General features: G+C 40.7%; 54 protein-coding genes, 1 tRNA gene and 1 riboswitch (1 of these 56 cut by a window edge). Of the genes, 33 read left to right on the top strand and 22 right to left on the bottom strand.

Annotation, left to right across the window (positions count from 1 at the left end; all coding sequences use genetic code 11):
- Both DW015_RS03740 and DW015_RS03735 read right to left on the bottom strand, forming a co-directional pair.
- Positions 1 to 1,872, bottom strand: partial view of a DUF5682 family protein gene (locus DW015_RS03740; RefSeq protein WP_117904311.1) — the 5' portion only. 525 nt of this gene lie to the left of the window's left edge; only the first 1,872 of its 2,397 coding nucleotides appear in the window; its start codon is at positions 1,870 to 1,872; its stop codon lies off the left edge, out of view.
- Entirely contained in the window at positions 1,833 to 2,939 is a 1,107-nt protein-coding gene (locus DW015_RS03735) for an AAA family ATPase (protein WP_117904486.1), read from the bottom strand. The genes DW015_RS03740 and DW015_RS03735 overlap by 40 nt, the downstream gene beginning before the upstream one ends.
- Before the next feature lie 474 nt (positions 2,940 to 3,413).
- Between DW015_RS03735 and DW015_RS03730 the strand changes: the two genes are divergently transcribed.
- Together DW015_RS03730 and DW015_RS03725 are read left to right on the top strand one after the other, a co-directional pair.
- Complete coding sequence (locus tag DW015_RS03730; protein WP_117904309.1) at positions 3,414 to 3,725, top strand: helix-turn-helix domain-containing protein; 312 nt, start codon at positions 3,414 to 3,416, stop codon at positions 3,723 to 3,725.
- Positions 3,726 to 3,728: 3 nt separating this feature from the next.
- Complete coding sequence (locus DW015_RS03725) at positions 3,729 to 4,145, top strand: hypothetical protein (protein ID WP_117904307.1); 417 nt, start codon at positions 3,729 to 3,731, stop codon at positions 4,143 to 4,145.
- 61 nt (positions 4,146 to 4,206) lie between these two features.
- Here the strand turns inward: DW015_RS03725 and DW015_RS03720 are convergent, their stop codons facing one another.
- From DW015_RS03720 to DW015_RS03695, 6 genes are all read right to left on the bottom strand, one after another.
- Complete coding sequence (locus DW015_RS03720; RefSeq protein ID WP_117904305.1) at positions 4,207 to 5,085, bottom strand: RES domain-containing protein; 879 nt, start codon at positions 5,083 to 5,085, stop codon at positions 4,207 to 4,209.
- A 49-nt stretch (positions 5,086 to 5,134) separates the two neighbouring features.
- Positions 5,135 to 6,841 (bottom strand): UvrD-helicase domain-containing protein, encoded by a 1,707-nt coding sequence (locus DW015_RS03715; protein ID WP_117904304.1) that lies wholly within the window; start codon positions 6,839 to 6,841, stop codon positions 5,135 to 5,137.
- 11 nt (positions 6,842 to 6,852) lie between these two features.
- A complete protein-coding gene (locus tag DW015_RS03710; protein WP_117904302.1) occupies positions 6,853 to 8,934 on the bottom strand; it encodes an AAA family ATPase in 2,082 nt (693 codons plus the stop codon).
- A gap of 25 nt (positions 8,935 to 8,959) precedes the next feature.
- Positions 8,960 to 10,054 carry a restriction endonuclease subunit S gene (locus tag DW015_RS13345; protein WP_181979824.1) on the bottom strand — a complete coding sequence of 365 codons (1,095 nt, stop codon included), beginning with the start codon at positions 10,052 to 10,054 and terminating at the stop codon, positions 8,960 to 8,962.
- Positions 10,044 to 11,960, bottom strand: a complete 1,917-nt coding sequence (locus DW015_RS03700; RefSeq protein WP_117904300.1) for an N-6 DNA methylase — start codon at positions 11,958 to 11,960, stop codon at positions 10,044 to 10,046. The genes DW015_RS13345 and DW015_RS03700 overlap by 11 nt, the downstream gene beginning before the upstream one ends.
- Before the next feature lie 142 nt (positions 11,961 to 12,102).
- Entirely contained in the window at positions 12,103 to 13,122 is a 1,020-nt protein-coding gene (locus tag DW015_RS03695) for a hypothetical protein (RefSeq protein WP_117904299.1), read from the bottom strand.
- A 276-nt stretch (positions 13,123 to 13,398) separates the two neighbouring features.
- Here DW015_RS03695 and DW015_RS03690 point away from each other — a divergent pair, with 276 nt between their 5' ends.
- The 6 genes from DW015_RS03690 to DW015_RS03665 all read left to right on the top strand — a co-directional run bounded on the left by DW015_RS03690 (position 13,399) and on the right by DW015_RS03665 (position 19,508).
- Positions 13,399 to 14,859 (top strand): YfjI family protein, encoded by a 1,461-nt coding sequence (locus DW015_RS03690; protein WP_242993212.1) that lies wholly within the window; start codon positions 13,399 to 13,401, stop codon positions 14,857 to 14,859.
- A gap of 109 nt (positions 14,860 to 14,968) precedes the next feature.
- Complete coding sequence (locus tag DW015_RS03685) at positions 14,969 to 15,265, top strand: helix-turn-helix domain-containing protein (RefSeq protein ID WP_181979696.1); 297 nt, start codon at positions 14,969 to 14,971, stop codon at positions 15,263 to 15,265.
- Positions 15,262 to 15,834, top strand: a complete 573-nt coding sequence (locus DW015_RS03680; RefSeq protein WP_117904297.1) for a CHC2 zinc finger domain-containing protein — start codon at positions 15,262 to 15,264, stop codon at positions 15,832 to 15,834. Before DW015_RS03685 ends, DW015_RS03680 begins: the two co-directional genes overlap by 4 nt.
- A 409-nt stretch (positions 15,835 to 16,243) precedes the next feature.
- Positions 16,244 to 17,440: a plasmid recombination protein gene (locus tag DW015_RS03675; RefSeq protein ID WP_117904295.1), complete on the top strand. Its 1,197-nt coding sequence runs from the start codon at positions 16,244 to 16,246 to the stop codon at positions 17,438 to 17,440.
- 109 nt (positions 17,441 to 17,549) lie between these two features.
- Positions 17,550 to 18,686, top strand: coding sequence for a site-specific integrase (locus tag DW015_RS03670; protein ID WP_117904293.1), 1,137 nt, complete (start codon positions 17,550 to 17,552; stop codon positions 18,684 to 18,686).
- Between the two features lie 405 nt (positions 18,687 to 19,091).
- On the top strand, positions 19,092 to 19,508 hold the full coding sequence (locus DW015_RS03665) for a hypothetical protein (protein WP_117904292.1): 417 nt from the start codon (positions 19,092 to 19,094) through the stop codon (positions 19,506 to 19,508).
- A 61-nt stretch (positions 19,509 to 19,569) separates the two neighbouring features.
- Here the strand turns inward: DW015_RS03665 and DW015_RS03660 are convergent, their stop codons facing one another.
- The 8 genes from DW015_RS03660 to DW015_RS03625 all read right to left on the bottom strand — a co-directional run bounded on the left by DW015_RS03660 (position 19,570) and on the right by DW015_RS03625 (position 27,260).
- On the bottom strand, positions 19,570 to 20,106 hold the full coding sequence (locus tag DW015_RS03660) for a hypothetical protein (RefSeq protein WP_207659350.1): 537 nt from the start codon (positions 20,104 to 20,106) through the stop codon (positions 19,570 to 19,572).
- 107 nt (positions 20,107 to 20,213) lie between these two features.
- On the bottom strand, positions 20,214 to 22,223 hold the full coding sequence (locus DW015_RS03655; RefSeq protein WP_117904288.1) for an ATP-binding domain-containing protein: 2,010 nt from the start codon (positions 22,221 to 22,223) through the stop codon (positions 20,214 to 20,216).
- 103 nt (positions 22,224 to 22,326) lie between these two features.
- Positions 22,327 to 23,652 (bottom strand): DNA cytosine methyltransferase, encoded by a 1,326-nt coding sequence (locus DW015_RS03650; protein WP_117904286.1) that lies wholly within the window; start codon positions 23,650 to 23,652, stop codon positions 22,327 to 22,329.
- A gap of 98 nt (positions 23,653 to 23,750) precedes the next feature.
- Positions 23,751 to 24,677 (bottom strand): restriction endonuclease, encoded by a 927-nt coding sequence (locus DW015_RS03645; RefSeq protein WP_117904284.1) that lies wholly within the window; start codon positions 24,675 to 24,677, stop codon positions 23,751 to 23,753.
- Positions 24,678 to 24,702: 25 nt separating this feature from the next.
- Positions 24,703 to 24,909, bottom strand: a complete 207-nt coding sequence (locus tag DW015_RS03640; RefSeq protein ID WP_117904282.1) for a helix-turn-helix transcriptional regulator — start codon at positions 24,907 to 24,909, stop codon at positions 24,703 to 24,705.
- Positions 24,910 to 25,110: 201 nt separating this feature from the next.
- A complete protein-coding gene (locus tag DW015_RS03635) occupies positions 25,111 to 25,938 on the bottom strand; it encodes a hypothetical protein (RefSeq protein ID WP_117904280.1) in 828 nt (275 codons plus the stop codon).
- The gene (locus DW015_RS03630) at positions 25,925 to 26,389 is read right to left on the bottom strand and encodes a TFIIB-type zinc ribbon-containing protein (RefSeq protein ID WP_117904278.1); all 465 of its coding nucleotides are present in this window, start codon (positions 26,387 to 26,389) and stop codon (positions 25,925 to 25,927) included. Before DW015_RS03630 ends, DW015_RS03635 begins: the two co-directional genes overlap by 14 nt.
- A 163-nt stretch (positions 26,390 to 26,552) precedes the next feature.
- On the bottom strand, positions 26,553 to 27,260 hold the full coding sequence (locus tag DW015_RS03625; RefSeq protein WP_117904276.1) for a helix-turn-helix transcriptional regulator: 708 nt from the start codon (positions 27,258 to 27,260) through the stop codon (positions 26,553 to 26,555).
- A gap of 197 nt (positions 27,261 to 27,457) precedes the next feature.
- Here DW015_RS03625 and DW015_RS03620 point away from each other — a divergent pair, with 197 nt between their 5' ends.
- The 5 genes from DW015_RS03620 to DW015_RS03600 all read left to right on the top strand — a co-directional run bounded on the left by DW015_RS03620 (position 27,458) and on the right by DW015_RS03600 (position 32,479).
- A complete protein-coding gene (locus tag DW015_RS03620) occupies positions 27,458 to 28,903 on the top strand; it encodes a YfjI family protein (protein WP_117904275.1) in 1,446 nt (481 codons plus the stop codon).
- A gap of 137 nt (positions 28,904 to 29,040) precedes the next feature.
- Positions 29,041 to 29,223: a hypothetical protein gene (locus DW015_RS03615; protein WP_117904273.1), complete on the top strand. Its 183-nt coding sequence runs from the start codon at positions 29,041 to 29,043 to the stop codon at positions 29,221 to 29,223.
- A 361-nt stretch (positions 29,224 to 29,584) separates the two neighbouring features.
- On the top strand, positions 29,585 to 30,784 hold the full coding sequence (locus tag DW015_RS03610) for a plasmid recombination protein (RefSeq protein WP_117904271.1): 1,200 nt from the start codon (positions 29,585 to 29,587) through the stop codon (positions 30,782 to 30,784).
- Positions 30,785 to 30,821: 37 nt separating this feature from the next.
- Positions 30,822 to 31,133 carry a helix-turn-helix domain-containing protein gene (locus DW015_RS03605; protein ID WP_242993210.1) on the top strand — a complete coding sequence of 104 codons (312 nt, stop codon included), beginning with the start codon at positions 30,822 to 30,824 and terminating at the stop codon, positions 31,131 to 31,133.
- 209 nt (positions 31,134 to 31,342) lie between these two features.
- Entirely contained in the window at positions 31,343 to 32,479 is a 1,137-nt protein-coding gene (locus DW015_RS03600; RefSeq protein ID WP_117904269.1) for a site-specific integrase, read from the top strand.
- A gap of 124 nt (positions 32,480 to 32,603) precedes the next feature.
- Here the strand turns inward: DW015_RS03600 and rpsI are convergent, their stop codons facing one another.
- The 5 genes from rpsI to DW015_RS03575 form a co-directional block, all read right to left on the bottom strand.
- Complete coding sequence (rpsI, locus tag DW015_RS03595) at positions 32,604 to 33,005, bottom strand: 30S ribosomal protein S9 (protein WP_041337331.1); 402 nt, start codon at positions 33,003 to 33,005, stop codon at positions 32,604 to 32,606.
- 16 nt (positions 33,006 to 33,021) lie between these two features.
- A complete protein-coding gene (gene rplM, locus DW015_RS03590; RefSeq protein ID WP_117904483.1) occupies positions 33,022 to 33,450 on the bottom strand; it encodes a 50S ribosomal protein L13 in 429 nt (142 codons plus the stop codon).
- Between the two features lie 392 nt (positions 33,451 to 33,842).
- Entirely contained in the window at positions 33,843 to 34,049 is a 207-nt protein-coding gene (locus tag DW015_RS03585; protein WP_022287501.1) for a helix-turn-helix transcriptional regulator, read from the bottom strand.
- Positions 34,049 to 34,510, bottom strand: a complete 462-nt coding sequence (locus tag DW015_RS03580; RefSeq protein WP_117904267.1) for a hypothetical protein — start codon at positions 34,508 to 34,510, stop codon at positions 34,049 to 34,051. Before DW015_RS03580 ends, DW015_RS03585 begins: the two co-directional genes overlap by 1 nt.
- 242 nt (positions 34,511 to 34,752) lie before the next feature.
- Positions 34,753 to 35,517 (bottom strand): hypothetical protein, encoded by a 765-nt coding sequence (locus tag DW015_RS03575; protein ID WP_117904265.1) that lies wholly within the window; start codon positions 35,515 to 35,517, stop codon positions 34,753 to 34,755.
- Between the two features lie 210 nt (positions 35,518 to 35,727).
- Here DW015_RS03575 and DW015_RS03570 point away from each other — a divergent pair, with 210 nt between their 5' ends.
- From DW015_RS03570 to DW015_RS03525, 10 genes are all read left to right on the top strand, one after another.
- Complete coding sequence (locus tag DW015_RS03570) at positions 35,728 to 37,710, top strand: toprim domain-containing protein (RefSeq protein ID WP_022287505.1); 1,983 nt, start codon at positions 35,728 to 35,730, stop codon at positions 37,708 to 37,710.
- Between the two features lie 21 nt (positions 37,711 to 37,731).
- Positions 37,732 to 38,856, top strand: coding sequence for a DUF6688 family protein (locus DW015_RS03565; protein ID WP_117904263.1), 1,125 nt, complete (start codon positions 37,732 to 37,734; stop codon positions 38,854 to 38,856).
- A gap of 5 nt (positions 38,857 to 38,861) precedes the next feature.
- On the top strand, positions 38,862 to 41,099 hold the full coding sequence (locus DW015_RS03560; protein WP_117904261.1) for a DNA topoisomerase (ATP-hydrolyzing) subunit A: 2,238 nt from the start codon (positions 38,862 to 38,864) through the stop codon (positions 41,097 to 41,099).
- A gap of 129 nt (positions 41,100 to 41,228) precedes the next feature.
- On the top strand, positions 41,229 to 42,011 hold the full coding sequence (locus DW015_RS03555; protein ID WP_117904259.1) for a zinc ribbon domain-containing protein: 783 nt from the start codon (positions 41,229 to 41,231) through the stop codon (positions 42,009 to 42,011).
- A gap of 127 nt (positions 42,012 to 42,138) precedes the next feature.
- Positions 42,139 to 43,965: a PASTA domain-containing protein gene (locus DW015_RS03550; RefSeq protein ID WP_117904257.1), complete on the top strand. Its 1,827-nt coding sequence runs from the start codon at positions 42,139 to 42,141 to the stop codon at positions 43,963 to 43,965.
- Positions 43,966 to 44,094: 129 nt separating this feature from the next.
- Positions 44,095 to 45,057 carry a 6-phosphofructokinase gene (gene pfkA, locus DW015_RS03545; RefSeq protein ID WP_117904255.1) on the top strand — a complete coding sequence of 321 codons (963 nt, stop codon included), beginning with the start codon at positions 44,095 to 44,097 and terminating at the stop codon, positions 45,055 to 45,057.
- Between the two features lie 38 nt (positions 45,058 to 45,095).
- A riboswitch (THF riboswitch) is annotated at positions 45,096 to 45,197 on the top strand.
- A gap of 118 nt (positions 45,198 to 45,315) precedes the next feature.
- A complete protein-coding gene (locus tag DW015_RS03540) occupies positions 45,316 to 45,954 on the top strand; it encodes a folate family ECF transporter S component (protein WP_117891797.1) in 639 nt (212 codons plus the stop codon).
- A gap of 176 nt (positions 45,955 to 46,130) precedes the next feature.
- Positions 46,131 to 46,931: a pyrroline-5-carboxylate reductase gene (gene proC, locus DW015_RS03535; RefSeq protein WP_117904481.1), complete on the top strand. Its 801-nt coding sequence runs from the start codon at positions 46,131 to 46,133 to the stop codon at positions 46,929 to 46,931.
- Positions 46,932 to 46,981: 50 nt separating this feature from the next.
- Complete coding sequence (locus DW015_RS03530; RefSeq protein WP_117904253.1) at positions 46,982 to 47,575, top strand: stage II sporulation protein M; 594 nt, start codon at positions 46,982 to 46,984, stop codon at positions 47,573 to 47,575.
- Positions 47,576 to 47,646: 71 nt separating this feature from the next.
- Positions 47,647 to 48,531, top strand: a complete 885-nt coding sequence (locus DW015_RS03525) for a DUF624 domain-containing protein (RefSeq protein WP_117904251.1) — start codon at positions 47,647 to 47,649, stop codon at positions 48,529 to 48,531.
- Positions 48,532 to 48,576: 45 nt separating this feature from the next.
- Here the strand turns inward: DW015_RS03525 and prfB are convergent, their stop codons facing one another.
- Positions 48,577 to 49,695, bottom strand: coding sequence for a peptide chain release factor 2 (gene prfB / locus DW015_RS03520; protein WP_022287515.1), 1,119 nt, complete (start codon positions 49,693 to 49,695; stop codon positions 48,577 to 48,579).
- Between the two features lie 159 nt (positions 49,696 to 49,854).
- Here prfB and DW015_RS03515 point away from each other — a divergent pair, with 159 nt between their 5' ends.
- The 10 genes from DW015_RS03515 to DW015_RS03470 all read left to right on the top strand — a co-directional run bounded on the left by DW015_RS03515 (position 49,855) and on the right by DW015_RS03470 (position 57,644).
- Positions 49,855 to 50,799, top strand: coding sequence for an RING finger protein (locus DW015_RS03515; RefSeq protein ID WP_117904249.1), 945 nt, complete (start codon positions 49,855 to 49,857; stop codon positions 50,797 to 50,799).
- Positions 50,800 to 50,929: 130 nt separating this feature from the next.
- Positions 50,930 to 51,220 carry a 30S ribosomal protein S6 gene (rpsF, locus tag DW015_RS03510; protein WP_046440545.1) on the top strand — a complete coding sequence of 97 codons (291 nt, stop codon included), beginning with the start codon at positions 50,930 to 50,932 and terminating at the stop codon, positions 51,218 to 51,220.
- A 22-nt stretch (positions 51,221 to 51,242) separates the two neighbouring features.
- On the top strand, positions 51,243 to 51,767 hold the full coding sequence (locus DW015_RS03505; RefSeq protein WP_117904247.1) for a single-stranded DNA-binding protein: 525 nt from the start codon (positions 51,243 to 51,245) through the stop codon (positions 51,765 to 51,767).
- Positions 51,768 to 51,813: 46 nt separating this feature from the next.
- Positions 51,814 to 52,059: a 30S ribosomal protein S18 gene (gene rpsR, locus DW015_RS03500; RefSeq protein ID WP_022287519.1), complete on the top strand. Its 246-nt coding sequence runs from the start codon at positions 51,814 to 51,816 to the stop codon at positions 52,057 to 52,059.
- Positions 52,060 to 52,219: 160 nt separating this feature from the next.
- Positions 52,220 to 54,631, top strand: a complete 2,412-nt coding sequence (gene lon / locus DW015_RS03495) for an endopeptidase La (RefSeq protein ID WP_117904246.1) — start codon at positions 52,220 to 52,222, stop codon at positions 54,629 to 54,631.
- Positions 54,632 to 54,643: 12 nt separating this feature from the next.
- The gene (yihA, locus tag DW015_RS03490; protein WP_117904244.1) at positions 54,644 to 55,366 is read left to right on the top strand and encodes a ribosome biogenesis GTP-binding protein YihA/YsxC; all 723 of its coding nucleotides are present in this window, start codon (positions 54,644 to 54,646) and stop codon (positions 55,364 to 55,366) included.
- Between the two features lie 111 nt (positions 55,367 to 55,477).
- Complete coding sequence (locus DW015_RS03485; RefSeq protein ID WP_041337345.1) at positions 55,478 to 55,780, top strand: YerC/YecD family TrpR-related protein; 303 nt, start codon at positions 55,478 to 55,480, stop codon at positions 55,778 to 55,780.
- Positions 55,780 to 56,532, top strand: a complete 753-nt coding sequence (locus DW015_RS03480; RefSeq protein WP_117904242.1) for a class I SAM-dependent methyltransferase — start codon at positions 55,780 to 55,782, stop codon at positions 56,530 to 56,532. Before DW015_RS03485 ends, DW015_RS03480 begins: the two co-directional genes overlap by 1 nt.
- A 4-nt stretch (positions 56,533 to 56,536) precedes the next feature.
- Complete coding sequence (gene hslO, locus DW015_RS03475) at positions 56,537 to 57,406, top strand: Hsp33 family molecular chaperone HslO (RefSeq protein ID WP_117857616.1); 870 nt, start codon at positions 56,537 to 56,539, stop codon at positions 57,404 to 57,406.
- A 162-nt stretch (positions 57,407 to 57,568) separates the two neighbouring features.
- Positions 57,569 to 57,644 (top strand) — tRNA-Val (locus DW015_RS03470).
- Positions 57,645 to 57,671 lie beyond the last annotated feature (27 nt).

Raw genomic sequence — 57,671 nt, 5'->3', positions numbered from 1 at the left:
CATTGCGTACATTATCGCTGCACATTCTGCAATGTGGTCGTCTTTCACCGACGCCATATCAGGCAGTGCTGTGATTATCCTTGTCATGCACCGCTTTGCACAATTTTCTGCGGCGGAAAACTCGGTATTATAAAGCTGTTGGAGTTCCATAAGAGTTATAAAATGCCTTAGACCTCTGCCTACAGAGAAAAAGTCACCGTCTGAGTTAAGAATGTTCTCGGCACAAGCTTTGTCATCATCAGAGAGTTCTAAGCCCATTTGGAAGCAGTCCACAAGGATATGCGCCGCAACATCACAGTGCTTTTCGTGGCGAAGTGTTCTTGAAGCACAGGTGCGGCAGGCTTCTTCAATGGTGAAGCCGTCGGCAGTATGGTCTATGAGTGCAACGTCTGTGGCAGGAACTTTTTTGTATACCCATTCTTCACGGACACGGCTTCTGTCTTTTCGCCTATGTAAATCAGGTCCTTTTGTTCGCTGGGCAAAGTCTGTGCCTAGAAACACCATTCTGTGGAAAAATCTGCTTAGTTCCATGCCGTTTGCAGTGGTAAAAAGTGAAACTTCCGCTTTATTAGGAGTTACTGTTTTTATTTTAAGTCGAAACTTTTTGCACTGTTCTTCAAAATCAGCGATAAGAGGAGGAACGTGGTTTATATCACCTATATGACCTGTCTTGTCGCCTGTGGCAAGTTTGTGCATAAGGTCGATAGGCAGGGCGGAGGATATTGTTTTCTCTCCCTTGATAAATGACGAGGTTATGGCGTCCTCAAGCTCGTAAAGTCCACATTCATGACAGCCACGAAGTGCGGCAAGTCCACTCATCATAGACTGCGCTGCGGAAGCGTCAGCCATTGACACTGGGATATCATGTTTATCACAGGCTCTCACTGTACCTATGAGCAGGTCAAGAACTGTGTCGCTGTAAACACCTGCCGGGTCATCGCAGTGGATTAGCTTGTTCATCACGCAATCATAAAAATAAGGACGCTGGATACCAGAGGCATATCCACTGAGAGCGTCTGCTGCTTCATAAGAATAAGCTACGGGGAAACAGCCCTCATCTTTTTGAGAGAGCTTGTGAAGCTTTTCTTTTTGGATATTGTCACTTTTCAAAAGCTCATAAAGCCCCAAACTGTGGAATCCACCTGTTACAGCAAGGATTTTTTTGTTATCTTTAAGTGCTTCTTTGATACGCAGAGCCATATGGTTTTCTCTTGCAAGAGTGCCGTCTGCCGCAAGATCATCTTCTGTTTCGTCATTTCGTGTGATAATACAGTAGGTGTACATTTGCTGTACAAAATCTTGTACAGATAGTCTGAGCCCCTCTATCTCAAAATACTTCTCCCAGAACTCTTCAAAGGTCCTTAGATCTGTTTTCTCGCAAAGCTTTTTGCAGAATTTGCTGTATATAAGTCTGCTGTCATCAGTGTAGCTGTGTTTGTCCTTATTACTCCGCAGGCCTTTATTTTCTGCGGTGGTAATAAGTATCTCGCTGTAGGGAAGATCTATAAAGCGTGCTTCTATATCCATGGCTGCGGCTGTTTTCAGGGCATTGTACTCAGGTGAAGCATAGATAAAAGGGTAGTAGCATTTATAGTCCTCGGCTTCATCACTGATGAGCTTTTTTCTGTCCTTGTAGTAATAATAGAAAGCCGCAGGGAGCTTAGTTCTCTCGTCCGTCAACACACCTATCATATCATTGGCGTTTTCAGGACCCTCTATAAGTATGACATCGGGCTGATATTCTTTAATTGTTCTGATGAGCTGCCACGAGCAGACAGGACTGTGGTGTCTTACAGGAAAAAGCAGAAATGGCTGAGAATAGTCAAAAGGTATTATTTCAGATACTTGGCTGTATCCAGATATTCTGTCCATATGCCTCCCTCACTTGCACTTTTCTCCTTAACAGCGATCCTGAAATAGCTTTTGAGCTTTTCAAGGTCGTCTTTGTTTTCCTTACAAACTGCTCCTAAAAGATTCTGCGTAAGCTCTTTGAGATCAGTTTTTCCGTCACCATAATAATATGCACTGCTCATAGTTTGATAGAAAACGGATATAGCTTCGGCTGTACTCATAACGGCGTTTGGTTTTTCAAGCTTTGTTCCCTCTGAGGTAACGCCCTCACGAAGCTCATGATATGTGACAGCAAGAAGTTCAGCAGCGTCGGTGTCTATAGGCTGGTCGATATGACCTGTTTTTGCAAGGTCTTGTGCTTCACGGATAATGATCTCTTTTTCGAGCCTTACGTCACGAACAGGCTCGACAGTCTCAAAATTGAAACGCCTTTTCAAAGCACCTGACATTTCATTTACGCCCTTATCACGGGTGTTTGCAGTACCGATTATATTAAATCCTTGCTTGGCGAAAACAAGTCCTTCGTTTTCAAGCTCGGGGATATTGAGTATCTGGTCGCTCATTACAGAAATAAGGCTATCTTGGATTTCTGCAGGGGTACGAGTTATTTCCTCAAATCGTGCGAAAATGCCTTGTTCCATGCCTATGAGCAGTGGAGCAGGCACAAGTGCTTCACGGCAAGGACCTTTTGAAAGAAGCATGGCATAGTTCCAGCTATATTTTATCATATCTTCGGTAGTTCCAGCCGTACCCTGAACTGTGTTCGTGCTTATGCCGCAGCAGGCAGCAGAGAGAAGCTCGGAGAGCATAGTTTTAGCAGTGCCTGGCTCACCCACCAGCATAAGTCCACGGTTTCCAGCGAGAGTGATTATACAGCGCTCAACAAGTGCGTCATTGCCATAGAATTTACGCTTTATCTGCATTTTGCCATCGGCAGTTTTGATGATTCCGCCTAATATAAATGTTCGCACAGCCTTTGGCGACAGCACCCAATTTTCAGGCTTTTTGCCAATATCAACACTTTTTAAGGCGTCAAGTTCATTTTTGTAGCGTATCTCAACGGGCGGTTTTATGTAATCATTCGTCATAGCAGTTATCTCCTAAAAGTTAATTTATCAGTAATAATTATATCATATTTTATTGTTATTTACAATAAGCAGGAGGATATTCAGCTAAATTGACAACGAACAGATGTTTTGGTTGTGCATTTTGACAGTTAGGATCGGGTATAAAAAAACCGCTTCGCATTTCTGCGAAACGGTTTGATAAATGAGAATGAAATTATCTCTTTGAGTTTACCCCGAATGTTCGGCTAACCCAGAACTGGTATTCAGGCATCTTCACTTAAATTATCCTTTTCTTCAAAAAGTGCCGTAAATACGGCGTTTGGATTGAGTTACAAGAACTGCGGTTCTGCTGGATTTCAAAGTCTCTGCCGTCCTCTTGTAACCAAGTTGACCACTACTTGACCTTAATTGACCACGCTATTGCATATCTCTGTACTAAATTTGAGAACTGTGGTGAGAGCCTTTGAGAACTCCGCCCACGAAAGGAAAATCATTATGACAATAGCAGAAAAACGTGAGATCGTAAACACAATCATTAACCTCTTGCTTCAACTGACCGCCGAGGAAGAAGTGCAGGAACAGCCTGCAACATCATCAAAGCCTGTCAAAGCTCCTGCACAGTCGGTCAAGATGCTGACTATCAAGGAGTGTACCGCGCTGATCGAAGGTATCTCCGAGCATTCTATCCGTATGCTGATAGCACAAGGCAAGATCAAAGCGTTCCGAACAGGTGAGGGTGTCCGTGGCAAGTATCTCGTCAACAAGGAAAGCCTGCTGTCTTATTTCAGCGGAAATGAGGAGGTGTGAGTTATGAGCAGATACAAGAGCGAACAGACCGCATATAGTCCACTGAAAAAGAAATACGTTCCGCTGTGGAGACTGGACACCAACACACTGACCGTCACCCACTTCAACGCCGATACGCAGACCGAGGAGAGCAAGACTTACCACATCGATTTCATCAGGTATCATCTTCATTTCTCTGACAGCCATTGCCCTGATAGACTTCGCAGGCTCGTCAATGAGGGTATGATCATACAGTACCTCGATGATATGGAGCTGAAAGTCGGTGAAGCTATCGCTCGCCAGGTTGAACTTTGGAAGCAGACCGACAGTTGTTATCAGAAAGCTGTTTTCGCAAATGATGCTGAGAAAATGCTCGGTCTTGAAAACTGCTTCGTAAGTATGGCGAGAGAAACAGTGTTTGAGTATATGGTTTATATTTGATGATCAACGGCTGTGCCTTCGGGTGCAGCCGTTTTATTTTTATTATGGTCTGTGAACTTTGTTATATAGTATAGACTTTGATGCTTTTCTCAATAGGAATAGCCAAATTCTTGTTAAACAAAACAAGATTCTTACCTTTATCATTTACTGTGCTTTTATAGATAATTCCACAGTACCCTAATGACTGAAAATAGTGAGCAATGCAATGAAATGGTGCGTAGATTAAGCTTTTATTATCTGAATTCAGTGGAACAAATAATTCACTTGATATTATATTTGCATAAGCTGCGACAATCATTCTTTTGCAAATCGGATGTTGTTCAAGTATTTCAGTTTCCACAATAAATGGGTTCTTTTTACGCTGGCTTTTTATCAGCCTTCTTATCTCTTGCTGTTGCTGTGTGGGTGACCATGTATCTCCTACTGTTAAGTCAACTAATTTAGCATCATGTTTAGTTGCTCCAAATTCACACAAAGCAAATCTATTACCGGTTATTACTCTGCACTCCTTTTCGGAACACCTACGTGCTTTATCTTTTCCGTTTTTGGCTTTAGGGTAGCCTAAAGCTAAATATAGCCATTCCACACCTTTAGGACTAAACCTGTTATCATCTTTTATGTACTGTGAATTTGGAATAAATCGATTTCCATTTGGCGTGGGTTCAGTCTCTCCAAGAATAGTACCTCTGATTAGATAAGCATTATTACATACATCGCTTAAAGTTTTTGAGAAGTATTCTTCTCCACCATCAGTCGTAAAGAGACTATCAAATTCTGATAGAAATTTACTTTTGGTTGCTTCAGATTCATCATCAAATGAATATTTACCTACTTGAAGATCTTTACGTAGTAGCTCCCACTTTGCTTTTATCGCTTTATGAGCAACCATCATATCTTCAGGTTTATAACTATTACTTTTTTGAACAATTTTCGCTTTCATAAAAACTATTCATCACCCAAATATTGATAAGGCGAACCTAATGTTTTAACTAATCTTGCTTAACAAAATGGTTGTAGGTAAAAATACTATCTTTACCTACAATTTTCTCCAAGTAGCTTTCAAATTCATCATTAATTGGTACAGTTACAAATATTGCTAATCTTTTAATAGATCTTGAGCAGCAGACATAGAATAGATTTCTATTTCTAATATAGACATCATATTCTTTTCCTGATAAATTCGTTGGATCTAAATAGACTTGTTCATCAAATTTATAGTTATTCCATCCTCGCCCAATAATGAAAAGTACATTCTCATATTCCTCACCTTTTACACCGTGTTCGGTTGAATAGTCTGATTGCGGTGAAAAGAAAGCAATTGCATTTACAATTTCCGAATAACTAATATTATATAACTCGGATAATGATACTTTATTGTATATATAATCTGGATTTGACAGATGTGCTTTATAGTTTTCTACTATTATAGATGGAATAGGGATTATTTGCGCGTTTTCTATACATACATTTATTACGTCTCTTATTGTTTTTTCTCGTGCCTCTTTCAATGCTTCATACAATTTATGCCATGATTTCTTTTGTTTTTTTCTTTCTATAAGCATACGATGTGTTTTTAAAGCATCACACAAATCATTTATATTATTATCACATAATGCCTTATAGAGAGGTTCGATAATATTTTGAAAGAATTTCAAATACTCATTTTTTTCCTCTTTCAACGAATCTCCTAATAATGTAAGCACATTATCATAATGCTGTTGATTTGCGAGCATTTTATGGGTGATCATTAGTGTTTTTACTTTGCCATTCCAATCACGTTCTAATTGTTTTTTAACATTATCAACGTAACATACAAGGTCATTTTGAGCTAATTCTGACTTGTAATAACCACCTTGTCTATTGCCTTGGTAATCTTGTGTTGTTATCACGAAAACTTGTCCATCATCTTGCTGATCTACGGCTTCTTGTTGAAAATCAGGTCTAATTGCGTTTAGGGCATTTACTACAGCCACATTTGAACGAAAATTCAAATTTTTTTTTATTTCAATAAGCTGGTTGCTATCTATTTTTCCACAAGCACCATTTGATGTATAAATAGTTTGCCATGAATCACCAAAGAAACCAAATTGAATGGTTTTCGAGCCTTCTACAAAGTGCTCTATAAATTTATCAGTCAATATCTTAAAAGAATCCTGATATTCATCAATTAATACGATTGGATATCTTAGCGATAGAAGTCTTCTGAATTTTATATTATCTAAGAATTTGGCAAACAGTTTAATAACATCATCATGGTAAAGATATAAAGTTCCGTTATCTATATACCTTGAACCAAGCATATATGCAACATTAGAAACCTGATTTATGGTTACTCCTTCGGGTAATAGGCCTAATTCTTCTACATAGTTTTTAATAGTTTGCTGAAATTGATTTATTGAATCCCACGCAAAAGAATGAATTGTTGAAGGGACGATTGAACTATCAGCAGAAAGTCTTTCAAGTATTACGTTTACAGCAGCGTTAGTATATGTAATACACGCTATATTCTTTTTCTTTCTTCTAAATTCTTGACATTTATTTTGTTCCAGCCAATCAATAACTTTTAGAAGGGAATATGTCTTTCCCGAGCCTGCACCTGCTTCAACTATAAAACTGTTTCCTGATTTTAAAGCATCAATAATATGATTATCAATAGCATCAGCTTGTTCTTGAATTCTTTTATTAAGTATAGCCATATCATTCTACCTTAATCTTTTATTGTTTTTATGGTTAGGTTTTGTTTTCTCTTTTCTTTGACGGTGATTGTAACAGGATATACTATCTTTTCTTGATTGTTAAGCCATATTAGCCCATCAACAATGTATGAAGGTGTTTGATATTCTAAAAAATCATCGTCAGTCAATAATTGCAAAGAAAAGTTTGTTTTCTTTTGTTTTTCCGAATCGAAAGAAAAATTACTATCAGAATGGCTAATACCATATAGCTCTCTATTAACATTCATGATAGCCTCCTCCAAACTTCGAGCATGATATCCGTTTTCTTCTTTTTGAAATTCGATATGTCTAAATCCATTAGTGAGTTTATCGTTGGATATTAGTTTATATACATCTTCTATCTTTACTGTAGTAGATAAGGGAATATTCAATTTATCGTGACACCATTTCATGATAGTTGCATTGGAAGTTCTTTTTGCTTTATCTTTCAAACATTTTTTTCCTTTTGAAGTAACAAAATCAATGTCTGTTAGTATTAACGTTGGTATTCCAAGGAAGTCTATAAAATCAAAGAACCTGTGAGCATATGCTCCTCCAACTTCTATTATTGAGCAATATTGAGATGCTAAGGTTGGCGATTTTGTGTTGAACAAACCAGCTTGATCACATTTATTAATCATATCTGGAATCAAAAGTCTCTCAGCTGCTCCTTCAACCAATATAGCTTTATCACAAAAGTAAAGATCACATCTGCTTATTGTCATGTATTTATGTAGAAATTGCAAATTGTTTTGCTTTTCTTCATCATTTTGACACGTATTATAGAAGTCAGTTAAATTCTTACATATAACACATTCTTTCAACCTCTTAAAATATCTGACTTGTGTAAAAGGAACTGAATTAGCTATATATGACGAATGAGTAGAAATCAATATTTGAATTTTATTGCCTGTAAAACCTTCAAGAACCTCACTAATATACTTTACAAAAACGGTTTGTAATTGAGGATGCATATGTGCTTCAGGTTCTTCCAAAAAAAGTAAAGGAATTGCAGAAAGTGAATTCTTTTTGATTTCTTGTGCGAACTCTTGCAATAAAAAAACTATTTTAATGAGATTCTTATAACCCAAACCATTGTGGGAACTTGGTAGAGTTTCATTTTCTCCACTTATTGAATATGCAAGATCAGTGTCTTTGATGATATTATCTTTCAATAATATCTGTGTCGTTGCTTTTAATTGCAAATCTTCCGCCGTTGGATATCCAAAGCGAATCATTTTTTTGATTATTTCTTCAAGTAGTTTATTAATCTCATCTTGTGCCTTTATGCTTTCTTGTTCAACGTATTCTTTTAGCTTTTTAATTTTCTCATTTATATTATCTTCAAACGGAATAACACCATCTTGGAAAATGCGTTCCATCACTTGTCCAATCGGCTTTTTATCATGATTATCAAGTTCATCTAAACCACGTTCAGCTGATATTCTTTTGAATATAAAAACATCTCTGAGATGGGATACTTCTCTTATCTGAAAAACAGATGGGTTAGTGGGATTGATTGCTTTTACACTAATTTCAAATATCTTGTTAAAATTTGTACTGAGGTAATTTGAAATTGCTATTATTTCACTGCTTTTTTTACTTTTAGCTGTAGGATTAGTTACTTTTAGCAGACTTATTTTATCAGTTATTTCCGATATAATGGTATCAGAGAGTATGCTTTGATATTCTACCAAAATACGAGCTATGTTATTGTTAATATCTAAATCAATAATAAATGGTGAGAGTGCTCCAAGATACTCATCCTCAGCTTCATTTGAATAATCAATATCAAACTGAATAGCTGTTTTTGGAATCAAGTCTTTGGCTTTGTCAATAGAAATTTTCCCTTTTACGACTTTCCATAAGACTTCATATAATGTGCTTCTACATTGTATCGGATAATCAGCAAAATCCAAGTCTTTTCTGCCTGATAGAACACGTTGCAGAATAGATAAAAACGAAGTTTTACCAGCATTGTTTTTACCAACTATTAGTGTCAGTGCTTCGTCTAAATGTATATTGGTATCAAGAAGAAGTCTGTAATTCCAAATATGTACATTACTCAGTAACATATACTATCACCTTCTAAAACAACTATTAAATTCTATCACCATAAGGCAGGGATTTGATATAATCCTCCATAAACTGCCAATCAGGAATAAATCCTTCATCTGAAAATCGCTTTGCCTCATCAATAATTGGCAAACCATCATTATTATGGCAGATTGGTAATTTCAAAACAGTCTCTTTTACTCTGTCCATAAGAAAAGCTCTTCCATAAGAATAACGGTATTGTTCATTGTTAAGCAATGTAACAATAAATAAACCTGTATATGTATTGAGCCAATTTGCGCGGACTACAATCATATGATCTCCAGTAACAAATTTTTCCTCTTGGTAAAAACAAGTAGCTGTTGTATCACCTATTGTAATTGCATTTCCTTCTTCAACATAAGATATGGCTTTATTTTTTACTATCAGTTCACAGCCGTTATCTTCAGCTGTTCTTGTAATATAACGTAATGTTGAGTCGAGTTTAACATTCTGTTCAGTTAGATCATCCTTTGTGTATGCGTGAGCTTTGTAAATGCTTTTAATAAGCCTTCCAAATTCAAATTCTTGCCATCTATCTTTATTTAACTTTAATGCGGTTGTGTGCTTGGTAGTTAATGGCTTATAATGAAGAGATTTAATATAATTCTCCATGAACTGCCAATCAGGAACATAACCTTCATCAGAGTAAAAATTGGTCGAATCTATGAAGGGAGATCCGTCAGAATTATATCTTATAGGAAGACAAATATCCGTATTATTCATATTTTCAAGCGTCCATTTACGTCCATACGAAAATCGGTATTTTTCCTGACGGATGGTTGCAACCATGAATAAACCTATAAGTTCGTTGAATCCTTCATATTTTGAATATAGGGCATTAACATCATCAGTAGCCCAATAAGGATCAGCTTGATAGAACGCTTCGCCAACTGAGCCGTTGTAGCTCAATGATATAGTATTACCTTCGTGAATCGGTTTCTGTCCTATATGATTTGCGACGCCGTTATTTGAATCTATTGCACCGATATATATATTGCATCCAGCTTCCTGATCTTCAGCGGTGAGACGTTTACCTTTTTTTATATCAAATAATCGTCCGAGATAAAAGCGTTTCCAATCATTAGGATTAAGATTCATAAACCTTGCCCTCCTTGATTTGATACGCAAGATAGTTATTTAATGTGGTTTGAAAATCAGTTTCAGATAATCTGCTGTAATCAGTTTTCATATACGCTTCACATAGCCATTCGGACTCACCATTTACTACTACTGTAGCAGATTTACCAGGTTCTGCCTTGTGATTTCTGAAAAGGTAGAGCCATTCTTTTTCAATTTTTTTCCACAAGCTCTCGTTGTCTACATTAAACTGTTCAACTCTGCCGAGGTTTTTCTTTTTCTTAAAGCCATCGTCTTTACAATAACCAAAGAAAGTCTCTTTTTCCTCTGAGTGCGGTTTGCCAAGTGTAAATAACATACAGCAGGCACAAGCAGAGGCTCCAGGATAAAAAATCTCATTAGGAAGCGTGAATACCGCTTCAAGAGTATTATTCTCAAGCATTGCAATCTTTTCTTTTTCGATTATATCGCTTGTTCCTATTGCCGCAGCAACAGGAAGTAATACAGCAAGCTTAACTTGCTTAGTTGGCTTTCCAGATTTTTCTTTCAGATCATTCAGTTCTTTTATAACGTCAGAAATGAAATGAACGAATACAAATCCCTTAGTCGGATCTTCTTTTCCGTCCTTAGCCTTAGCAGTCCATGTTGTTTTATAGGCAGCAGGAATGCCAATAGGTTTGGCATTGTATGGCGGGTTCATCAAAATTATATCAGGGTCGGCTTCCATGATAAACTTCTTACTATCAAAGATACTGCCAAACTTGATGTTTGAATTGCCGTCACCATGAATAAGCATATTGGTTGTAGATAGACCATAGGCTTTTTCTTCAACTTCAATACCAAAAATATGTTTTTCCTTTACTTGTCTTATCAGTTCCTCGGCTTCCTTTTCAGTTTTATCTCTTCGACAATCAGCAATTTCTTTTACCATTGCCTGCACTAAGAATGATCCGCTTCCACAAGTGCCGTCCAGAACGACCTTTGTTCTATCTACATCTGTTATTCGGCACATGAATTCAGTGATGTGATCAGGAGTGAAAGCCTGATTTTTATCGGCTTTGCCAGTATACTTATTAAAAGCAATAAAGAAAAGGTTCAGTATATCCTGTCCCTCGGAACTGTCAGCATCAATGTATCTGTAAATATCCATGAGGATGGTATCAAGAATCTCAATCCAATCTTTAATTTTCAGTTTCTTGACTTTCTGATCGTTGAGGACATTCTTCTGTAATAGTTCAATTTTCTTTGTCTTGTTTTCAGAATTATCAAGAAGATTATCAAGAGTATTTTTTATGCCGGCACGTATTTCTTCAGCAGACATCATTTTCCAAACATCATCAAGCTTATCTTTAAGTGCGTCATCAATTCTTGTAGCACCTGTTTTCTTTACCATGTCTTTGATATAAAGAAGTGTAGTGCCTACAAATTGACTGCGAAGCTTCTCGTCAATGTCCTTTTTATGAAGTAGCTCATTAAGATCATAAGTGTTTTTCATGACACGTTCTTTATCATTCTGTCTCGCAGTATCAAATAGTTTTACGTAGTGCTCCATTGTATCAAGAACGGTTTCCTCTTTCAAAAGGTGAGAATCGTCAACAAAATAACGCCATACCTTTATCTTATCATTGTTGGTATTTGCAAGAATAGCAATAATTTTTATCCCTTTATGTAAAGCACGTTCTTCTTCAACATATTCTGCCAACTGCTTTTCGTCAGCTTTAGTGAAGCTCTGCTTTGTCTCGATTAATACTGCAACGCTATTATTTTCAAAACGTATATCTAACTTGAAATGCTTGACAGCGTGACCTACAGCTTTTTCAAGCTTTTCTTTACTACCTGCTTCCTGTACATAGCTGTATTCACCTGCTTCTATGTTAGTGGTAAGATATTCCTTACCAATACGATCAATCATTTCATGCCTATTCACAATCAGCACCACTTTCTAATGGGATATTTCGACAAAATATATAAAATAATTATACCATAATTCCTTTGAAAAAGCAATATGTAATCGTGGGATTTCACCTGTTTTTCGACATCTGCAACTTTGACGCCAGTGGATTCAAAGTTCACACCTTCTTCCCGAATCTCTCAACAAGCTCCTCCGCCAAAGCCTTCATCTCAGCCTTATACTTAGCACTGAGCTTTTCAAGCTCCTTGGTCGGCAGACCGTTGCGTATCAGGCGTTTTTTGAGCTTGTCCATATCTTCCATACGCTCCTGTTTCGCCTGCATAAAATCGTCGAATTCGGCAGGGTGGTACTTCTCGATGCCAGCTTCAACGAGAACCTTCTTATATCTGCGGACATAGGCATCATAATCTCGCTTCACGGCTGAGTATGCCTTTGTATTTTCCTTGTATATGGCTTCCTTCTGCTGTTTCTGTGCTTCGATGCACTCGGCGGAGTGACAGCAGACTTCTCTTTCCGTTCCGAGAAACAGCTTATGACAGAAACCGCACTCGCAGACAGTCCACTTATTATAATGAACGAGCTGTCCAACCTCTGCAAGGACGGTCAGCAGGCAGTTGTCGCTTTCACGGAACACATTGAATGTGTAATCATCGGCAACAACTACCGTTCTTCCGGACTGTATCATAAAATGCTCCATAGTAGACTTATGGCTGAAATACGCATCACTGCACATCAATGCGAACTGCGTATCCATATACGCCATGAGCTTTTGGGAAACCTCATCCTGTATCTTTCTCCTGTTGAGTTTGGCGATAACAACGTCATTCGGTTTCAGTAGGACGTGCCTCTCCTTGTCATAGAACTCAATAACAGAGCTGACATATCCTCTGAAAAAGATATTCTCCCCATATTCAGCTATAAACCTTGCTATCATATCATCGGTGCTGACTTCAATGCTCTTGTCAATACGCAAGGCGCTGTTGAGCCTGTCCTTGAAAGCGTCATAAGGCTCGGTATGTTCGCAGAACACTTTATGCTGATTCATCAGCTCATCAAAAGTGTATGTTCTCGTATTCAGGACTGCACCGTGTATGCTTTCATCAGTATCATTAACAGACTGTGCGATATTTATCGTGCGGTCTGTTTCGTTTATACGGTAAATTGTCGTAGTTCCCATACGCTCTCCTCGCTTTCGGTATCTTCTGATATTATAATATATCACACGCAAAATGTCAATTATAATGCGTATTATAGCGTAATATACAGCATATTCAAAAATATTATACGTATTTTTTTGCGTAAATACGCACTACACGCACAGGACCTCCGAAAGAAATGTTACAATGGTCATGTCAGCAGGCGACGGTCGGCTGACAGCGGTATTGCATACAAGATGCTGACCGCTATACATATAAATTCGCTTTTATAAATACATCTGAAAGGAAGATGATAGTTGAACAACGAAACAACGTGGGTTCAGCCCACACCACTCCGTCCCGACGGGACAAACCTCCTGCCGTTCCCTGTGAACGCACTTCCACCTATTATAGGTGATATGGCAGACGCAATAGCGACTACCACTTCAACGGATGTTGCTATGGTAGGCACTTCAATACTCTCGGCGGTGAGCTACTGCTTTTCGGGCGTGTACCGTATGTCAGCCAAGCGTGACCATACTGAGCCGCTGGTACTCGACACCCTGACGATAGCAGAGCCGAGCTTCAAGAAGTCTCCTGTTATCTCTCTTATCAAGCGACCGTATATACAGTTCGCTCACGACTGGAACGAGCATAACAAGCAGGACATCTTCACGGCGCAGGCAGAATACAAGCTGTTAGAGATCAAGCTCGAAGCACTTGAAAAGAAGAAAGACGTTACCGCCGAGGAGATAGCCAAGCTCCGAACAGAGCTGAGCAATATGCCACCGAGCAATTTCCGCAGGATAGCTGTTGACGATGTTACGCCCGAATCTCTTGTAAATCTGCTTGAAGAAAACGGCACACTCCTGATGATATCCGATGAATCAGGAATGCTCGGTAATTTCAGCGGGCGATACAGCAACAATATCCCGAACCTTGATCTCTTGCTGAAATCGTGGAACGGTGAAACGTATATCAGCGACAGAGCGACCAGGGCGAGTATAGTGCTGAAAAAGCCGTACATGAGCATCTGTCTTGCGTGTCAACCATATATGTTTGATAGCATGATAAACAATCCTGTGTTCCGTGGCAGCGGACTGATAGCGAGGTTTCTATATTGTTTCCCCGTAAGCAATATCGGCTATCGTAAATATGATACGCAGGCTGTTCCTGAAGCCGTTGCTGAGAATTACAAGCGGCTGATATACAAGCTCCTCGGTAAGAAGTTCGCTTATCACGACGAAAATGAGCTGTATCTCCATTTCGATGAAAAGACGTACAAGGAGTTCGTTGACTACTACAATAACTACATTGAGCCGCACCTCGTCACGGATATGGCATTCTGCAAGGACTGGGGCGGAAAGTATCACGGAGAACTGCTCCGCCTGTGCGGTATCATTCACTGCATCAAGTGTGCTTTGAATGGTGTTGAGCCAGCGGAGAACCTTGTCACGCTTGATACGTTCTGTAACGCTATCGAGATCGGTGAGTATTTCCGTGAACAGGCGATATATGCGTACAGTCTCGGTGACGTTGACCACGGAACGATAAAGGCAGAACGTGTGATAAACAAGATACGCTCCAAGCACATCACAAATATCAGGCAGAATGACCTGTACAAGCTGTGCAGATGCACACTATTTAAGAACGCCGCCGACTTTGCTGAGACAATGGATATGCTGGAGGAATACAGGTATATTGTCCGCAACACAAGCAAGGGTGCAAACAACAAAACGATAACAGACGTTATCATCAACCCGAACATTTACAGATGATGAAATCTGAACTTTCCGCATTTTGCACACTTTGAAACTGCAAAATGCTCAAAATGTTCAAAGTTCATAAAACACAAAACTCTTAGATAGAAAGATGAGGATTTTAATTATGACAAACGAAAGAAAAGAACAGCTTCTCGACCAGATACTTGAACTCATGACCGCTGTCGCTTACGACAGAGAGCCTAATGAGGGCGCAGTCCCCGAAACAACCAAAGCTCCTGCACCTGAAAAGGTGAAGATGCTGACCGTCAAGGAATGTACCGAGCTTATTGACGGGCTTTCCGAACACACTGTCCGTATGCTTGTAGCTCAGAACAAGATCAAGTATATCCGCACAGGCGAAGGTGTTCGTGGAAAGATACTTGTCAACAAGGCTGACCTGCTTAACTATTTCCAGAATTGACGGTATTCGAGCAAGTAAAATCTGCTATTGATATGAGAACGGTAGCGGAGGGATATGGTCTTGAAATATCTCGTGGTGGTATGGCACTTTGCCCGTTTCATAACGAGCGTACTCCCTCTGCTAAAATTTATCCCGATGCTCTTCATTGCTTCGGCTGCGGAACGCACGTTGACGTTATCGGTTTCACGCAGAAAATGTTCGGATTGGACAAGCCTATTGATGCTGTGAAAAAGCTCAACGATGATTACGCTCTGCATATCGAAATCGGCAAAGCTCCGACTGCGGAAAAAGTGTCCGAATATCAGAAGCGAGTCCGAGAAAAACGAGCCTATGAAGAATGGGAGAAGTCAGCGTGGCGAACACTCAATGATTATCTGTGGCGGATGCGTGAATGGAGAGAATTTGCTCCTGCTTCTCCCAATGAAGAATGTGACGAGCGTTTTGTATATTCCTTGCATCATCTGGACTACGCAGAGTACCTTTGTTTTGAGTTCATAAACTGCAACAAAGCTGGTCGGCTTTCCATGAAAAATATCGTTGCTGAGATAGCAGATTTTCAGAAAAAATGAGAGCTGATTTTTCAAAATTGTAATGCGGATTTCCGCAGTTCTCACGGGTACGATTCAGAATAACCGTACCCACAATTTCGGCTGCTCCGCCAGCCGATAAGAGCCTCGCAGAGCCCCGGCATTTTTGATAGTCGTGTAGGCGGCTGTCAAAAGTGCTTTGGGGTTACTGGCGGTGCACCGCAAGTAAAATCCGGTGCTTCGCACCGTTTGGGTTGCCGATCTCCGTATCGTTGCAATCCAATTTGACCATCAGGGCTATATGGAGCATAAGCTCCGTCTTATGCGAAATTCTTCAAAGCCCGACAGGGCGTAAATGTTCTTAGTAGCACAAGCTCTGTCTTGTGCGTAATTCTTCAAGCCCGTCAGGGCTTACATGATGAAAAAAATTTTATGAAAGAGAGACTATAACATGAGTACAAAATCTATCTCGATGTGCGAGGGTAAAGGCAGCCTTTCACATAACAACAGAGAGTTCTCTGCCAAGAATATCGACAGCTCCAGAACACCGAACAATGTTGTGTTCGTTCAGCAGGCTTTGAGCGACGCTTATCATCAGCTTTTCGATGAAGCGGTAGAGAAATATAACGCTAATCAGAAAAGAAAGGATCGTAAGATCGGTAACTACTTTGAACACCTGTTCAACCGCCTGCCGAGCAAGAGCGTTATCACAGGTACAAACAAGCACAAAAGTTTCTATGAACACCTTGTCTACATAGGAACGAGAAAAGACACGGCGGTCGGCACTCCTGATGCCGAGATAACGACTGAATGTCTGCGTGAATATATGGAGGGATTTCAGGCGAGAAATCCTAACTTCTATGTGTTCAATGCGGTGCTGCATCTTGATGAATCAACTCCGCACCTGCACATCAATTATATCCCCGTAGGTCACTTCACTCGTGGACTTGAAGTCCGCAATGCGAAGAACAAAGCAATGGAGGAAATGGGCTTCGGAAATGATGCGAAAGCGAATGACCGTTGGAGACGCAATGAGTGGGATATTTTGAAGAATATCTGCAATGCTCACGGCATTGAAATTTCCGAACCGAAGAAGTCCAGGGGTTACAGTTATAAGGTCGAGGAGTACGGCGAACATCAGGACAAGATAAATGCTCTCAATGCTGAGATCGAAAGGCTCATCGCCGAGCGTGATGAGACAGTTGCCGAGTTTGAGAAACTGGCAAAGAAAAAGGTGAACATAGGTGAGATCGAAAGCATCGAAGCCAAGGAGTCTGTGTTTGGCAAAAAGGTCACACTTTCCAAAGAGGACTATGACAAGCTCAGCGACACCGCTAAGAAGTATGTTGCTATGGAGAAGAACATCAAAAAGCTCAAAAAAGAACGTGACACTGCCGTGCAGGAGCTTGGGGCTGTGATGCAGAAGTTTGAAGCGGTGTCCTCGGAGCTTTCGGAGTACAAGAAGAAAGAGGAGAACGCTCATTACTTCTCCCGTGAAAAGCAGAAAGCCGAAGCACAGCGTATCAAGCGTGAAGACCAGCTCTCCCGTGACTTACAAAAAGCAAGGGCGTTCATATCCGCTTGTGGACTTGCGGAGGATTTTGCCCGGTATAAGTTTAACAAAACAAGAAATGCAGAGTTAGAATAAAAGAAAAAAAGCTACGGCATATCTCCGAAAGCACTTGACAAAGATAGAATAGTGCGCTACAATGCTAAATACAGAGATATGCCGTAGTGTAAATTTAGGAGGATTTACATTGGCGAATATAACAAAACGCGGAAACACATTCCGCATCAGGGTGTTTGTCGGCTGCGATATGAACGGCAAACAGCTTGTAAAATCAACAACCTACACTCCGCCCGACGGAGTGACACCAAAGAAAGCCGAAAAGCTCGCCCAGGAGTACGCTTTCGAGTTCGAGAGACACTGCAAAGGTTACTCTCAGCTCAATGAGAATATGCGTTTCTCCGAGCTTGCTGACTGGTATTTCACAAACTACGCTCCGCAGGAACTGAAAGAAAGCACGATCTATACCTACAAGGGGCAGTACAAGAACCACATCGAGCCTGTTCTCGGTAATGTTAAGGTAAAGGACATCAACGCTCCCAGGCTGACGCAGATAATGCAGTCTTATAACTTGAACCCTGCGACGGTAAAGAAACTGTACGTCATAGTGCAGAGCATCTTCCGCAGAGGAGCAGAGCAGGGCTTCATTCGTGACACTCCCTGCCGTAACGTGATACTGCCGAAACGTAAGAAAAGTCGTAAAAACAAGGCTTTAGAGGAAGACAAGCTCAAAAGGTTCATGGAATACCTCGAAAGTAAGCTGTGGGACGAGGACTTCAAGCGTATCATCAAGGTTCTGCTTTACACGGGTATGCGTTCGGGAGAGTGCCTTGGACTTGCTTGGGAGGATATCGACTTCGAGAACAACACTATCTCGATAAACCACACGTTGACCGACATAGGCGGAAAGCATGAACTGACTGATCCTAAGACCGAGAGCAGTATCCGCATCATCGGTATGGGGCAGGAGCTGAAAAAGGTTCTTCTTGCACAGAAAGAGTATATCGAAAAGCTGAAATATGCCCTCGGTGATGACTTCGCTCATCCTGAAATGGTGTTCGTATCAGCAAGAGGAAACTACCGTGACCGTAATTCAGTCTATCAGTCACTCAAACGCTTCACCAAAGGAACGGAATTTGAGGATATGACTCTTCATCAGCTCCGTCATTGCAACGCTACAATGCTCTTAAACAGCGGTATCGACTTGAAAGTAGTGTCTGAGCATCTTGGTCACTGTGATGTGAACGTAACTGCTGACATCTACGCTGATGTTTTGCGTAAAACAAAAGCCCGAACTGCCGAACAGATCGAGCTGTGCCTTGCATAAAGGCAAATAAAAAACCTCCCTGCGCGAACAGAGAGGTTTTGAATTGACCAAATGTTGACCAAAGAGTATTTGACCACTCGCAAAGTGCGTAAATACGCAAGTTTTGAGGTATCTGATTATCTCTTTGAGTAAGGCACATCGGCACTTGTAATTTATTCTATTGTTAGCGAAAATGCCTGTTTTACAGCACTTTCAATGTTTTAACTTCGCTTTTCTTTATCTTTTGTTTCCTGCGATTTTGTAACTTTAAAGACCAGATAAAGACCAGCGAAAGACCAAATCATTTTGGCGTACTCCTGTTATTATCATTTCAAATCACGGAATACATTTTTGAACACCGTGAATCAGTTGAACCACGGAAACCGTTTTTGATTACCGTGAAATAACATAACGGAGGTAATAACCATGAGCAGATACACAAGTGAACAGACCGCATACAGCCAACTGGAAAAGAAATACGTTCCGCTGTGGATACTGGATACCAACACTATGACAATCACTCACTTTAATGCCGATACGCAGACCGAGGAGAACAAGACCTATACCACCGACTTCATCAGGTATCATCTTCATTTCTCTGACAGCCGTTGCCCTGACAGGCTTCGCAGGCTCGTCAATGAGGGCAAGATCATTCAGTACCTCAATGATATGGAACGGAAAGTCAGCGAAGCTATCTCCCGTCAGGTGAAACTTTGGAAGCAGACCGACAGTTGCTATCAAAAAGCTATCATCAGCGGTGATACTGAGAAGATGCTCGGCCTGGAAAACTGCTTCGTCTATATGGCGAGAGAAGCGGTGTTTGAGTGTATGATTTATATTTGATCGTTTACGGCTGTGCCTTCGGGTGCAGCCGTATTTTATGATTTACAACAATCTGATATTGCTATTTAAAAAACCAACAATCAGTATTCGGATCTAAGCAATCCCAAAAAACCTTAATATCAATTGCGTTCTTTATCCCAATTTTGTATGTTGCATTTGAAGTATAGTTTATATCTAAGTGATTTAAAGGATGTAGATCGGGCTTTCCAAGTGATTTGTATTTTTCATAGTTTTCCAAATCATAATCATATCTTACATATCCTGTTTCATACGATAATAAGCATACAATTAACTCCTCAACAGTTTGTTGTTCATCTTTTAGCAAAGCATTATACTCTTCATTATCAAGTATTTTTTCAGTTAATTCAATCATTGATTGGCGTTCATCAAAATCGTTTAAAATGGAAGAAACGATTGAAAGTAAGCCTAATGTGAGCGGCATACTCAGAAACCTAACCTGTTTTTTATCGACATTAATTTGAAAAGGAAAAGAAATAGAGAAAAACTTATTATTTTCAAATAAAAACATTCTACTTGTATCATCTACTATTATGAATGGATAATCTCCTTCTAATTTATCAATATTTTCTAGAGACATAAATTGATTTAGATTAATCATTTCGCAAGCATTTATAATAATATGTATGAGATCTACCTTGCGTCTAATACTGCCGCTTTTGATATTTCTTTTAAACTGTACTATTTTCATATCATCTGTTCGCAAATATTCTTTAAGCGCTCAATAACTTCACTATCATTCGTATATCTTTTATACAAGCGTTCGGCATTAGTTTGAATTATTGATATTTCTAATCCTTTAGAAACATAATCGGCAGCGATAATATCGATAATATTTTGAAGTGGCATTCTTTCACGCTTAGCATTCTGAATATTTGTTGTAATCCAAATACGTTCATCTTCCGATGGTTCGGTAACATCCATATATCCTGTGTAAATCTGATTTAACGCTTGACCATATGTAGTTAAAAACTCTTCATTATTGCTATTTACTATAAAATAAGAGGTTAAAAAAGATCTTGTTAGTGATGTATAAATTCCGTTTCGAGAAAAAATGTTTGTGGTGATATTATTAGGCGAAATACAAATAATAAAAGGAAATTCGAGCCCTTTAATATTATTTATGTTACTAATAAACAGCTTATTCTGCTCTGTTTCTTTTGTTAAATAACCACGAGTACACTTCCAGTTGAATTCATCTTCAATTCTATATAATATCTCCATAGACAAATTGCACATTCTATTATAGTTAGAATCCAAAATAATAATAGCTATATCTTCGGCATCTACATCAGGATTATTTAACTGAATGTCTTTTATTTGATCTATAGCTGAATCAACAATATTCTCTTTATCCGATGATATTAGTTTAATTGTTTGTGTAACCTCTAAATCCTCAAATCTTCGCAAAGGTTTTCTTGATAGCCGTATGATTCCTTCATCTTTTCGCTCTAAAGTATATCCGCATTTTTCCCAATTATCATCATCGAGCCAATTAATTTTTGGAGATTCATATAAACCCATTCCAACAGAATGTGCAAACATCAGTGTTTTAGGATCGGTTCTATAGCACTTATTTAATAAGAAGTCAATCTTTATATCTTTTCTATCACTAACTGAATCGAATATATTTTGGAAAATATCTCCTGCGACATATACTTTTTTTCTTGTTATCTTTTCGCAAAGCAACAAAAACTCCTCGCCAAAATCTTGACTTTCATCGACAAATAAATAATCAAAACAAGGCGAAAATGATTCTTGCTCATTTAATTCTTCCTTAATGGATTTACAAAGGGACTCAAAGTCCTTGCATTCACTGTAAGTTTTGTATGTTGTATTATATTTAGAAGAAATAAAACTGATTAAACCAGATTCCGGATCAAATTTTCTTCCCCAACTTGAAAAAACGTGAAGACGAGAGTCCCATTCAATTTGCTCAGATACTTTCATGAAATTGAAAAATTGAGGGATTCTTTTTTTCTTTAACTCACTTGCTAATACTTTGTTAAAACACGTAAATGCAATAATTGGGTTATCAGGATTTGTATACACTTCTTTAAGCTTATTTAAAAGCAACTCAGTTTTACCAGTGCCAGCTAATCCTTGGATTGTTACACGCTTTTTATCGGTTTTTCCATAAATAAAATTACTTTGACGACCATCAAACAGAATTATTTTTCGTTTAACTTTTTCAAGCAGTGATATAGGATCAGTAGTACCTATTTTATTTATATCATTAATGCTTCCGATAAGCAATGAAATCAACAAATCAATCTTTCGTATATTGTTAGCGGAAACTTCCGAGGAAATAAAAGAATCTATTTCAAAATCATTTACACTGATAATCTCGAATAATTCTTCATCTTTCCATTTCCTTACTCTGCCCAGTATTTTGCTATACTCATATTTATCAGAAATATGTCCTAAATCTTCTTTTAAATCATAAAGAAAGTCTTCAAGGTCATCTTGCTCGTTGTCTCCGTAATTAATAATAGTAATTTTATGCTTAGGAATTAATACTATTGCTATCTCAGAAATATCATAGTCATAATCATTAGTAGTTCCCAACGCCTTACTTATGATATAAACCTGTTTGGAATTATCTTCGGAATATTGTTCCAGTTTTTCTATAAAATCTTTATTTTTTTCGTTTTTTTCAATGTTACAGAAAAATAAGCTATCGTCCTTCATACTCATATGTTATTATCCTCTCAAACTTTAATTCATATGGTTATCAGCTATCCCAAAAGTGAATAATAAACAATCTCTTGTTCAATCAATAAAGTAGGCATTTCTTTTGTTAAGTACTAAATCTTCCTCTTTTCTGCACTCGTGACCTTTTTTCAATCTCCTCGGCAGACATCTGACTTGAAATGCTCAAAAGAACTTCTTCAAGTCGTTCATTGATTTTCAGATTACGTTCTTGTTTTCTTCTGACAATTCCATAACAGCCAACAGGGGAAATATATATTTCCTCCGGAGCATCAGCAGACACAATATTCTTCATATCGGTAAATGTGCTGTTTTCAGGTATTGAAGTACAGTTTATAAGCGTACCATCAGACGACATGAATATATCCTTACCGCAATCAATAAAGTATCCTTCTCCGCTAACGATTAGAGTTCTCGCTGCAAGAGCCAATGAATCAATATTCAGCTCAAATTGTTTTTTCTTTTTTGAAAGCAGTCTTTCTCCGATCCATCGTACTACAGGAACTGCCCATGAATTACCGATAGCTTGATAGCGATTGGTTCGCTTAGCTGATTCTAGTGCAGTATAATTATCGGGGAAGCCCATCAAGCGTTCACATTCAATGGGAGATATTCTTCTGATACGTTCATCCTGAACAACGAACAACGATCCATTGTATGCGGCGGCATTTCCGTTCCACTTTGTTCCGTAAGCAGAATACAGACAATCTGTGTATTCTCTGAACACTTCAAAACGATGACCTTCTTTTTCAAAAGTCAAAGGAGTTGAGGGGTATTCAGCAAAGTCGTTTTCATGTTTTTCAAACAAGATGAATTCGGGATAGAAATCTTTCCCGCCTGCTAAAACATACAGCCTTCTTCTTTGTTGAGGAAGTCCAAAATACTTAGCGTCAAGCACTCTCCAGGCTATGTTTCTGACTGGTCCATGAATAACACCTGCACTTGACCACTTTTTCTTAAAGATCACTTCGCTAAAGCCTGCAAGGGAAGAAATTAGACAACCAAATGCATTTGTTTTATCTGTAAGAACACCTTCGACATTCTCCCAAAAGACAATGCTGCGTGAATGTCCTTTATTTATTCTGATCGTATCATTTGCATTGACAATATCTACGAACTTTAGTGTCAGGTTTCCACGGTAATCTTCAAGACCATTCTGTCTGCCGGCTAATGAGAAGGCTTGGCAGGGCGTTCCTCCACAAAGAAGATCAGGAGCTTCTATTTCACCTGAAATGAGCATTTCAGGAATATTATTCATATCTCCGACATTAGCTATATTCGGATATTTTTCAGATAGCACTCTTGATGGAAAATCTGCTATCTCAGAAAACCACTTGAAAGAAAGCCCTAATGGTTCCCAAGCAACCGAAGCTGCCTCAATTCCTGAGCAGATACTGCCTACTGTTTTGATCATCTTTTCCAAACTCCCTCGTAAGAATATACTGCTTTAATTATACCATACTTACAATCAAGAAGTCAAGTAAAATGGTTTATCAAAAAAGGCGGCAAAGCCTACTTCTTTTTGATAAGCTTCATAAGATGTTCTTTCCATTTCTGAATATCATACCAAGGGCAGCCCACACAGCCCTTTTCAGCTTCTTTCCCTTTCACAGGAATGCTTTTATCCCAATCTTCATCGCCTTCGTAGAAATAAGAAATGCCATAGATCGTACCACGCTTTCCTGTCTGGAAACAATTACGACACACTTCTCGTTTTTGCTGATTGCGCTGGTTTGTCAGTAGCTGGAACTTTGCTCTGATCTCATCATCAGTCATATCATCAGGGTTCTCTGCTTTGGTGTTTTCGTCCCATCGTATTTCCGAGAATTTATGGTCAGGCAGCAGATGGGCAGAAAGTGTACCCTCATAAACATCAATACCTCCGAGAACTTTGATTATACGTTTCCTGAGTGCAGGAGACCATGTTTCATAACCGTTGCCTGCAATCTCAACTCTGTCTATTGGGAGCAGCAAAAGTCTTGTACTTCTTTTTTGCTGACAGACCGGACAGCAATAGTTTATGTGTGTAGCAATTGTATAGCCCATTTCTTTCAGGTCTTGTATTCTGCGGGCAAAATTAGGGTTATTGATGTCACAGTTTCGGCAATGCCATTTTCCGTCCTTTAGTGTATCGAAAATCGGTTTTGTAACATCGGAACGTGAAGATGCCCAGTATTCATCTTGCTTTTTCAGCCAGTTATCATAATTAGCAGGATCGAGTTGGGCATATACGTTGTTAAGGTAACTATAAAGCTGTTCTTCATCATCAGGTTTAATAGAGACTCCTGTTCTTCTGTATTCAACTGGAATCCAATAGTCTAGAACGGTTTTAGGATTTTCGTATGTAAACTCAACATGGACATATTCCTCGGATGCTTTTGTATTGAGTTTTCTATCGTTTTCAACGATTTTTATGCCATTCAATAATTCAACGCTCATTTATCTATCCTCCTGTGTATTGGTATTATTCAACAAATAAGAGATATGTTTCAATCTCAAGAGCATCAGCAATACGCTGAATATTCTCCAGGGAGATACTTCTCCTGAAACACTCTATGTCACTGATATAAGTTCTGTGCAAACCGCACTTCTCAGCAAACTTTTCCTGAGATAGTCCTTTCTGTGTACGATACTTTTTCAGATTTGTGCCAAACACTTTAACGATATCCATAAAACACTCCTCCATTTTATCAATATTATACAATATTGAACACAATAAGTCGACAGACAATAAGTGTATATTGCTATAGATAATAAAAAACCTCTGTAATCATTCATAATGAATCACAGAGGTTTTTATTGTTATGTGCATAAAGTTTTACGCTAAATTGATTTAGCAAAATACAAAAAGATGCATCTTTGTATCTTTACCTTATTTCAGTAAATTCTGATAAAAGGGTGCAACTTCTGCGAGAAATGGAAATACTCTATCAGCAAATGTGAGCAAAGAACAGCAGGCACTAGCAAACTTGACTCCAACATCAAGTCTTTTTAATAGCTTAAACTGAGACTTGACTTTTTGCTCATCAGGACTGCCAGAGCTAAGCTCAGCTTTGATTATATCAATGCTTTCTTCTGCGTCAGCTTTATCTTCCGAGGATAAGTGGGGACTTAATCCAGCTTTCATAGCTTCAACTAGCTTATGCAGCTCGTTAACATCAATACCATTATTGTTCTGAATAGCTGTAATGCTTGCGTTATCGTTCGCTATATTGACTTGCTGACCATTGATGTTATAGGTTACGTTATCGTCCATACCCATCTCTATACCTACTTTCTTTAAATAATCACTGATATGGTTTATGAGAGCTAAAACAACGCAGTGGTTGAATTCTTGCAGCATATCCGCAAATTTATTTGATGAAGAATATGGCAATATTATTCCAGGTGGAAGACTGGTATAATCACGATCGCAGATTGTTTTTATATACGAGTAAATCTGCAATGTTTCTTCGTCTTCATCTATGCTAAATTGGATTTTCCCTCCTTGATGTAAACATTCATCTAACAATGATTCCATTTCAGAATTAAAACCACCACAGCTGTCTATATACTCCATTATCAGCTCGTTAGCTTCTATATAATTACAAAACCTTCTTAAGTCATCAAGATAGTTCCCATATGATGATTGTAACAAACGATTAGAAACGCTGTTAAATTTTGACATGATTGTTTTTAAGGTAGTTTTATTGATTTCCAAACTCTACACCTCCACAAAACGGACAAAAACTTACTGACATCTTTAGCAATGGATTGATTTTTGCCGATCGATCACAGCACCTATAATTATATTCAACCAAGTCTTCTATGGTTGAATATACGGGAGGCTCATACTCCTTTTTAGGTTTTCGTCCAGCCTTATATTTTACGAATTTATTGTGTGAAAACTGCCGTTCCATTTTCTTTGAAAAATCATATAATGTATCCTGTATATAATTCTCTATCATAGCGTTTGCAAGCCGAATAACATCTTCTGTGATATATGATTCGCTTATCAAGCCACAACTTGGGCAGTATATATGTAAAATCTCATCTGATTCCATATCATGTGGAGCACATTTGAAATACTCCCCACAGTATTCGCATTGCAGCAGAACATACCCATCGTTATCAGAAGGGATAGCAATTTTAAAAGTTACTATATCGTTCATATGTACCGCCCCTTTATTTCAACTAAATGTATTATACCATATCATCAGTGAAAAAGCAACACCTTTCCCCGAGTTTACGCTGTTTACAACTTCGACTCCATCGGAATCAAAGTCCCCTCAAAAAGAAAAGAGCCAAGAAGCATCGCTCCTTAGCTCCATATTATCACTCGACCCCCGTAAACATAACCTGATAACTCAACCCCGTAAACTCCCTGAGAAAGTCCATATCTGAGAAGTTCAGTCCGTAATTATGTGTCTTACCGCTGTCCCTGCCCGTGTAGAGGTACTCCATCTTCTCCTGATCGAGATGCTCGGTGCGGAGGGCTTCACGGTCAAAGCCTTTTTCTTTCAGGTGATACAGCACGATGCGTGAGAGCTGCACCTGCACGGTGCGGTAACTCTCGGTGTCGGCACAGTGGTCGAGAATGCCAAGAATATCGAAAATCGTTTCGGTGTCTTTCAGATGCTCGGTATCGTATGCTGTTTCGGGGACGTACTCTATATACTTATCATTGTTGAGGAACTGCACCGTACAATTCACATAAGGAATGATCTTCAACTGTGTTTCCAGGCTGATCTCACTGCCACGGCGAAGGCTCACCCAACGCTGTGACAGTGAGCTTACCGATTCGAACACACTTCTTTTCTTATTTGCTTGCGGAATAATCGGCGTATCGTCCTCGTTAATGAGGTAATCTATCGGGACATCGAAGTATTCTGCAATTCTCGTTATCATGTCGAGATTCGGCATACCGTCATTCACCCATTTGGTGACGGTCGCAGCCGAAATGCCCAGTTCGGTAGCTAACGCTCTCGGCTTCAAACCATGTTCGTCACATAATTCATTGTATTTTCTCCAAAAGACAGTCATTTTGTGTCCCTCCAATTTGTGCAAAAAGCAGAACTCAATCCGTTCTAATTATTTTTGCTTGACAAATGCTACTTAGGTAGCATATAATATGATTTAGAGATTGCAACGTGTTATTTTATTTCATATTATAGCACATCAAACGCAATATGTCAATAGAAATACAAGTTAAATTACAAAAGTAGAGGAAAACAAAACTTATGAATGAAATCAAATGGGTAGAACCCCGTCCGCTGCGGCATACGGCAGATACTATCCCGTTCCCCCTCGGAGCGTTACCGCCTGTTTTGCGTGATATGGCGCAGGCAATCTCGGTCACGACTTCCACCGATGTGGGAATGGCAGGGACGGCAATGCTCTCAGCCGTGGGCTACTGCTTCACAGGTCTGTACAGACTTGCAGGAAAAGCAGACCACACCGAACCGCCTGTGCTGTATTCTATCATCATAGCACAGCCTTCTGAAAGAAAAAGTCCTGTGATGCACTTCATCAAAGCTCCGTTCGACAGCTTTGAGAGCAAGTACAACAAAGACCACCGTGAGGAGATGTACAAGGCACAGCAGGACGTTAAAGCCCTTGAAGCCCGTGTGAAGGCTATGGAGAAAGAGGACGCGCCTGATACAGCAGCTATCGCAAAGCTCCGTGTGCAGGCTGACAATATTCGAAATACAACTCCTATCCGTATCGCCGTGGACGATATAACGCCCGAATCCCTTGTGATCGAGCTGAGCGAGAATGATTCCCTGCTGATGATTTCGGACGAAGCAGGAATGCTTTCCAACTTCAACGGAAAGTACAACGGTGGTATCCCGAATCTTGACTTACTCCTGAAATCGTGGAACGGTGAGAAGTATATCTGCAACAGAGTTATCCGAGGAAGAACGGAAATTCCCAGTCCTTATCTTTCGGTCGCTCTCGCAGGTCAGCCGTATATATGGGATAATATGATGAAAGATACCGCTTTCAGGTCAAGCGGACTTATCGCACGTTTTGTTCCCTGCTTCGCCAAGAGCAATGTGGGAAATCGTAGATATGATACAGCACCTATATCAAAAGAGGTCAGGGAGCAGTATCATGATTTCATTCATCAGCTCCTGAAAGGAAAGAAGGATCATAACGGAGAAGAAACGATACTACGTCTGTCTCGTCATGCTTCCGAGGAGTACATAGATTACTGCAATAAGTATATCGAAAAAGAGATCAAGGAGTCCATGTGCTGCTGTCAGGACTGGGGCGGCAAGTTCCACGGTCTGATACTGCGGATAGCCTGTATTCTTCATTGTGCCGACTGCTGTTCCAGAGGAATTGAGCCGTCCGATGAAAGCGTGAATCACGATACACTTCTGAGAGCATTCAACCTTGCTCACTACTACCGTTATCAGGCGATATACGGTTTCAGCGTGAATGCTCCCGACGGGAACATTGTCAAGGCTGAGAAGATCATCCAGATGTTCAAGACAAAGGAGATCAGGCAGGGCTTGAAATCTGAGTTGTATCATTCCTGCCGGTGCAATCTTTTCCCAACGGCAAAGGACTTCTATTCGGCGCTCGATACTCTTGCGGAGTATGGGTATATCGCTTATGAAGATGTGACTGCCGCCAACAACAAAAAGGCTCAGATGGTTCATGTGAATCCCCATATCTGATTTTACCGGATTTTGTGGCTTTTGTGGTGGCTGACATTGAAATGGCGGTATAGCGACTTTTGCAAGAGACAGACCACAATGTTGGTTGCTGTCGGTTGATGTTGGTTGAGCATTTTTGCAGAAAGGAGGTGAGGTGTATGGTCGATATGGAAAAGGTTGAAAAGCTGACTTCTATCCTTGAAGAAAGAAGTGGTCTTGGTGTGCGTGAAGCACTGATTCGTTACTACGATTTTTTGACGGATGATGAAGCGCTGGACTATGATTTTGAGTTGGGTTTTCTTCTCAATAAATTCAGTATTGAGGTGGATATTCCGTTCTGATTTTTGCGATTTTTATGATCGCACTTTTGGATTTTTGTAATGCGTTTTTTCACATTACTGTGTCCACATTTTCGGCTGCGACCTCAGCCGTTCAGCCTCGCAGAGCCCCATAAGCATTTTTGATAGTCCGAGTAGGCTGTCAAAAGTGCTTTGGGGTTACTGGCGGCGCTCGCACAAGACTTCGCTATGTGCCGCAAGTAAATTCCGGCTCTCCGAGCCGTTTGGTTTGCCGATTTTCGTATTGTTGCAAGCCAATTCAAAAGCCCTTCAAGGGCGCTCATCATATCGCAGGCGGTGAGCCTTGTGTATATGATTATCCCTCGTCAGAGGGTTCAGATGTAGATAAAAAAGGAGACATTTCATGAGTACAAAATCTATCTCGATGTGCGAGGGCAAAGGCAGCCTTTCACATAACAATCGAGAGTTCACTGCCAAGAATATTGACAGTTCCAGAACGCCGAACAATGTGATCTTTGTTCAGCAAGATCTGGGCGAGACTTACCACCAGCTTTTTGACGAAGCGGTAGAGAGATACAACGCTCGTCAGAAAAGAAACGACCGCAAGATCGGTGACTACTTTGAACACCTGTTCAACCGCCCGCCGAGCAAGAGTGTGATCGAGGGTGCAAACAAGCAGAAAAGTTTCTACGAACACCTCATCTATATCGGAACGAAAAACGATTCGGCTGTCGGTACTCCCGATGCAGAAAAGACTGCCGAATGCCTGCGTGAATACATGGAGGGCTTTCAGGCGAGAAATCCTAACCTCTATGTGTTCAATGCGGTCATGCACCTCGATGAAGCAACTCCCCATTTGCACATCGACTATATCCCACTTGGACATTACAGCAGAGGGCTTGAAGTCCGCAACGCAAAGAACAAGGCGCTTGACGAAATGGGCTTCGGAAATGACGCTCATTCCAATAACCGTTGGCGGCTCCGTGAGTGGGAGGTGCTGAGGGATATTTGCAACGCTCACGGTATTGAGATCAGCGAGCCGAAGAAGTCCAGAGGTTACAGCTATACCGTTGAGGAGTACGGCGAGCATGAGGACGAGATCAGGCGGCTGAATGAGGAAAAGGCTCAGGCTCTCTCCGAGCGTGATGAAGCTCGTGCCGAACTTGACAAGGCGGCAAAGAAGAAAGTCAAACTTGACGAAATCGAAAGCATTGAGGTCAAGGAGTCCGTGTTCGGCAAGAAAGTCACTCTTGCAAAAGAGGATTACGATACTCTCAGCGACACAGCTAAAAAGTATGTGGCTATGGTCAAGTCCACGAAAAAACTCAAAGCTGAACACGATACAGCTGTTCAGGAGCGTGATGCTCTGAAAACACAGTTGGCGGCAGCTTCCTCGGAGCTTGCCGCCTACAAGAAAGCCGAGGAGCAAAAGGGACTTTTTACCCGTGAGAAGCTGAAAAAGGAAGCAGCTCGAATCAGCCGTGAGGACGAGCTTTCCCGTGAACTGAGAAAGGCTAAGGCATTTATTTCTGCCTGCGGGCTGAGTGCCGATTTTCAGCAGTACAAGTACAACAGCACTACAAGAAAAACCGTGCTGGAATAAACATAAAACAAGATAGAAAGCAGGGGAAGTACCTGCTATGGAGGTTTTTACAACTATGACAACAAGCAGAAAGAACGAGCTTATCGCTCAGCTCGTAAGCATTCTGAGCGAACTTATCGAAGTTAATGATTCCGACCAGGTGTCTGAGATCAAGTCCGAAGCTGTGGAGATGCTGACCGTTAAGGAGTGTACCGAAGCGGTCAGGGGGCTGTCTGAACACACCGTCCGCAAGCTGATAAAGCAGGGTAAGCTGCCGTATCTGAGGACAGGAGACGGCGTGAACGGCAAGATGCTTATCAACAAGGCAGACTTGCTTGCCTACTTCAACGGACAGACAGCGAACAAGTAAGTCTGTACGCTGAGAACGGCGATTTTACGCTGCTTGAACGGCAACAGACAGAAAATCCACAAACACCACAGAACAAAGGACATAGATTTCGGCATACTCCCGAAAAGACAAAAAGATACATTAAGTTACTTGACATATAGCCGAATGTGCGCTATGATTAGAGTAACAGGAGTATGCCATAAAATCTATGTGATAGAAAGGAATCATTTATGGCTACTATTACAAAGCGGGGCGATACTTTCAGAATAAAGGTATCCCTCGGTTATGATACAGAACACAAGCAGATCATCAAGTCAACAACCTTCAAGCCTCCGCAGGGTGTTACCCCGAAAAAGGCAGAAAAACTCGCACAGCAGTTTGCGTATGAATTTGAAAGCAGATGCAAGGATTATACTGAGCTGAACGAAAATATGCGTTTCTCTGAACTTGCTGGCTGGTACTTTGAGAATTTCGCACCTGTCGAGTTGAAACCAAGCACAGCATACACCTACAAAGGTCAGTATGAGAAGCATATCAAACCTCTTATCGGTAATATGAAGTTGAAAGAGATCACGACTCCGAAGCTGACAAGCGTGATGAAGACATTCAAGCTGAAACCTCAGTCGGTTCGCAAGATATATGTAGTGATACAGAGTATTTTCCGCAGGGGCGTTGAACAGGGATATATTCGTGAATCACCTTGTCACAATGTTATCCTTCCGAAGAACCGTCAGGAAAAGAAGAAAATGTCCCTTGACGAGAGCGAGATCAAGCGTTTCATGGAGCTTCTTGATACAAAACCCTGGGACGAGGACTTCAAGCGTATCATAAAGGTTCTCATTTACACAGGAATGCGTTCGGGAGAATGCTTAGGACTTATGTGGGAAGATATTGACTTTGACGAAATGACGATCACGATCAACCACAATCTCACGGACGTAGGCGGCAAGCACACCCTCGGTTCACCGAAAACGGAGAGCAGCCGCAGAGTGATTGGTATGAGCGAAGTCCTTGCTTCTATTTTCAGGGAGCAGAAAGCCTACATAGAAAAGATGTCGGCAGCCCTCGGAAAGAAGTTTGCTCACCCCGAAATGGTGTTCACATCGGCACTTGGTAACTATCGTGACAGAAACTCAGTGTATCACTCTCTGAAACGTTTCACGAAGGGAACGGAGTTTGAAAATCTTACCCTGCACCAGCTCAGGCATTGCAATGCCACGCTTTTATTGAACAGCGGTGTTGACCTGAAAATCGTATCCGAACACCTCGGACATTGCGACATAGGTGTTACAGCGAACATCTATGCCGATGTACTGAAAAGCACTAAGGCTAAAGTCGCTGACCTCGTTACACTGAAACTTGCGTAACAGCAAAAAATCCGCCCCGACGGATCGGGACGGATAATTCTCTTGATAAAGACCAGACAAGTACCAAAAAATATTTGCAAGGTCTGAAAAGTGCCGAATATACGGCGAATTGAGATAGGTCTGATTATCTCTTTGAGAACTGCGGAGCACGTCTTGCGGCTTTGAGACCGTACTTCTTTCTTTCCTTCATTCTTGGGTCACGAGTGAGGAAGCCTTCCTTCTTGAGGAGAGGTCTGAACTCATCGCTAGCCTGAAGAAGAGCTCTTGAAAGACCGTGTCTGATTGCACCAGCCTGACCTGTTACTCCACCGCCTGTTACTGTGCAAACGATATCGTACTTATCCATTGTATCTGTTACAGCAAATGGCTGACGAACGATGAGCTTAAGTGTCTCAAGACCGAAGTAATCGTCAATGTCTCTGCCGTTGATTGTAATCTTACCTGTACCCTCGTAAACACGAACACGGGCAACAGAATGTTTTCTTCTACCTGTGCCATAGAAATATGGCTGCTTTGATTCGTACATCTAAATTGCTCCTTCCTTACAGTTCGTATTTAACAGGCTTCTGAGCAGCATTGTTATGCTCAGCACCCTTGTATACTCTGAGTCTCTTTGCAGCAGCTCTGCCAAGTGTGTTGTTAGGGAGCATACCCTCAACAGCAATTGTCATAGCTCTGTCTGACTGATTAGCCATCATATCTGAATACTTGATCTCCTTAAGACCGCCGATCCAGCCTGTGTGCCACTTGTAAGACTTCTGATCAAGCTTCTTGCCTGTGAGAACAGCCTTATCTGTGTTGATGATGATTACATGGTCGCCGCAGTCAGTGTGTGGTGCGTAAGTTGGCTTGTGCTTGCCACGAAGAATGTGAGCAGCCTTAGCAGCAACTCTACCGAGTGACTGACCTTCAGCGTCGAGAATATACCATGTGCGAGTAATGTCGCCTGCTTTTGGCATATAAGTTGACATATTATTTCCTCCATTCAGAATTTTAAAAAGTCTGTTCACAGCCGCATTTTTGCCCTGTGAACTCACAACGTTGTCTATTATACAACAGCTTTTCACGATTGTCAATAGTCAAAACGTCGAATTTTTAATTTATATCCCTCATTCTCTTTAATTCTCTTCATTTTGCTCCATTTCTCTCGATTTCTCACAATTCATTTCACTTTTGCCTTTTACACTAATATACACAGCAATATGGCGTAAACTAAAGATAATCATAGCATAAGCAACGTATATTCAATATTTACCTATCTACGTTAGAATATGTGCTTATATGTCTGTATTTGCATTTTCAGTATATGTTTTTCTTCTGCACCAAAATACTGCAAACCGTCTGCTTTACTGTATTTTCAGCTTTATTCATCTTCAAATGAAAAAATATCCTCTACAGATACACCAAATACCTTTGCAATATCCATTGCAAGCTTTAATGACGGATTGTATTGTCCTTTTTCAAGACGTATGATAGTTTCACGCCTGACGCCCACTTTTTCCGCAAGGTCACCCTGCTTCATGTCAAGCTTAGCACGGTATTCCTTGAGTTTTGTTTTTAGCTCCGGCATTACTCGTCCTCCTCATCGGTGCTAAGCTTGCCCTCATGGTGGAGAAAAAATCCGCTTTCAAGGGTCATATAACTGAACCAGAATATAAACCATACTTGATACAGTCTGTCGCTGTTTATCTTTATGGTTATACTTCCGTCCCAGAACATTGATATAAAGATCGCTACTGCTAATATTATCAAAAACATTTTTGTGATACTTTGATGTGCCTTGAGCATATTTTCTTTTGCCATTTCGTCCTCTTTGTCAACTTTCTGACAGCTTGCATACAGCCATATTACTGCAAATAAAGCCGTGATAGCAGCCAACACAACGAATATCACCGTCGCCCATGTTGTATTATCAAGCTTGTAATGCTCCACCGTGTTTTCAAATATCTCTGTGACAAGTATTGCAATTCCTGTTACCATACGCTTTTTGTGATATTCTCTCAGAGTTATCTTTTTCTTTTCTTTTTTCATTTTCTGTCTGCTCCTTTTAATGTCATTGTCTTTTTCTTTAGCTTTACTTATTATATAACTGTATATTAAAAGTGATTTATTTATCACCTTATGTGACAATAATATCACTTTATGTATGCAAAGTCAATAGAAAAGTGACAAATTTATCACCTTTGTGCATTTACACAAATCGTGCCATATCAGTTTGTACACATTTATGTATAATGACAACAAAAAGAGCGGAACAACGTCCGCTCATGAAATTATTTTGCTTGTGGATTTGAACTTTCTGCATTGCTGCTGTCAGTATCGCTTCTATCTTCTATGAATATCTCCTTGCATACAGCACTAAATTCATCGTCACGGAGTGATACTTTATTTTTTATCACGTCTGAAATGGTGAATTTTCTGTAGGTGAAGCCGTCATATACTATTAAAAAGGAAATAGTGTAGTTATCAGAGCCATGTTTGCCTTTTACTGTTACTGTGTAGTTGTTACCGTTCTTTGTGCAATCCCACTTTGCGTCCTCACCCAGATAAGAAGCTATGCACTCACCGATTATATTTGATGAATTTCCCGAAAAGTTGTCAAGGCTTTGCACATAACTGTTCTGTGCAGATACGAGCATATAGTCGTTGTCTATTTTTATGCTCTGCGTAAAACCATTCATGAACAGTGCAGCGATAATGAAAAATCCACACATTATTGCTTTATAACGCTCTCTGCCGCAAAGCTTTTCACGTTTGTATACATAAACAGGCGTGAGCCATATCCACTTGTAAAGGTGCTTTGCGTCAATACCATGCTTTATAAGCTGTTTGCAGTCTGCGGCTGAACAGCCTATCATGAACAGCGGAACAAGTATCCACAAGAACGCTCCTGCGGTGGCAGAGTTTGCATAGTTTTCAAGAAACAAGCCGATAAGCGGAACAAAGCATATGAACCATATCAGCCCATTGTTAAGGGACATTGCTTTGGCAGAGTTTGAGTTGCTTTCGGTCTGCGGTGCATTTATCGTAATATCCATTTTGTCCTCCGATTTTTTAAGCTATCTATATTATATAATATTTTTTTCAATTAATCAATAGCCTATGTTTTTGTTTATTAGTAACAAAACAAATGTTCGGCTTTGCTCTGAAAAATGTTTAATTAATGTATTTACAAAATCGTTGACTTTGTGTTATAATATAATTTGTATGTAAAAAATTCTTCAGATCCGTAAGAAAGGAAATGAGAAATGGCAAATAAAAAGGAATATACAAATGAAGATATAGTATCCCTTAAGGGGGAGGACAGAGTAAGAAAGCGTCCTGCGGTAATATTCGGCTCTGACGGACTTGAGGGCTGTAAACATTCTGTTTTTGAAATTCTTTCAAACTCTATAGACGAGGCTCGTGACGGCCATGGCGATAAGATAATCGTTACAAAGTATAATGACGATTCTATCGAGGTGGAAGACTTCGGACGTGGCTGTCCTGTTGACTATAACCAGCGTGAGAAAAAATATAACTGGGAGCTTGTTTACTGCGAGCTTTATGCAGGCGGCAAGTATAATAATAACGGCGGAGATAACTATGAATATTCGTTGGGTCTTAACGGACTGGGTGCTTGTGCGACGCAGTATTCATCTGAGTTTATGGACGTCGAGGTTTTCCGTGACGGATATAAGTATGACTTGCATTTTGAAAAGGGAAGAAACGTTGGCGGTCTTAAAAAGGAAGAAACAAAGCAGAAAAAGACAGGTACAAAGACACATTGGCGACCTGACCTTGAAGTTTTCACTGATATAAAAATTGAGAACGAATATTTTGAGGACGTTCTGAAAAAGCAGGCTGTAGTAAACCCTAATATCACATTTATCCTGCGTATACAGCGTGAGAACAATTCTTTTGAAGAAAAGACGTTCTATTATGAGAATGGTATCGCCGATTATGTTGCAGAGATAGCAGGTGAAAAGCCTCTGACCTCGGTGCAGTTTTTCACAGGCGACCGCAAGGGTCGTGACCGTGAGGACAAGGACGATTACAAGGTAAAGCTTTCTGTGGCGTTCACTTTCTCTAATCAGGTAAAATGTCTTGAATATTATCACAATTCAAGCTTTCTGGAACATGGTGGCTCACCGGAGGACGCTGTAAAGAGTGCTTTCACATCTCAGATAAATGCTTATCTCAAAAGCAACAATAAGTATCTGAAAAACGAAAAGCCTATTACTTTTCAGGATATTGAGGATTGCTTGGTGCTTGTTTCAAGTTCATTTTCTACACAGACTTCATATGCCAATCAGACAAAGAAAGCTATCACAAACAAGTTTATCAAGGAGTGCATGACAGAGTTCTTGAAGCACAATCTCGAGATATACTTTATTGAAAATCCTGACGAAGCGGTGAAGATAGCAGAGCAGGTCCTTGTAAACAAGAGAAGCCGTGAAAAGGCTGAGAAGTCAAGAATAGACCTGAAGAAAAAACTTGCAGGCTCTATCGACCTTTCAAATCAGGTGCAGAAATTCGTTGACTGCCGTTCAAAAGACCTTTCACAGCGTGAGCTTTATATAGTGGAGGGCGATTCGGCGCTCGGTTCTGTAAAAATGGCAAGAAATGCAGAGTTTCAGGCTGTTATCCCTGTGAGAGGAAAGATACTCAACTGTTTGAAAGCTGACTATGATAAGATTTTCAAGAACGAGATAATCACAGACCTTATAAAAGTCATAGGCTGCGGCGTTGAGGTGAAAACGGGCAAGAACAAGGAGATATCTATGTTCAATCTTGACAACCTACGCTGGAACAAAATAGTTATTTGTACTGATGCTGACGTTGACGGTTTCCATATCAGAACTCTTATACTCACAATGCTTTACAGACTTGTGCCGACCCTTATTGAAAAAGGATATGTTTATATTGCGGAGTCACCGCTCTTTGAGATAACGACTTCCGACAAGACTTACTTTGCATATGACGAGAACGAAAAGACAAAGATACTCAAAATGATAGGCAATAAAAAGTTTGATATCCAGCGTTCAAAAGGTCTTGGCGAGAACGAGGCGGAGATGATGAGCCTTACGACAATGGACCCTGCCACAAGACGTCTTATAAAGATAGAGCCTGACGATATCGAGCAGACACAATGGATGTTCGATATGCTCTTGGGTGACGATCTGCAGGGAAGAAAAGATTTCATCACCAATAATGGTGTTGATTATCTTGACATGGCGGATATTTCATAAGCTGTTTGAGGGGAGAGCATTATGGACGCAATTTTTATATGGTCGTCTGCGCTTGTGATATGTGTTGGACTTCCATTGTTTTTCACAGTAATAAATGTTATAAGGCTTTTTGAGAATGCACCTAAAGAATTGGACAGACCGCTGTTTGATATGCTGACGGTGGTAATCGGTTTGCTGCTGTCTTTTTTTGACCTTGGCTGGTTAGGTCTTGGTGTTGAATATGATGTTCCTCTAACTGTTCATGGGGAATTTCATACACCCATAGCAGGGGAGTATAGGTTTAGTTTTTTCTTCCTTTTTTTTATAGCTATGGTGTGCATTGTACTGTTGAGTGTTATAACAAAGAGAAAACCGCCGTTGTTTGCGGCTATGCTCATTGCAGGGGTGTATATGGGCAATGTGCTTGATATACTGCTGGTGATACAGCTTTTGAAGAATATGGATAACTTTTTCACGGTGATGATGTTGGTTTTTCCAATGAATTATATGCTTATGTCCATAAGGCTCATTCGCCGTGAAATAAAGGCGCAGACGGGATATCTCAGCAATTCGGCGGAGAAAAGCGGCTTTATGGGCTGGCTTAATAAGCTTCTCACAAAAAGCCTTGGTTGGTATCTTATCAGCTTTGTGGCAATGATACCGCTCCTTGCGGTGATGCTTTTGATACTTGTTTTATTTGGACAGCGCCCTGACAGCATAGTAAAGGCTTTCACGGAAACAGCCGATTGGACGTTTTCTCAGCAGATACCTCCGCCGCCTGATTACTCACAAGGGCATTATCTTTGCACAGTTGCGGCAGGGGGACACGCTAAGCTCGTCAAACCTCAGCGAATGGGTCTGCGGCGTGGGGATAAGATAGTTGTGAACAGACAGCTTTGTGTTGCAAACGCATTTGAAGAGCTTATACAGGATAAGCTTCCACGTTTTCACAAATGTGTGAGAAGCTTTTACGATAAACACGGATATCCCATTTCACAGCATATATCGACGAAATTGCGTGCTGATGTGGTCTATATCCTTATGAAACCACTTGAATTTATTTTTATTGCGGTGCTGTATATGTTTGACGCCGATCCCGAAAGCAGGATCGCCATGCAGTATACAGGCAAAAAGTGCACCGACCTTACGAACTTTATGAAAGGATAGATTTTATGGCAAGAAAAAAGGCAGAGCCTAAAAAGACTGCTAAACCAAATAACAACGCATATATCGAGGGTGCAGGACTTGTTGCAGATGAAAAGATAACAATGTCTCTTGAAAAGAACTATATGCCATATGCCATGAGCGTTTTGGTATCAAGAGCGTTCCCTGAGATAGACGGCTTTAAGCCCTCACACAGAAAGCTGCTTTATACCATGTATAAAATGGGACTTTTAAACGGAAAGCTTACAAAGTCTGCCAATATCGTTGGTGCGACCATGAGGCTCAATCCTCACGGCGACGGTGCTATATATGAAACCATGGTAAGACTTTCTCAGGGCAATGAGGCACTTTTGCACCCATATGTAATGAGCAAGGGTAACTTCGGTAAGGCATATTCAAGAGATATGGCATATGCTGCCTCTCGATACACTGAGGCAAAGCTCATGCCTATCTGTCAGGAGCTTTTCGGAGATATAGACAAGGACACTGTTGATTTTGTTCCTAACTATGATAACACCACCACAGAGCCGACCTTGCTTCCTGCTACTTACCCGTCAATACTTGTTAATGCCAACGTTGGTATCGGCGTTTCTATGGCTTCATCAGTTTGTCCGTTCAACCTTAGCGAGGTTTGTGAGACAACTATCGGATTTATGAAAAATCCTGATTTCAACGCTCTTGAAACGCTGAAAGGACCTGACTTTCCGGGCGGTGCTTCACTTCTCTATGATGAGGAGGAGCTTGATAAGATATACCGCACAGGAAAGGGCTCTGTTAAGCTGAGAGCAAAATATCAGTATGATAAGGAGTCAAGGTGTCTTGAGATTGTTGAGATACCTGCCACTACCACAGTTGAAGCAATAATCGAGAAGATAATTGCTCTCGTTAAGGCAGGCAAGATAAGAGAGGTATCATATATCCGTGATGAAACGGACATTAACGGTCTGAAAATAGGTATAGATATCAAAAAGGGCGTAGACCCTGACAAGCTTATGCAAAAGCTTTATAAGCTGACGCCGCTTCAGGATTCGTATTCATGCAATTTCTATATACTTGTTCACGGCTATCCAAGAATAATGGGTGTTTATGATATAATTAAAGAATGGGTAGCGTTCAGAATGGATTGCGTTCGACGCAGAACAAGCTTTGACCTTGCAAAGAAGAAAGACAAGCTCCACCTTCTGAAAGGTCTTGGAAAGATACTCCTTGATATAGACAAGGCTATAAAAATTATCAGGGAGACAGAGGAAGAAACTGAAGTCGTTCCAAATCTGATGATAGGCTTCGGCATTGATGAGATACAGGCAGATTATGTGGCTGAAATAAAGCTCAGACACCTTAACCGTGAATATATCCTCAAAAGAACTGCCGAAACTGAGGATCTTGAAAAAGCTATTGCAGAGCTTGAAGATATTCTTGGAAGCGACAGAAAAATAAAGAATATCATCATTTCCGAATTAAAGGAAGTTTCAAAGAAGTATGGTCAGCCAAGAAAAACTCAGTTCTATTATAAGACTGATGTCGAGGAGATAGACATAGAGGACGATATCCCTGACTACGCCTGCAAGCTTTTCCTATCTCAAAGCGGTTATTTCAAGAAATGTACTCCGCAATCACTGAGAATGGCAAGCGAGCAGAAGTATAAAGAGGGCGACGGTCCGCTTCAGGAAATGGAAAGCACCAACAAAACGGAGCTTCTGTTCTTCTCTGACAAGGCGGCTGTGTATAAGACCAAGGTATCGCAGTTTGCCGACACAAAGGCAAGCTCTCTTGGCGACTATATTCCTGCAAAGCTTGGTTTTGATGACGGTGAGGGCGTTGTGTCCATGGTGAATACTGTGGATTATTCGGGCTATATGATATTCTGTTTTGAAAACGGAAAGGTGGCAAAAGTGCCGCTCAATGTCTATGAAACGAAGACCAACAGAAAGAAGCTTGCCAATGCTTATTCTGCAAAGGCTAAGCTTGTGGGAATGTTCTTTGTGCAGGATAACGCTGAGATAATGCTTCGCACAACTAACGGAAGAGCAATGATATTTGATACTGCACTTCTTATGCCTAAGTCCACGAGAGATACTATAGGTGTTCAGGTCATGACACTTAAAGCGAAGAATGCAGTTGTTGATAAGGCATTTATCGTTGACGATGAGACAGCAGCAGGCCTTTCAAAATATCGCAGCAAAACGATACCTGTTGCAGGCTGTTTTGCAAAGGATATCGAAGACCCTGACCAGATGCACTTCTGATATATGTTTTTTACAGCGGATAGACTTCTGTCCGCTGTTTTTTCGTTTGTTGACTTTTTACAGAGATTATGGTATACTTGTTTTGAAAAAGTGTGCAAATGCACGGATGTGCAAAAGGGAGTTGTTTTTATGGAGTGTCCTAAATGCCACAAGTCAGTTGACGATGATGACATTTTCTGTCCTAACTGTGACACAAGATTAAGACCAGACAAAAATACATCTATCATGAAGCGTTTCAAAAAGCAGAATAAACCGCTAAATGTGGAAATAGTGGGTGAGAAAAAACATAAATTGTCTGAAAGCAAGCTCAAGCTTATTCTTATAACAGTGGCGGTAGTGCTTCTTGTGGTGCTTGTCGTCCTTATCGTTGTGAATGTTATAAGCGGAAAGGGTGAAAACACCGCTGAGAGCATTTCTGAATATATCGGTGTAGATGTTGCAAAGGCTCAGAAAAAGCTTGATATGCACTTTAAGGACGAATCGGCTTTTCAGGGAGTGAACAATGCACTGAATTTTGATTATATCATTGAGTCTGATGACAGTGTTAATGTTGATGGCATAAATTATCCTGAATGGGCGGCACTTGTTACCGTTGATGATGAAGAACGTATACAAACTGTAAAATATTCAAATTTCAAGGTGCTTAAAAACAATGCAAACGGTGAAAAAAAGAGTAAAGCTATCAACCTTGATAAGTTTGAACAAGGAGCAAAGTGGAGTGGCTTGTCAGATGCCATAGACCTTGAATATTACGGCATCGTATGGTCAAAAGACACTAAAAATTATATATACCGCTATTGGTATGAGAATGACGCAGGTGATGATCAGCCAGTGGTGCTTAATGTAACGTTCGATACGGATAATAAGTATCTGTATTATTCTTCTACGCTTATTTATCCTGAGTATCTGTAAAAGGATCATAATGTTACAAAAGAAATACAAATTGTTGCGTAAATTCTACAATTTCACAAAAAAACTTGACTTATGCTTGGTTTGTTGCTAATATAAATTGATGAATAACGTAAAAAGGAGGTTCGGTATGGATCCTAGTACTAAATTATGTATGGGCTGTATGAACGAACTTGGTTCTGACGGTCGCTGTCATTATTGTAACTATACCGACGATATCCCGCATTTACAGGCTTATCTAGCACCGAGAACAGTGCTTGACAACAGATATATAGTCGGAAAAATGCTTTCATATAATGGTGAGGGTGCATCTTACATTTGCTACGATATGGTTGGCAAATGCAAGTGTGTGGCAAGAGAGTATATGCCTGACACTCTTTGCGAAAGAGATAGCGAAAGTCAGCGACTTGTGGTGAATCCAGATTGTCTGGCTAAGTATAAGACATTTATGTCTGAGTTTGCAGACGTGAACAAAGTTCTTTCACGCATGAGAAATCTTCAGCATATCGCCACGGCAAAGGATATGTTTTGCGAGAATAATACGACCTATGTCATACTCGAATATGTGGAGGGCGTGACGCTAAAGAAATTTTTACAGTCAAATACAGGCTTTCTCACATGGGAACAGGTCAAAAAGCTTTTTGTGCCATTGTTTACAACATTGAGCATTATACATAATGCAGGTATCATACACAGGGGGATATCTCCTGAAAATATTATTGTTACAACTGATTGTGAGCTTAAACTTACAGGCTTTTGCATAAGTTCTATAAGAACATCTAATACAGGGCTTTCTCCTGAGTTCTATTCAGGATATACCGCCCCTGAGCAATATTCTTCGTTAGAATGGCAGGGCACATGGACTGACGTTTATGCACTTGCTGCAGTTCTTTACAGGATACTAACAGGCTGTATGCCCCTTGACGCTTATACCCGTACAAAGAATGATACTATGGTCGAAGCTTGCAGAGTCAATCCGAGAATACCACAGCATATCTCACGAGTTCTTTCAAGAGCTATGAGAGTTCGTGGCGAAGAAAGAATACAGACAGTTTCAGAGCTTGTTACTGCACTTTTTGAGCAGCATACAACGCATATGGAACACCCTAAGGGTTCAACTCAGACTATTCCTATACAACACGTTCCAAGACAAAGAATGCAGTCAAGGCAAATGCCACAGCAGACTCGTGAGGAAGAAAAGCCTAAGAATAAAACGGCTACGATAATAGGCTGGACGGTGCTTGTGATAGTGCTTTTGCTTTCAGTTTTTCTGCTATATGAATTGTTTTCAGGTCCGTCGGACAGCAATAATGATTCGTCTGAGGATAAGGTCATTTCTTCTGATGATGCAGATGGAGTTGACAGCGAGGTATTCGTTTACAGCACCACAGTTGCTACGCCTAAGGTGACTGATGCTGAAAGTCAGTCAGAATATGGCTATGGCGCTATAATGCCTAACGTTGTGGGTCTGGAATACAATACTGTTGTAAAACAGCTTGGTGAGGATTTTACTATCAAGGCTGAATATTATTATTCTGATGTTGATGATAAGGACGTTGTTAAAGAGCAGAGCATACCAGAGGGTACTGATTTTGATCCGTCTTTGAAAAATGAGCTTGTTCTTAAAGTATGTGCAGGCCCTGAAAATGTTCCTGTTCCTGATTTCTCTGGCCTGTCAAAGAAGGCTTACCTTGAGCTGCTTGATTCTTATAATATCAAGTATAAGGTCGTTACCGATTTCTCAAGCTCTGTTTCTGCAGGATATGTTATGGCGACAAGCGTTAATGTTGGAAACACCGTGAATGTAAAAAATGGCGACGTGCTTACAGTTACAGTTTCCGCTGGTCTTGTGACTACTACGACCACTACAACAAAGGCAACAGAGCCTAAGCCTGATACGAACACAGGCAGTTCTTCTGAAACAACACCAGTTCCGGCTGCTGTGCCTGCTGAATAACGAAAACGTTTAATAAAATGTTAAAAAATAAACAAAGCCCTTGACAATTCAGGGGCTTTGTGCTATGCTCATTATAGATTATTAGGAAAGTAACAGGATAATTTGTTTCCTGATTTGGAGGTATTTTACATGACTAAGAAAATTGGTGTACTTACCAGCGGAGGAGATGCTCCGGGAATGAATGCTGCTGTCAGAGCAGTATGCAGAGCTGGTCTTGCAAAGGGTATGGAAGTTGTAGGTATCCTCAGAGGATATAACGGCCTTCTTAACGGTGAAGTTATTGAGATGAATGCAAGAACTGTTTCAGGCATAATCCAGAGAGGCGGTACTTGTCTTTACACAGCAAGATGTCCTGAATTCAGAGATATCGAGGGCGTAAAGAAGGGCAGAGATAAGTGTCTTGAAATGGGTCTTGACGGTATCGTAGTTATCGGTGGTGACGGTTCATTCAGAGGTGCGGCTGATCTTTCAGCACAGGGTATCCCATGTATCGGTCTGCCTGGTACTATAGACAACGATATTTCATGCACAGAATATACTATCGGTTATGACACAGCTATGAACACAGCTATGGAAATGATCGATAAGATCAGAGATACAGCACAGTCACATGACAGATGTTCAGTAGTTGAGGTAATGGGCAGAAACGCTGGTTACATTGCTATCAACGTTGCTGCTGCTGTAGGCGCTGAGGCTGTTATCACACCTGAGAAGCCTTATGACCTCAATGCTATTGCTCAGAAGATGGAGCAGACAAAGAAGTCAGGCAAGACACATTTTATCATTGTAGTTGCTGAGGGTGTTGGTAAGACAGAGTATATCACAAGAACTCTTCAGGATATTACCGGAATCGAGTCAAGAGCTACTATTCTCGGTCATGTTCAGAGAGGCGGCTCTCCTACAGTAAGAGATAGAGTTGTTGCAACTGAAATGGGCTATCACGCTGTTGAACTGCTCGAGCAGGGCATTGGCAACAGAGTTGTTGGTATGAAGGACAGCAAGATATATGATGTAGATATTCAGGAGGCTCTTTCAATGAAGAAGCCTTTCGAGGACGAGCTTTACAAGATCCTCAATGAAACTGCATTCTAATTTTTCATGAGGTCTGAGTCATTAAGACTTTGACATATTACAGAGTAGAAAACTGAGCGTTAAGTGTCCGTCGGACGGGGAGTTGCCGTCGGAACGAAAAAGGTAGAACCTTTGCGGTTCGGTTTTCGCATCCCGCTGAATGTGTAATTGAAGCTTTTTTATAGCGGCTCTGCACATCCCGCATGGGTAGTGTGCAGAGCTGTTTTTATGCTCCGTTATGCACAAAGCGACAAGCTCGCAGAATAAGGAGGTAAATTTATGAAGAGCTTCGGAAGAATGTTCTATGACTCTTTCAAGTCACTGAAAGATCTTAGGACATTGACAACAACTGGAATATTGATAGCGTTGGCGTTTGCTATCAGATCATTTTCCATTGAGGTAACGCCTGACTTGAGGATCGGTTTCACATTCCTTGCGACCTGTACTATAGGTATGCTTTACGGACCTGTGGTATGCGGAATGTCTACATTTGTGCTGGACTTTCTAGGATATATAGTGCAGAACAAATCTCCGAGAGCCTACAGCCCACAGCTTGCAATGGTAGTTATTATTTCAGGTATCATCTACGGCTGTCTGTTGTATAAATGCGATTTTAACAACAAAAAGCTTCAAAGCTACATAAGGATCGCAATTGCAAGAGGAAGTGTTATACTTTTCTGTAATATAGGACTTAATTCTTATTTCCTGTATACACTTTATGTAAACAAGACTTTTGGCATCACAAACCTAACCAAAGAAGGAATGAGCGGTTTTCTTACATACTGCACACCGAGAATAGCGAAAAATCTTATCCAGCTCCCTGTGGATCTGATCTTGCTCATGATATTCCTGCCTGCTGTGAAGTTTGCTTATGAAAAAGTAAGAACACAGTTTGGACATAAAGCGACAAATACATGATTTAAAGCAGCGGCAGAAATGTCGCTGCTTTTTTGCGTGAAAATATACAAGAAAAATGGGGTACTAATGTGAAATTTAGGTGAAACACTTGAAATTTGCAGAGATTTAGTGTATAATTAAAATTAAGTTATTTTTAAGGCAGACTTATGCCTTTTATTCAGAAAGGTCTTGAGTGTATGATAAATGTTGGTTTTATCGGTGCAGGAAATATGGGCTATGCTATCATGAAAGGCATTGCAGGCAGTAAAATGGGTAAGGATATTCAGCTTTACGCTTTTGATAAATATGCTCCGATACTTGATAGACTTGACGAGCTTGGAGCAGTAAAATGTTCAGGCTGTGCAGAGGTAGTTGAAAAGTCAGAATATGTTTTTCTTGCAATTAAGCCTCAGCAGCTTGACGAGGTGCTTGAAGAGATAGCTCCTGCGGTAACGAAAGATACGGTCATAGTTTCTATCTGCGCTGGCATCACAGATGATTATATCGCTTCAAAAACTGTGGCTGGCGCAAAGGTAGTGCTTGTTATGCCAAACACTCCTCTCCTTCTTGGGGAGGGTGCAACTGCTCTTTCACGCTCTGACAGCGTAACAGATGAGGAGTTTGAGCTTGTTTGCAATATCTTTGGCTCATGCGGTATGTATGCTGTCATATCAAAGGATAAAATGAAAGAGATAATTGCAATAAACGGCTCATCTCCTGCTTTTATCTATCTGTATGCTCAGGCATTCGTAGAGTATGCGAAGAGCGTTGACATCGATGAAACAGTTGCAAGAGATCTTTTTGCAAAGTCGCTTATCGGCTCTGCCAAAATGATAACTGACAGTGGCAAGTCACTTGATGAGCTTATTGAAATGGTATCATCAAAGGGTGGCACAACTATCGCTGGTCTTGAAAAGCTCCGTGAGGGCGGTCTGCCAAAGGCAGTTGAGGACTGCTGCAAGGCTTGCACTAAGAGAGCTTACGAGCTTTCAAAATAGTTATTTTTTCTGCACCGTGGCATATACATTACTCAAAGGAGTGATGTATAATGAACAGCGGGACAGGCATATACAAAAGCGGAGTTCTTGCATTTTTTGCAGGAGCTATCCTGATTGGTGCGCTTTTGGGTGCTGTTACTTTTTGCTTTATGGGCAGCGACGAGCTTTCAATGCTGTCGGTGTTTTCAAACAGCTTCGTTGACGTGAGGTCGTCAGGTGATCTTGAAGAAATACTTGTGAGGTCTTTTTTCAGTTCGACTGTTTTTTTAGCAGTTGTGTTTTTGTCAGGTTTTTCTTCACTGGGACAGCCTTTAGCTGTTGCAGTATTGCTGTTGCGTGGCATGGGCTGGGGTGTTGCAATGTCTCAGCTTTACAGCATTTACGGCGGACATGGTGCATTACTTTCAGCGGTGTTTGTACTTCTTCCTGCGGTCATAACAGCGGCGGCACTTATGATAGCCGCAAGGGAAGCTGTCGCTATGTCAAATATCCTGCTGTGCATTGTTTTTTCTGAAGGACAGCATAGCGGTCTGCGACAGACGGTGCGGTTTTATGCTGTTAAGTTTCTTGTGCTTGAAGCGGCGGCGGCTGTTGCGGCTGCGCTTGAATGTCTGCTGACGATTATTTTTGCAGGACGAATTTAGTATACAGTATACAAAGAATGAAATAAAATTCGGGGCAATTTCGGGGACTATTAATTTTAAGGAGCGGTGTAATGTCTTTATTTGGTAATTACAATACCCCTGGCAGAGGTGTGCTTAAAGCACCTCAGGAGAAAAAGGGTATTTTTAAGTTTTTTGAAGTCTATGGCAGGCATATGTGGAAGCTTATGGAGCTTAATTTGCTGTATTTCGTTTTCTGCATACCGCTGACGCTTATGGTTATACTTATGCTTATGACATCAAATCCAATATGGCTCTTACTGGCGATACCGTCAGTATTGGTAGGACCTGCAACGGCTGCAATGACAAAGGTTTGCCGAAATTATTCTCAGGAAAGAAATGCGTTTCTGCTACATGATTTCTGGGATTCTTTCAAGAAGAATTTTAAGCAGGGCACTATCATGGGCGCCATAGATATCATCTTCGCTATAGGATTTATGGTCGGGATTCCAATGTATAAATATTGGGCAGAGCAGAACTCCATGATATACATTCCGTTTGTTATCTGCATAAGCTGTCTTATCGTATTCTTCATGATGCACTTTTACATCTATCTTATGATAAGCTCCACTAACCTTAACATGAAGCAGATAATAAAGAACTCGTTTTATCTTGTGAGTCTTGGCATAAAGCAGTCTCTTTGGTCACTTCTGGCATCGCTTATCGTTATTGTTATGATGTATCTTTTCCTGCCGTATTCTCTGTTCATATTGCCATTTTGGCCTCTTTCGTTCATATGCTTCGTGACTTGCTTCAATTGTTATCCTGTTATCAGAAAACACGTTATTCAGCCTTACTACGATCAGCGTGGTGAAAGCAATCCTGAGTTTGCATATAAGGATGCAGACCCTGACGAACAGCTCTTTGAGGATAGAGCGGCGGAAGAAACTCCTGTCAAGACCAAAGAGAGCAGAAAAAAAGGCAAAACAATCTCATAAAAAACATAAGGACAGCTCGTTTGAACTGTCCTTTGTTTATGCTAATTATTTTTCGATCTCGCCAAGTGAAAGCGCTTTGAGATAAGCGTTTATGAAACCGTCAAGGTCGCCGTCCATAACAGCGTTTACATTGCTGTTTTCAAAACCCGTTCTGTGATCTTTTACAAGAGTGTATGGCATGAAAACATAGGAACGTATCTGAGCGCCCCATGCGATCTCTTTCTGAACACCCTTGATATCCTCTATCTTCTCCAGATGTTCACGCTCTTTTATTTTGATAAGCTCTGCTTTGAGCATTTTCATTGCGTAATCTCTGTTCTGAAACTGTGAACGCTGTGTCTGGCATGATGTAACGATGCCTGTTGGTATGTGGGTAAGTCTTACGGCTGATGAGGTTTTGTTGATGTGCTGTCCGCCTGCACCGCTTGCACGATAAACGTCCATTTTAATGTCCTCAGGACGGATATCTACTTCGATTGTATCGTCTATTTCAGGCATAACGTCCACCGCTGAGAATGACGTGTGTCTGCTTCCTGAGCTGTCGAAAGGTGAGATACGCACAAGTCTGTGTATTCCTGCTTCGCTTTTAAGATAGCCATAAGCGTTTTCGCCCTCCACGATAACGGAGGCACTCTTCATGCCAGCCTCTGCACCCTCGAGATAATCAAGAGTAGTCATTTTGAAGCCATGGCTTTCACACCATTTGTGATACATCCTGAAAAGCATTTCGCTCCAATCCTGCGCCTCAGTTCCGCCTGCTCCTGCATGAAAGTTGATGATAGCGTTGTTGTGATCATACTCGCCTGTAAGCAGAGTGTCAAGCTGTGCAGCGTCAAGACCCTCTTTTAGAGTTTTAAGCTCAGACTGTATTTCGTCGATCATGTCCTCGTCGCCTTCATCGGCTGCCATTTCAATAAGCACTTCGATATCCTCAAATGACGACTTGAATTTATTGTATTTTTCCAGTTTGCCCTCAAGATTTCTTGTTTCCTGCAAAACCTTCTGCGATTTCTCCATGTCGTCCCAAAAATTAGGCTCTGCGGCTTTTTCGTGAAGCTCTGCGATCCTTTCCTGAGAACGTTCAATATCGTATACGTCATGCAGCTCGCTGATGATAGGTCTAAGAGCTTCAAGCTCTGACTTTAAGTTTTCTAAAAATACCATATCTTTTTCTCCTTATTTTATATCATTATATATTATAAAACTTTTTTTGTGAAAAGTAAAGGAAAAATATAAAAAAACTATAGCATTTTCCTGAAAGTTGTGCTATAATGTTATCTAAAGGCTTTAAAAAGCCTGTTTCAGCAAGAAAGGAAACCTGATATGGCTAATTATACAGGAAAAAAATGCTTTTCCTGCGGAGAAGTATTCAAAGATGGTGACGATATAGTTGTGTGTCCTGAGTGTGGCACGCCTTATCATCGTGAGTGTTATCTCAAAGAAGGAAAGTGCATAAATGACGCTTTGCATGAAAGTGGTCAGAGCTGGGAGCAAACTCAGGAGAGTGTAGAAAGTGAGAATATACGCTGTATACGCTGCGGTTTTGAAAATCCGCCTGACAAGCTATTTTGTGAAAAGTGCGGAACACCGCTTACGAAAAATGACACTGAGGAACGTCCATTTAACGATATGGACACGCAAAATAACGCTCAGCAGACCGGCCCTGACGGACAGCCTTACGGTCCGTTTGGCAGACAGGTTGTATTTGATAAGGACTCAGATCTTGAAGGCATTAAATTAGATGACTATGCAAAATTTGTAAAGATAAATCCGCTTATATTTTTGTCTAACTTTATACGTTTTGGTAAATTTGGTGGAAAGATTTCCATAAACTTTGCTGCTTTCCTTTTTCCACACCTGTATTTTCTGTTTAGAAAAATGAATCTTGTGGGTATCATCATGCTTGTGGCTACGGCACTGCTCAATATCCCTACTGCGATAGAATATCTTAGTGCAGGAACAATGGGTTTCTCGCTTGATATCGGCATCGATGTGACTGGAAGGGTTTTTCAGGGCATTTCCGCTGCGACATGGTATGTTTCAATGGCACTTCAGTTTGTGGCAGGCTTTTTCGGCAATTATATGTATTATAAGTTTGCACAAAAAAAGATCCGAGAGATAAGGTCGGAGGACGGCACTGAGCAGGAGATAGCCGAAAAGATAGTAGCAAAGGGCGGTACGTCATGGGGGGCTGTTATTCTTGGCTTTGCCGTTTATTCTGCGATAGTTGTGTTTGGCATTTTTGGTGTTACAAAGATATTTGCATGATTTTACAAAAAGTTCATAAAAAAACGCAAGTGACACTTGACAGATAATCGGTCTTGTGTTATAATAATTGAGTTATCCTTGCTTGTGCAAATTGCGGCACAGGCGAAATCCAAAAGGAGGTGCAAATGCAATGGCAAAAATTAATGAGTCTTATGAGGCTATGGTAATTTTCAGCTCTAAGCTTGACGAGGAGGCTGTAAACGCACTCACAGCTAAGTTCAATGACTTGATCGAGGCAAACGCAAGCGACGTTACACTTAGTAATTGGGGCAAGCGTAAGCTGGCTTATGCTATCAATTATGAAACAGAAGGTACTTATGTACTGTGGTCATTCACATCTACGCCTGAGTTTCCAGCTGAGCTTGAGAGAATTCTTGGTATCACAGACGGCGTGATCCGTTTCTTAGTAACGGTCAAGTAAAACTGCGAAAGAGGGAAAAGTTATGCTTAACAGAGTTATTTTAATGGGTAGGATCACTCAGGATCTTGAAGTAAGACAGACTCCTAGTGGAAATGCAGTTTTGAGATTCAACGTTGCAGTTGACAGACCGGTTCGTCAGGGTGCTGAAAGGCAGACTGATTTTATTACTTGCACTGCTTGGGGACAGAGAGCTGAATTTATCAACAGATACTTTTCAAAGGGCAGAATGATCGCTCTTGAAGGTCAGATAAGAACAGGTTCTTATGACGATAAGAATGGTGTAAAGCATTATACAACTGAGGTCAATGTTGACAGTGTGTCTTTCACAGGTGAACCAAAACAGCAGGGAGCTGGTAACTATTCCAATAATTACGGAAATGGTGGTTATCAGCAGAATAATTACCAGCAGAACAATGGTGGATATTCACAGCATGCAAACAATTCTAATCAGAATAACTATAACAATGCTCCATCAAATGACGCTTTGTCCATTGGTGACCTTGATGATTTTGAAGAAGTATTGTCCGATGACGGAGTACCGTTCTAAGCAGAGGAGTTTTGAGAAAATATTTCTCTAAGGAGGGAAATTTACCATGGAAAAGGAAAGAAATACAAGCAGACCTATGAAGAGAGGTCGTAAGAAGGTTTGTATGTTCTGTGCAGACAGAGCTGAAAAGATCGACTATAAGGATATCGCAAAGCTTAGAAAGTGCATGACAGAGAGAGCTAAGATCCTCCCTAGACGTGTAACTGGCACTTGTGCTTATCATCAGAGAGAACTTACAACAGCTATCAAGAGAGCACGTCATGTGGCACTTCTTCCATATGTAGCTGACTAATAGTGTTTTCTATTTTGAGGTACCTTTATAGGTGCCTCTTTTTGTTAAGGGGAAGTTTCTGAATGGGGCTTGCAAATGTATCATAAATGTGATATTATATACTAAAGCTGTATAACAAAGCATTACAGTATTTGTAGAGCTGTAAGGAAATGGAGCAACTATGAAAGATAAAACTGATGTTAAAATAAATAATATTATGCCGTGTGTTCCAACGAGAGATCTGGTAGTTTTTCCTGGAATGTCTATGCATTTTGATGTTGGCAGACCAAGAACTATAAAGAGCATGAAAAATGCCATGGACGGCGATCGACTTGTTTTTCTTTGTGCGCAAAAAGACGTTTATCTTGAAATGCCTGAAAAAAAGGATATGTTCAAGGTGGGTACTGTAGCAAAGGTAAGACAGATCGTTAAAGCACCTGATGGAATATACAGATGCTATGTAGAAGGTCTGCGTAAAGCGAGACTTGCTGAGTTTTATCAGTATGATGATTGCTATGAAGCTGATGTAAGACTTGTACCAAATTATTCAAAGGATAGGCTTGACGATGACGAACAACTTGCTGTTTTTCGTTCGGTCTTAGATGAGTTTGAAGAGTATGTTAAGGTGGTTCCTAAAATGCCTGAAGAGCTTTATGCCCAGATACTCGGTTCTAAAACGCCTGTTCAACTTTTTGAAAGTTTGGCATTTAATATTCCATTAGCTTTTACTGACAGACAGTCGCTTCTTGAAGCCCCATCTGTTTTAGATAAGCTAATTCTTATGATCACTATGCTTTCACGAGAGACCAATGTTTTATCTCTTGAAAGAAGGATACATAGTCAGGTCCATTCTCAGATAGAAGAAAGTCAGCGCGAATACTATATTCGTGAGCAGATCAAGGCGTTACAGAATGAGTTGGGTGAAAATGAAGACGGCTCAGATGTAAATGAGATCGATGAGTACACACATAGGATAGATTCACTTGTATTGTCCGAAGAAGTTCGTGATAAGCTTATGGGCGAGGTCAGGAAGCTTTCCAAGATGGGTATGATGTCACAGGAGGGTGTTGTGCTGAGAAATTATCTCGACACAGTGCTTGCATTGCCGTGGAATGCTGTCACAAATGATAGAACTGACATCAAAAAAGCTAAGCAGATACTTGACAAGGATCACTATGGCATGGCAAAGGTCAAGGATAGAATACTTGAAAATCTTGCTGTAAGAGCGCTTACTCCTGATGTCAAGGGGCAGATCCTCTGTCTTGTTGGTCCTCCAGGCGTTGGCAAAACTTCAGTGGCAAAGTCTGTCGCTAGAGCACTTAATCGAAACTTTGTAAGGGTCTCATTGGGCGGTGTTAAGGACGAAAGTGATATCAGAGGTCACAGAAAGACGTATGTTGGTGCAATGCCAGGAAGAATAATGAATGCCATGAAGCTTGCAGGAAGTAAAAATCCTGTTGTTCTTCTTGATGAGATAGACAAGATGAGCAATGATTTCAGAGGCGATCCATCGTCTGCTATGCTTGAGGTTCTTGACAGCGAGCAGAATAATGCTTTCAGAGATCACTATATTGAAGTGCCGTTTGATCTAAGTGATGTGCTGTTTATTACAACTGCAAATACTCTCGATACTGTTCAAGCACCTCTTCTCGACCGTATGGAGGTCATAGAGTTGTCTAGCTATACTAGGGAGGAGAAGTTCCATATTGCAAAGGAACATCTTATTAAAAAGCAGGAAGGTAAGAACGGTCTTAAAGCATCTCAGATACGCATTTGCAATGATGCTATCTATAAGCTTATAGACAGCTACACAAGAGAGGCTGGCGTTAGAAATCTTGAAAGACAGATAGGCTCGCTTTGCCGAAAGGCTGCTAAGGAGATAGTTGAAGACGGCGTTAAGAAAGTTATTTTCAAGGCGGATAATCTTGAAAAATATCTTGGCCATGAGAAATATCTCCCTGATGTTGTATCAGATAAAGATGCCGTTGGCTCTGTAAATGGTCTGGCATGGACGTCAGTGGGCGGAGTTGTCATGCCTTTGGAAGTCCTTGTACTTGACGGTAAGGGCAGAATAGAGCTTACAGGCTCACTTGGCGACGTTATGAAGGAGTCTGCAAAGATTGCCGTAAGCTATTGCAGAAGCGTTGCTGACAAATATGGCATCGATAAAGACTTTTACGAGAAAAAAGATTTGCATATACACGCTCCCGAGGGTGCTGTGCCTAAGGACGGTCCATCTGCAGGTGTTACCATGATAACGGGCATAATCTCTGCACTGGGTAATATAAAAGTACGCAGTGACGTTGCTATGACAGGTGAGATAACTCTTAGCGGCAAAGTACTGCCTATAGGCGGTCTCCGTGAAAAGACTATGGCTGCATACAAGGCGGGGGTAAAGACTATTATTGTGCCTTTTGCTAATAAGGGCGATCTTGATGACGTTGACGATACAGTAAAGCTTTGTTGCGAGTTCGTGTTCGCAAAGACTATTCAGGATGTGCTTGACGTTGCACTTGTTCCAAACAGCAAAAATAATGTTCCGCTTGAACTCCTAAGCAAGAACGAGCCGGAGCGAAAAAAATTAACGGTATAGAAAGGGCCGCCTATGAATTATAACAAAGCAGAATTTTATACTTCCTTTGGAAAATTCTCGCAGATACCCAAGTCTGACAGACTTGAATTTGCTTTTTCCGGCAGGTCGAATGTGGGAAAGTCGTCGCTGATAAACAAGCTTCTTAACAGAAAAAACTTGGCGAGAGTAAGCTCTATGCCGGGTAAAACTGTTACAATAAACTTCTTTTCTGTGGAGAATATCTATATCGTTGATCTGCCCGGATATGGCTATGCCAGCGTATCAAAGTCCGAGAAAAGGCAGTGGGGCAGTCTTATAGGAGGCTATCTTGACGACGGCAGCAGACAGCTTGCACTTGTTTTTCAGCTTGTGGATATGCGTCATCCGCCGAGCAAAGACGATCTGATGATGATAAATTATCTTATTGACGCTGAGATACCATTTATAATCGTGTTCACCAAGGCGGATAAGCTTAAGCCTAACGCCAGAAAAGCACGTATGGAAGCTTTCAAGACAGAGATACCATGCTTTGAGGACATCACCTGTGTGGAGTTCTCTGCTATCACAGGTGAGGGCGTAGAAGAGCTGAGAGAGATAATCGACGATATATCTGAGGGAGCTGAGATAACGCCACCAGAGAAACTAGAAAGCGATACAGAGGACGAAGAAGAGGAATATTACGATGATAAAGAGGATATTTCTGATGAGCCGAAGTCATTCGGCGGTTTTCTAACGCCTAATAGAAGAAAAAATTAAGAGTAAGTAAATAAAAAATTCATAATTCTCCTTTACATTTTTCATGACTTGTGTTAAAATATATTTATGGTTTAACACTTTACACCATGAAACGTAAAGGAGATTTTTTTCATGAAAGAGAAACTTGAGATCAAAAATTTAGACGATCTTTATGAAGCTGTGCTTTGTCTTGAAACCGTCGAGGAATGCAGGCTGTTTTTTAAAGATCTTTGCACTATACCTGAGCTGAAAGCACTTTCACAGCGTTTTCAGGTTGCAAAAATGCTTACAAAGGATCATGTTTACAGCGATATAGTAAACGAAACAGGTGCTTCAACGGCAACTATAAGCCGTGTGAACCGCTCGCTTTCTTATGACGGCTCAGGCGGATATAATATCGTTTTTGACAGATTGGATAAGAAGGAAGATAAGTAATGAGCGGATACGGCAGATTTGCCTGTTACTATGATAAGCTTACAGAGAATGTTGATTACGGAAAAATTGCGGCACGGTGTCATGAACTTATAAAACGATACAGTTCAGAGCATGAGGTAGTTTTGGACCTTGCCTGCGGCACAGGTTCGCTCAGTGAGGCACTTGCACGTCTTGATTATGATGTGGTAGGCGTTGATCTGTCGGATCAAATGCTGGAAGAAGCCATGGATAAGCGTTATGAAAGCGGTCTGAACATACAGTATCTTATGCAGGACATGACTGAGCTTGATCTGTATGGCGCAGTTGATGCTGTTGTTTGTGTTCTTGACAGCATAAATCACCTTGAAAATGAGGAAGCTGTCAGAAAGACTTTTGAGTGTGTATCAAAATTTACCTGCGATGGTGGACTTTTCATATTTGATGTAAATACTGTGTACAAGCACCGAGTGATCCTTGCAGACAATGCGTTCTGCTATGATCTTGATGGGCTTTTCTGTGCATGGCAGAATGAGCTTAATGATGATGACAGCGTGAGCATATATCTTGACTTCTTTGAGGAACAGGAGGACGGCTCTTATTGTCGTTTTAGTGAGGATTTCACAGAGAGGATATATACGGACGAGTTTTTGAGCGAGCTTGTAAAGTCAAATGATTTTGAGCTTATAGGAAAGTATGACGGATTTGAGGACTCGCCAGTTAATGATAAAACGCAGAGAGTTCTTTATGTGTGCAGGAGAATAAACAGAGGGTGATTTTATGGGAAGAATAGTTAGAGTTATAAGTAAAGACGCTTCCGTTGTGTGCAGCGCTATCGACGGAAAGGATATTGTTTCACGCATTGAGGAGATACATAAAACTTCCGCTGTGGTCACGGCGGCACTTGGCAGACTTGCCATGGGTACTTCGCTCATGGGATTTGGACTTAAAGGCAAAGATGATTCTATTACTGTAAAAATGGACGGTGATGGTCCTACAGGTGCGCTTATATGCGTTTCTGACAGCATGGGAAATGTTAAGGCGTATGTACAAAATCCAGTGGTGGAACTGCCGCTTAACGATAAAGGCAAGCTTGATGTCAGAGGGGCTGTAGGCTCTAATGGTACGCTTAGTGTGGTCAAGGACATGGGACTTAAAGAGCCGTACTGCGGACAAGTGCCTATTGTTTCAGGCGAAATAGCAGAGGACATAACTAACTATCTTGCTGTCAGTGAGCAGGTGCCAAGCGTCTGCGCTCTTGGCGTACTTGTAAATCCAGATCTGACAGTGAATTGTGCAGGTGGATTTCTTATTCAGCTTTTGCCGTTTGCACCTGAGTCAGCTATAGATCAGATAGAGAAGAATATAAACGGAATGGAGTCTGTAACAAAGCTTATATGTGGTGGTATGACCACAGAAGCTATTGCAATGAAAGCCTTGGAGGGTCTTGAACCGAACGTTCTTGATGATTTTGAGGTTAATTATCGTTGTGATTGTTCAAGGGAAAGAGTAGAGAATGCTCTTATATCTTTGGGCAGGGCAGAACTTGAAGATCTTTCTAAAGATGGTGGTACTGACGTTGAGTGTCACTTCTGTGATAAGAAATATCACTTTACTCCTGAGGAGATTTTAGGGTTAATAAAAGAATAATATTTAATGAATATTTTATGTACACTATTCAAATGCCCGATAATAAAGCGTTTACGGACTTAAACTTTTTTGAGAAATTTCAAAAAAACTCTTGACAAATGGCTTTGGATAGTGTATAATAAATATCGTCGCTGAGAGATACAACTCAAGACGACAGCTAACGGGAGCATAGCTCAGCTGGGAGAGCATCTGCCTTACAAGCAGAGGGTCACAGGTTCGAGCCCTGTTGTTCCCACCAAGCGGACTTATAAAGTCCGCTCATATG

Origin of the sequence: Ruminococcus sp. AF37-20 (assembly GCF_003460465.1) — a bacterium.
GTDB lineage: Bacteria > Bacillota > Clostridia > Oscillospirales > Ruminococcaceae > Hominimerdicola > Hominimerdicola aceti.
Note: the sequence above shows the minus strand (reverse complement) of the source record. Positions and strands in the feature narration are given on the sequence as shown.

What these genes read in the sequence shown, in the direction of transcription:
- DW015_RS03735 (WP_117904486.1), bottom strand. Translation starts at nt 2,939, where the DNA reads ATGACGAATGATTACATAAAACCGCCCGTTGAGATACGCTACAAAAAT.
- DW015_RS03730 (WP_117904309.1), top strand. Translation starts at nt 3,414, where the DNA reads ATGACAATAGCAGAAAAACGTGAGATCGTAAACACAATCATTAACCTC.
- DW015_RS03725 (WP_117904307.1), top strand. Translation starts at nt 3,729, where the DNA reads ATGAGCAGATACAAGAGCGAACAGACCGCATATAGTCCACTGAAAAAG.
- DW015_RS03720 (WP_117904305.1), bottom strand. Translation starts at nt 5,085, where the DNA reads ATGAAAGCGAAAATTGTTCAAAAAAGTAATAGTTATAAACCTGAAGAT.
- DW015_RS03715 (WP_117904304.1), bottom strand. Translation starts at nt 6,841, where the DNA reads ATGGCTATACTTAATAAAAGAATTCAAGAACAAGCTGATGCTATTGAT.
- DW015_RS03710 (WP_117904302.1), bottom strand. Translation starts at nt 8,934, where the DNA reads ATGTTACTGAGTAATGTACATATTTGGAATTACAGACTTCTTCTTGAT.
- DW015_RS13345 (WP_181979824.1), bottom strand. Translation starts at nt 10,054, where the DNA reads ATGAATCTTAATCCTAATGATTGGAAACGCTTTTATCTCGGACGATTA.
- DW015_RS03695 (WP_117904299.1), bottom strand. Translation starts at nt 13,122, where the DNA reads ATGGGAACTACGACAATTTACCGTATAAACGAAACAGACCGCACGATA.
- DW015_RS03685 (WP_181979696.1), top strand. Translation starts at nt 14,969, where the DNA reads ATGACAAACGAAAGAAAAGAACAGCTTCTCGACCAGATACTTGAACTC.
- DW015_RS03675 (WP_117904295.1), top strand. Translation starts at nt 16,244, where the DNA reads ATGAGTACAAAATCTATCTCGATGTGCGAGGGTAAAGGCAGCCTTTCA.
- DW015_RS03665 (WP_117904292.1), top strand. Translation starts at nt 19,092, where the DNA reads ATGAGCAGATACACAAGTGAACAGACCGCATACAGCCAACTGGAAAAG.
- DW015_RS03660 (WP_207659350.1), bottom strand. Translation starts at nt 20,106, where the DNA reads ATGTCTCTAGAAAATATTGATAAATTAGAAGGAGATTATCCATTCATA.
- DW015_RS03655 (WP_117904288.1), bottom strand. Translation starts at nt 22,223, where the DNA reads ATGAGTATGAAGGACGATAGCTTATTTTTCTGTAACATTGAAAAAAAC.
- DW015_RS03650 (WP_117904286.1), bottom strand. Translation starts at nt 23,652, where the DNA reads ATGATCAAAACAGTAGGCAGTATCTGCTCAGGAATTGAGGCAGCTTCG.
- DW015_RS03645 (WP_117904284.1), bottom strand. Translation starts at nt 24,677, where the DNA reads ATGAGCGTTGAATTATTGAATGGCATAAAAATCGTTGAAAACGATAGA.
- DW015_RS03640 (WP_117904282.1), bottom strand. Translation starts at nt 24,909, where the DNA reads ATGGATATCGTTAAAGTGTTTGGCACAAATCTGAAAAAGTATCGTACA.
- DW015_RS03630 (WP_117904278.1), bottom strand. Translation starts at nt 26,389, where the DNA reads ATGAACGATATAGTAACTTTTAAAATTGCTATCCCTTCTGATAACGAT.
- DW015_RS03625 (WP_117904276.1), bottom strand. Translation starts at nt 27,260, where the DNA reads ATGACTGTCTTTTGGAGAAAATACAATGAATTATGTGACGAACATGGT.
- DW015_RS03620 (WP_117904275.1), top strand. Translation starts at nt 27,458, where the DNA reads ATGAATGAAATCAAATGGGTAGAACCCCGTCCGCTGCGGCATACGGCA.
- DW015_RS03615 (WP_117904273.1), top strand. Translation starts at nt 29,041, where the DNA reads ATGGTCGATATGGAAAAGGTTGAAAAGCTGACTTCTATCCTTGAAGAA.
- DW015_RS03610 (WP_117904271.1), top strand. Translation starts at nt 29,585, where the DNA reads ATGAGTACAAAATCTATCTCGATGTGCGAGGGCAAAGGCAGCCTTTCA.
- DW015_RS03605 (WP_242993210.1), top strand. Translation starts at nt 30,822, where the DNA reads ATGGAGGTTTTTACAACTATGACAACAAGCAGAAAGAACGAGCTTATC.
- DW015_RS03600 (WP_117904269.1), top strand. Translation starts at nt 31,343, where the DNA reads ATGGCTACTATTACAAAGCGGGGCGATACTTTCAGAATAAAGGTATCC.
- rpsI (WP_041337331.1), bottom strand. Translation starts at nt 33,005, where the DNA reads ATGTACGAATCAAAGCAGCCATATTTCTATGGCACAGGTAGAAGAAAA.
- rplM (WP_117904483.1), bottom strand. Translation starts at nt 33,450, where the DNA reads ATGTCAACTTATATGCCAAAAGCAGGCGACATTACTCGCACATGGTAT.
- DW015_RS03585 (WP_022287501.1), bottom strand. Translation starts at nt 34,049, where the DNA reads ATGCCGGAGCTAAAAACAAAACTCAAGGAATACCGTGCTAAGCTTGAC.
- DW015_RS03580 (WP_117904267.1), bottom strand. Translation starts at nt 34,510, where the DNA reads ATGAAAAAAGAAAAGAAAAAGATAACTCTGAGAGAATATCACAAAAAG.
- DW015_RS03575 (WP_117904265.1), bottom strand. Translation starts at nt 35,517, where the DNA reads ATGGATATTACGATAAATGCACCGCAGACCGAAAGCAACTCAAACTCT.
- DW015_RS03570 (WP_022287505.1), top strand. Translation starts at nt 35,728, where the DNA reads ATGGCAAATAAAAAGGAATATACAAATGAAGATATAGTATCCCTTAAG.
- DW015_RS03565 (WP_117904263.1), top strand. Translation starts at nt 37,732, where the DNA reads ATGGACGCAATTTTTATATGGTCGTCTGCGCTTGTGATATGTGTTGGA.
- DW015_RS03560 (WP_117904261.1), top strand. Translation starts at nt 38,862, where the DNA reads ATGGCAAGAAAAAAGGCAGAGCCTAAAAAGACTGCTAAACCAAATAAC.
- DW015_RS03555 (WP_117904259.1), top strand. Translation starts at nt 41,229, where the DNA reads ATGGAGTGTCCTAAATGCCACAAGTCAGTTGACGATGATGACATTTTC.
- DW015_RS03550 (WP_117904257.1), top strand. Translation starts at nt 42,139, where the DNA reads ATGGATCCTAGTACTAAATTATGTATGGGCTGTATGAACGAACTTGGT.
- pfkA (WP_117904255.1), top strand. Translation starts at nt 44,095, where the DNA reads ATGACTAAGAAAATTGGTGTACTTACCAGCGGAGGAGATGCTCCGGGA.
- DW015_RS03540 (WP_117891797.1), top strand. Translation starts at nt 45,316, where the DNA reads ATGAAGAGCTTCGGAAGAATGTTCTATGACTCTTTCAAGTCACTGAAA.
- proC (WP_117904481.1), top strand. Translation starts at nt 46,131, where the DNA reads ATGATAAATGTTGGTTTTATCGGTGCAGGAAATATGGGCTATGCTATC.
- DW015_RS03530 (WP_117904253.1), top strand. Translation starts at nt 46,982, where the DNA reads ATGAACAGCGGGACAGGCATATACAAAAGCGGAGTTCTTGCATTTTTT.
- DW015_RS03525 (WP_117904251.1), top strand. Translation starts at nt 47,647, where the DNA reads ATGTCTTTATTTGGTAATTACAATACCCCTGGCAGAGGTGTGCTTAAA.
- prfB (WP_022287515.1), bottom strand. Translation starts at nt 49,695, where the DNA reads ATGGTATTTTTAGAAAACTTAAAGTCAGAGCTTGAAGCTCTTAGACCT.
- DW015_RS03515 (WP_117904249.1), top strand. Translation starts at nt 49,855, where the DNA reads ATGGCTAATTATACAGGAAAAAAATGCTTTTCCTGCGGAGAAGTATTC.
- rpsF (WP_046440545.1), top strand. Translation starts at nt 50,930, where the DNA reads ATGGCAAAAATTAATGAGTCTTATGAGGCTATGGTAATTTTCAGCTCT.
- DW015_RS03505 (WP_117904247.1), top strand. Translation starts at nt 51,243, where the DNA reads ATGCTTAACAGAGTTATTTTAATGGGTAGGATCACTCAGGATCTTGAA.
- rpsR (WP_022287519.1), top strand. Translation starts at nt 51,814, where the DNA reads ATGGAAAAGGAAAGAAATACAAGCAGACCTATGAAGAGAGGTCGTAAG.
- lon (WP_117904246.1), top strand. Translation starts at nt 52,220, where the DNA reads ATGAAAGATAAAACTGATGTTAAAATAAATAATATTATGCCGTGTGTT.
- yihA (WP_117904244.1), top strand. Translation starts at nt 54,644, where the DNA reads ATGAATTATAACAAAGCAGAATTTTATACTTCCTTTGGAAAATTCTCG.
- DW015_RS03485 (WP_041337345.1), top strand. Translation starts at nt 55,478, where the DNA reads ATGAAAGAGAAACTTGAGATCAAAAATTTAGACGATCTTTATGAAGCT.
- DW015_RS03480 (WP_117904242.1), top strand. Translation starts at nt 55,780, where the DNA reads ATGAGCGGATACGGCAGATTTGCCTGTTACTATGATAAGCTTACAGAG.
- hslO (WP_117857616.1), top strand. Translation starts at nt 56,537, where the DNA reads ATGGGAAGAATAGTTAGAGTTATAAGTAAAGACGCTTCCGTTGTGTGC.